At 72.8% G+C, this 43,319-nt stretch carries 33 protein-coding genes (1 of these 33 cut by a window edge); 26 read left to right on the forward strand and 7 right to left on the reverse strand.

The genetic code is table 11. From position 1 onward, the window contains the following. Positions 1-692: the 5' portion of an enoyl-CoA hydratase/isomerase family protein gene (locus AB0F15_RS15795; RefSeq protein WP_360270443.1), read on the reverse strand. It extends 121 nt beyond the left edge of the window; 692 of the gene's 813 nt are visible here — the first part of the coding sequence; the start codon lies at positions 690-692; its stop codon lies off the left edge, out of view. Between the two features lie 97 nt (positions 693-789). On the opposite strand from AB0F15_RS15795, the gene AB0F15_RS15800 reads away from it, so the two are divergent. The 11 genes from AB0F15_RS15800 (at position 790) to AB0F15_RS15850 (ending at position 12,161) form a co-directional block, all read left to right on the forward strand. Continuing rightward, a complete protein-coding gene (locus tag AB0F15_RS15800; RefSeq protein ID WP_360270445.1) occupies positions 790-1,920 on the forward strand; it encodes an acyl-CoA dehydrogenase family protein in 1,131 nt (376 codons plus the stop codon). 23 nt (positions 1,921-1,943) lie between these two features. Beyond that, entirely contained in the window at positions 1,944-3,122 is a 1,179-nt protein-coding gene (locus tag AB0F15_RS15805; protein WP_360270446.1) for an acyl-CoA dehydrogenase family protein, read from the forward strand. Between the two features lie 98 nt (positions 3,123-3,220). Continuing rightward, positions 3,221-4,795, forward strand: coding sequence for an AMP-binding protein (locus AB0F15_RS15810; RefSeq protein ID WP_360270448.1), 1,575 nt, complete (start codon positions 3,221-3,223; stop codon positions 4,793-4,795). Then, complete coding sequence (locus AB0F15_RS15815) at positions 4,792-5,943, forward strand: thiolase family protein (protein ID WP_360270450.1); 1,152 nt, start codon at positions 4,792-4,794, stop codon at positions 5,941-5,943. Before AB0F15_RS15810 ends, AB0F15_RS15815 begins: the two co-directional genes overlap by 4 nt. Then, on the forward strand, positions 5,940-6,332 hold the full coding sequence (locus AB0F15_RS15820) for an OB-fold domain-containing protein (RefSeq protein ID WP_360270452.1): 393 nt from the start codon (positions 5,940-5,942) through the stop codon (positions 6,330-6,332). Before AB0F15_RS15815 ends, AB0F15_RS15820 begins: the two co-directional genes overlap by 4 nt. 8 nt (positions 6,333-6,340) lie before the next feature. Continuing rightward, entirely contained in the window at positions 6,341-6,796 is a 456-nt protein-coding gene (locus AB0F15_RS15825; protein WP_360270454.1) for a MaoC family dehydratase, read from the forward strand. A 13-nt stretch (positions 6,797-6,809) separates the two neighbouring features. After that, on the forward strand, positions 6,810-7,574 hold the full coding sequence (locus AB0F15_RS15830) for an FCD domain-containing protein (protein ID WP_360270455.1): 765 nt from the start codon (positions 6,810-6,812) through the stop codon (positions 7,572-7,574). A gap of 35 nt (positions 7,575-7,609) precedes the next feature. After that, the gene (locus AB0F15_RS15835) at positions 7,610-8,761 is read left to right on the forward strand and encodes an acyl-CoA dehydrogenase family protein (protein ID WP_360270456.1); all 1,152 of its coding nucleotides are present in this window, start codon (positions 7,610-7,612) and stop codon (positions 8,759-8,761) included. A 159-nt stretch (positions 8,762-8,920) separates the two neighbouring features. After that, positions 8,921-10,216 (forward strand): acyl-CoA dehydrogenase family protein, encoded by a 1,296-nt coding sequence (locus AB0F15_RS15840; protein ID WP_360270457.1) that lies wholly within the window; start codon positions 8,921-8,923, stop codon positions 10,214-10,216. After that, positions 10,213-11,298: an acyl-CoA dehydrogenase family protein gene (locus AB0F15_RS15845; protein WP_360270459.1), complete on the forward strand. Its 1,086-nt coding sequence runs from the start codon at positions 10,213-10,215 to the stop codon at positions 11,296-11,298. The genes AB0F15_RS15840 and AB0F15_RS15845 overlap by 4 nt, the downstream gene beginning before the upstream one ends. 8 nt (positions 11,299-11,306) lie before the next feature. After that, on the forward strand, positions 11,307-12,161 hold the full coding sequence (locus AB0F15_RS15850; protein ID WP_360270461.1) for an enoyl-CoA hydratase-related protein: 855 nt from the start codon (positions 11,307-11,309) through the stop codon (positions 12,159-12,161). Positions 12,162-12,167: 6 nt separating this feature from the next. Here the strand turns inward: AB0F15_RS15850 and AB0F15_RS15855 are convergent, their stop codons facing one another. Further along, a complete protein-coding gene (locus AB0F15_RS15855; RefSeq protein WP_360270463.1) occupies positions 12,168-12,923 on the reverse strand; it encodes an FCD domain-containing protein in 756 nt (251 codons plus the stop codon). A gap of 107 nt (positions 12,924-13,030) precedes the next feature. Here AB0F15_RS15855 and AB0F15_RS15860 point away from each other — a divergent pair, with 107 nt between their 5' ends. The 3 genes from AB0F15_RS15860 (at position 13,031) to AB0F15_RS15870 (ending at position 16,296) form a co-directional block, all read left to right on the forward strand. Further along, positions 13,031-13,843: an SDR family NAD(P)-dependent oxidoreductase gene (locus AB0F15_RS15860; RefSeq protein WP_360270464.1), complete on the forward strand. Its 813-nt coding sequence runs from the start codon at positions 13,031-13,033 to the stop codon at positions 13,841-13,843. A 5-nt stretch (positions 13,844-13,848) separates the two neighbouring features. After that, on the forward strand, positions 13,849-14,766 hold the full coding sequence (folP, locus tag AB0F15_RS15865) for a dihydropteroate synthase (protein WP_360270466.1): 918 nt from the start codon (positions 13,849-13,851) through the stop codon (positions 14,764-14,766). A 183-nt stretch (positions 14,767-14,949) separates the two neighbouring features. After that, entirely contained in the window at positions 14,950-16,296 is a 1,347-nt protein-coding gene (locus AB0F15_RS15870; RefSeq protein ID WP_360270467.1) for a ricin-type beta-trefoil lectin domain protein, read from the forward strand. Positions 16,297-16,317: 21 nt separating this feature from the next. On the opposite strand, the gene AB0F15_RS15875 is transcribed toward AB0F15_RS15870, so the two are convergent. The 5 genes from AB0F15_RS15875 to AB0F15_RS15895 all read right to left on the reverse strand — a co-directional run bounded on the left by AB0F15_RS15875 (position 16,318) and on the right by AB0F15_RS15895 (position 21,565). Then, positions 16,318-17,247 carry a hypothetical protein gene (locus AB0F15_RS15875; protein ID WP_360270469.1) on the reverse strand — a complete coding sequence of 310 codons (930 nt, stop codon included), beginning with the start codon at positions 17,245-17,247 and terminating at the stop codon, positions 16,318-16,320. Then, a complete protein-coding gene (locus AB0F15_RS15880) occupies positions 17,139-17,960 on the reverse strand; it encodes a sigma-70 family RNA polymerase sigma factor (protein WP_360270471.1) in 822 nt (273 codons plus the stop codon). The genes AB0F15_RS15875 and AB0F15_RS15880 overlap by 109 nt, the downstream gene beginning before the upstream one ends. Before the next feature lie 109 nt (positions 17,961-18,069). Then, complete coding sequence (locus tag AB0F15_RS15885) at positions 18,070-20,355, reverse strand: FtsX-like permease family protein (protein WP_360270499.1); 2,286 nt, start codon at positions 20,353-20,355, stop codon at positions 18,070-18,072. Then, positions 20,355-21,044 (reverse strand): ABC transporter ATP-binding protein, encoded by a 690-nt coding sequence (locus AB0F15_RS15890; protein WP_360270472.1) that lies wholly within the window; start codon positions 21,042-21,044, stop codon positions 20,355-20,357. Before AB0F15_RS15890 ends, AB0F15_RS15885 begins: the two co-directional genes overlap by 1 nt. After that, the gene (locus tag AB0F15_RS15895) at positions 21,044-21,565 is read right to left on the reverse strand and encodes a PadR family transcriptional regulator (protein ID WP_360270474.1); all 522 of its coding nucleotides are present in this window, start codon (positions 21,563-21,565) and stop codon (positions 21,044-21,046) included. The genes AB0F15_RS15890 and AB0F15_RS15895 overlap by 1 nt, the downstream gene beginning before the upstream one ends. Before the next feature lie 435 nt (positions 21,566-22,000). On the opposite strand from AB0F15_RS15895, the gene AB0F15_RS15900 reads away from it, so the two are divergent. From AB0F15_RS15900 to AB0F15_RS15955, 12 genes are all read left to right on the forward strand, one after another. Continuing rightward, positions 22,001-22,831 carry a BTAD domain-containing putative transcriptional regulator gene (locus AB0F15_RS15900; protein ID WP_360270475.1) on the forward strand — a complete coding sequence of 277 codons (831 nt, stop codon included), beginning with the start codon at positions 22,001-22,003 and terminating at the stop codon, positions 22,829-22,831. A gap of 89 nt (positions 22,832-22,920) precedes the next feature. After that, positions 22,921-24,480, forward strand: coding sequence for a hypothetical protein (locus AB0F15_RS15905; RefSeq protein WP_360270476.1), 1,560 nt, complete (start codon positions 22,921-22,923; stop codon positions 24,478-24,480). Positions 24,481-24,508: 28 nt separating this feature from the next. Continuing rightward, positions 24,509-24,946, forward strand: a complete 438-nt coding sequence (locus tag AB0F15_RS15910; RefSeq protein ID WP_360270478.1) for a hypothetical protein — start codon at positions 24,509-24,511, stop codon at positions 24,944-24,946. Then, positions 24,943-26,199 (forward strand): FHA domain-containing protein, encoded by a 1,257-nt coding sequence (locus AB0F15_RS15915; RefSeq protein ID WP_360270480.1) that lies wholly within the window; start codon positions 24,943-24,945, stop codon positions 26,197-26,199. Before AB0F15_RS15910 ends, AB0F15_RS15915 begins: the two co-directional genes overlap by 4 nt. 47 nt (positions 26,200-26,246) lie before the next feature. Then, entirely contained in the window at positions 26,247-27,650 is a 1,404-nt protein-coding gene (locus tag AB0F15_RS15920) for an AMP-binding protein (protein ID WP_360270482.1), read from the forward strand. After that, a complete protein-coding gene (locus AB0F15_RS15925; RefSeq protein WP_360270483.1) occupies positions 27,647-28,021 on the forward strand; it encodes an ectoine synthase in 375 nt (124 codons plus the stop codon). Before AB0F15_RS15920 ends, AB0F15_RS15925 begins: the two co-directional genes overlap by 4 nt. Before the next feature lie 59 nt (positions 28,022-28,080). Next, the gene (locus AB0F15_RS15930) at positions 28,081-29,619 is read left to right on the forward strand and encodes a beta-propeller fold lactonase family protein (protein WP_360270485.1); all 1,539 of its coding nucleotides are present in this window, start codon (positions 28,081-28,083) and stop codon (positions 29,617-29,619) included. A 119-nt stretch (positions 29,620-29,738) separates the two neighbouring features. Next, positions 29,739-39,278 (forward strand): beta-ketoacyl synthase N-terminal-like domain-containing protein, encoded by a 9,540-nt coding sequence (locus AB0F15_RS15935; protein WP_360270487.1) that lies wholly within the window; start codon positions 29,739-29,741, stop codon positions 39,276-39,278. Positions 39,279-39,300: 22 nt separating this feature from the next. Continuing rightward, entirely contained in the window at positions 39,301-40,164 is an 864-nt protein-coding gene (locus AB0F15_RS15940; RefSeq protein ID WP_360270489.1) for a phytanoyl-CoA dioxygenase family protein, read from the forward strand. Between the two features lie 109 nt (positions 40,165-40,273). Then, the gene (locus AB0F15_RS15945; protein WP_360270490.1) at positions 40,274-41,146 is read left to right on the forward strand and encodes a DMT family transporter; all 873 of its coding nucleotides are present in this window, start codon (positions 40,274-40,276) and stop codon (positions 41,144-41,146) included. Positions 41,147-41,200: 54 nt separating this feature from the next. Next, the gene (locus AB0F15_RS15950) at positions 41,201-42,574 is read left to right on the forward strand and encodes a cation:proton antiporter (RefSeq protein WP_360270492.1); all 1,374 of its coding nucleotides are present in this window, start codon (positions 41,201-41,203) and stop codon (positions 42,572-42,574) included. Between the two features lie 7 nt (positions 42,575-42,581). Further along, a partial coding sequence (locus AB0F15_RS15955) for a crosslink repair DNA glycosylase YcaQ family protein (protein ID WP_360270494.1) occupies positions 42,582-43,319 on the forward strand: 738 nt, incomplete at its 3' end.

Here is a 43,319-nt window from a genome sequence, read left to right on the forward strand (position 1 = left end):
AAGATCGGCGCGGCGGTGCGGTACCAGTGGTTGAGCGAGCGCTTGGTCCAGCCGAGGGCGCTGGCCGAACCGGCCGCCAGCGACGTCGCCACGCGCAGCGCCTCGGCGTGCACGTCCTCGTCGTCGACGCACCGGGACACCAGGCCGATCCGCTCGGCTTCCTCGCCGGTCAGCACGTCGCAGGTGAGCAGGTAGTACTTCGCCTTGGCCATCCCGCACAGCAGCGGCCAGCAGAGTGCCGCGTGGTCCCCGGCGGCGACCCCGAGGCGGGTGTGGCCGTCCACGATCTTCGCCCGGCGGCCCGCGATGGAGATGTCGGCCATCATGCCGACCGCCAGCCCGGCCCCGACCGCGGGTCCGTGGATGGCCGAGATGACCGGTTTCGAGCAGTTCAGCACCCCGTACACCATGTCTCGCGCTTCCCGCATCACCCGGGCGCGGACCACGTAGTCGCGGCTCATCTCCTCGATCGAGTCGAAGGTGCCGCCGGCCGAGAACGCCTTGCCCGCGCCCTGAACCAGCACAGCCCGCGTCTCCGGGTCGCGGTCGATCACCGGCCAGACGTCGGCGAGTTCGGTGTGCATCCGGGGCGAGACGGCGTTCAGGTTCGGGGCGTCCAGCACGAGCCGCAGCACACCGGGAGCGGGGCGGTCGAAGCCGAGGGACGGGAACTCGTCGTAGCGATCACTCATCGGGACTCCTCGTGCGACGCCGGGACATTGACTCAAGCCACTCTGGTAAGACTATAATTATATAACTGATTGTGCGAGATGCGGGAAGGTGTGCCGGATGACGGAGACGGCCTCGGTCGGCGTCCTGAGCGACGAACAGCTCCAGCTGCGTCAGGTGCTGCGGACCTTTCTCGACCGACACAGCGCGGAACCCGAGGTGCGCCGCCTGATGGCGACCGACGAGGGGTACGACGCCCGGGTGTGGCGACAGCTGGGCGGTGAACTCGGGCTGCCGGGGCTGGCGATCCCCGAGGAGTACGGCGGATCGGGCTTCAGTCACGCCGAGCTGGGCATCGCGTTCGAGGAGACGGGCCGGGCCCTGCTGTGCGCACCGTTCTTCGGCACCGTCGCGCTGGCCGCCGAAGTGCTCTTGCGGGCCGGCGACGAGTCGGCGGCCAAGGACCTGCTGCCGGGGATCGCCGCGGGGGAGACCATCGCGACACTGGCCCTCGCCGAGCCGGGCGGCCGCCGCGGCGAAGGCGCGATCACCGTCCGGGCCGAGCGGGTAGCGGGCCGCTGGCAGCTGAGCGGGGCCAAGACCCACGTCCTCGACGGCCACACCGCGCAGCTCCTGCTCGTCGTGGCGCGGACGGACGCCGGGACGGGACTGTTCGCCGTCGACGGCTCGGCCCCCGGCCTGCGGCGGACCGCGCTGCGCACGATCGACCAGACCCGCAAGGAGGCCCGCCTGGACTGCTCCGGGGTCCCCGCCCGGCTGATCGGCGACGCCGGGACGGCCTGGCCCGCGATCGAGCGCACCCTCGCCGCCGCTGCCGTCCTGCTCGCCGCCGAACAGCTGGGCGGCGCCTCCCGCGCGTTGGAGCTCGCGGTGGCCTACGCGAAGATCCGCGAACAGTACGGCCGGGCGATCGGCTCGTTCCAGGCGGTCAAGCACCGCCTGGCCGACATGCTGACCGACGTCGAGTGTGCTCGCTCCGCGGTGCAGGACGGCTTGCGCGCCCTCGCGGCCGACGCCGAAGACCTGCCGGTCGCCGCGTCCGTGGCGAAGGCGTGCTGCTCGGAGGCGTTCACCCGGGTCGCCGCCGGAGCCATCCAGGTGCACGGCGGAATCGGCTTCACCTGGGAGCACTCGGTCCAGCTGTACTTCAAGCGCGCCAAGGCGTCCGAGCTGCTGCTGGGCACGCCGGCCGAGCACCGCGCGCGGCTCGGGCGGTGGCTGGGCCTGTGAGCGCTCGTCGAGAGGAGCTTTCGATGGACCTGGACTTCGGGTCCGGCGTCGCGGACTTCCGGACGGAGGTCCGTGACTGGCTGGCCGGGCACCTGGTCGGCGAGTTCGCCGCGCACCGCGGCATCGGCGGACCGGCCGACTCGGAGGCGTGGGACGTGCGGGTGGCGTGGGACCGCGAGCTGGCCGCGGGCGGCTGGCTCGGGCTGAGCTGGCCGGTCGAGTACGGCGGCCGCGGGCTGACCCTGCTGGAGGAGGTCGTCTTCAACTACGAGTACGCCCGCTCCGGTGCGCCCTACCGGGCCACGACCAGCGGTCTCGACCTGTTCGGGCCGATGCTGCTGGCTCTGGGCACGCCGGAGCAGAAGCGGCGGTTCCTGCCGCCCATCCTGCGCGTCGAGGAGCTCTGGGGGCAGGGCTTCAGCGAACCGGGCGCGGGCTCCGACCTCGCCTCGCTGCGCTGCCGGGCGGAGCTGGACGGCGAGGAGTGGGTGCTCAACGGCCAGAAGGTGTGGACGACGATGGCGCACACCGCGGACTGGCTGTACGTGCTGGTGCGCACCGACCCGGACGGCAAGCGGCACCGGGGGCTGAGCATGCTGCTGGTGCCGCGGCACCAGTCGGGCGTGGACGTGCGGGTGATCCGGAACCTGGCGGGACAGGACGAGTTCGCCGAGGTCTACTTCGACGACGCGCGCACCGCCGCCGGCCTGGTCGTCGGCGAGGTCGGCCAGGGCTGGCGGACCGCGATGGGCACGCTGGGCATCGAGCGCGGCGTCACCCTGCTGCCCCAGCAGCTGTCGTTCGAGCGCGAAGTGGAGCACCTCGTCCAAGCCGCTCGCGACGCGGGTGACGCCGTGCCGGCGTCGACGCGGGACCGGATCGTCGAGGCGTGGATGTCGGTCCGCCTCATGCGCACCACCAACCTCCGCACGCTGGGCGAGGTCCTGGCCGGGCGCGCCCCCGGACCGCAGGCCGGGATCGCCAAGCTCTTCGCCTCCACCTCGCACCAGCGGATGGGGCACCTCGCCGCCGAGGTCGCCGGCCCGGCCGGGCAGCTCGTGGGCGAGGACTACGCCCTCGACGTCCGCCAGCGCACGTTCCTGCTTTCCCTGGCCGAGACGATCTACGGCGGTTCCAGCGAAATCCAGCGCACCATCATCGGCGAGCAGCTGCTGGGCCTGCCGAAGGAACCGCGGCCGTGACGGCGCGGTGCCGATCGGTCACCGGTCGTCATCAGTATCCCTGGTTCAGTTAAATAGGTTAGCCTTTTCCGGAGTGTCAGGTCCAAGGAGTGATCACGGTGCACCCTGCCCGCCGCCTCACCGTCGCCGACGTCGTCCGCGAGCACCGCAGATCGTTCGCGGACGCGGTCGCTTTCGTGGACGGCGACGTCCGCCTCACCTGGACCGAGTTCGACGAACGCACCAACCGGCTGGCCGGCGCCTTGGCCGCGGAGGGCGTCGGCGCCGGTGACCGGGTGCTGTGGCTCGGCCAGAACTCCGTGCGGATCTGGGAGCTGCTCGGCGCCGCGGCCAAGCTCGGCGCGATGGTCTGCCCCGGCTACTGGCGGTGGGCCGCGCCGGAGATGGCGTTCGCGGTGCGGGACTTCGACCCGAAGGTCGTGGTCTGGCAGCACGAGGAGATCGGCGAGACGGTGGCCAAGGCGCGGGCGGAGCTGGGTGATCCGGCCGGCGTGCGCTGGCTGCGTCACGACAGCCCGGCCGGCGAGGACGGTTACGAGTCCTTCCTCGCCGCGGGCGCGCCGGAGGATCCCGCGCTCGACGTGGACCCCGACACGGCGTTGCTGGTCATCTACACCGCGGCGATGTCCGGCACGCAGTGCGGGTCGATGCTGTCGCACCGCAACCTCCTGGCGATGGGCGCCTCCGGGGCGTGGCTGGGCGACATCGACCACACCACGGCGTTCCTGAGCGCCGGCCCGATGTTCCACATCGGCAACTACCAGTTCTGGGGCGTGCCGGCGTTCCTCCAGGGCGGGAAGAACGTGATCGTCCGGCGGGTGGTCGCCGAGGAGGTGCTGCCGCTGCTGGCCGGCGAACGGTGCACCCACGGGTACCTGATGCCGCCGACGATCGTGGAGCTGGTGCAGCTCAACGCCACGGCCGGGCACGACCTGTCCGCCTTCCGGGCCAGCGTGGCACCCCAGCTGTGGCAGGGTTCGGTGACGGTCGACACGAGCCGGTTCACCGCCAACGGCGGCGGCGAGGGCCGCGGCTACGGCCAGACCGAGGTCACCGGGTTCGCGGTCACCGGCGGGTTCGGCGGCTCCGGCCTGGGCAACGCCGGCCGCCCGGGCCCGTTCGTCACCGTGCGGATCGTGGCCGGGGACGGCACCGAATGCGCGCCCGGTGTGGCCGGGGAGATCTGCGTCCGCGGCGACCTGGTGCACCTGGGCTACTGGAACCGTCCCGAGGTCAACGAGCACCGCTTCCGCGACGGCTGGTGGCACACGACCGACCTGGGCCGCCGGGAACCCGACGGCACGATCAGCTTCCTCGGCACCACCACGCGCATGCTCAAATCGGCCGCCGAGAACATCTTCCCGGCCGAGGTCGAGAACTGCATCGAGGGTCATCCGGCGGTCAAGGAGGCGGCCGTGATCGGGGTGCCGAACGAGCGCTGGGCGCAGGACGTCAAGGCCGTCGTGGTGCTGCGCGAGCCCGATCAGGCGACCGCAGGCGACATCATCGCGCACTGCCGGGAGCGCATCGCGTCGTACAAGAAGCCCAAGACGGTCGAGTTCGTGGACGCGCTGCCGCGGACCGCCGCGTTCGCCAAGGACTACGCCGCGCTCGACGTCCGGTTCGGTGGCGGTGGCTACCCCGGCGGCGAGACGCTCGGAGCCGGCCGGTGAAGACGCCCCGGCAGCCGGTCGTCGTCGGCGTCCACGCCACCGAGCAGGCGCTGTCGCTGCCCCACCGGGACGCGATGGACCTGGCTCTCGAAGCGGTCACCGGCGCGATCGCCGACGCCGGCCTCAGTCCGTCCGATGTCGACGGTGCGCAGGTCGACTGGCCGGGGCCGGGTGGCGTGCCGGGCGAAGGCAGCTCGTGGGCGCGGCTGCTCGGCGACCTGCGCTGGACCAGCGACGCCATGCTGGACAACGCGGGTTCCCGTGGGCTGCTCAAGGCCGCCGCCGCGGTGTCGGCCGGGCTGGCCGACACGGTCGTCGTCGGCGGCTGCCGGCTGGTCTCCCGAGGTGGCGGACCGGTCGGCGCGGGCGTCCCCGTCGAGTTCGCCGACGTCTGGGGCAGCTACGTCGTGGCCCAGTTCGCGCTGGTCGCGGTCCGGCACATGCACCAGTTCGGGACGACGTCCCGGCAGCTCGCCGAGGTCGCGGCCACGATCAGGAACAACGGCTCGACGAACCCCGAGGCGATGATGTACGGGCGGGGTCCCTACACCGTCGACGACGTCCTGGCCTCCCGGCTGGTCGCGACGCCGTTCCACCTCCTCGACTGCTGCATCGTCGGCGAGGGCGGTGGCGCGTTCGTGGTGACCACCGCCGAGCGTGCGCGTGATCTGCCGCGGCCGCCCGTGGCGGTCCTGGGCGGCGGGATGGAGTACCACCAGGCCGCGTACGCGAATCCGGCGCTGTACCGCGAAGTCGGCATGATCGGCCGCGACGCCGCGGCCCGCGCGTTCGGCACCGCCGGGGTCGGACCCGACGAGGTGGACGTCTTCTCCCTGTACGACCCGAATTCCTTCGAGGTCATCCGCCAGCTGGAGGCGCTGGGCGTGTGCGCGGAGGGCGAGGGCGGCCCGCTGGTGGAAACGGGCGCGATCGCCGTGGACGGCAAGTACCCGGTGAACCCGGACGGCGGCTGCCTGTCCTACGCCTGGAACGGGACGCAGCAGATGACGCTCAAGGTCGTGGAGGCCGTGCGGCAGCTGCGCGGGAGTGCCGTGCACCAGGTCACCGGCGCCGAGGTCGCCGTCGTGGGCAACGCCGGCTCCGGAGCCCAGCACTACGAGATGTCCGTGTTGGGGAGGATCCGATGAGCCGTCCGGTGCCCCAGCCGACATCACTGAGCCGTCCCTTCTGGGACGCGGCCGCCGAACGCAGGCTCGTCCTCCCGCACTGCGCGGCCTGCGGACTGACCTTCTTCGCCCCCGAACCCGCGTGCCCCGGGTGCCGTTCCCGGCACTGGGCCTACGTGCCGAGCACGGGCACCGGCAAGGTCTACGCGGTCACGGTCGTCCACCGCGCACCAGGGCCCGGCTTCGAGGTGCCGTTCGCGCTCGCGATCGTCGACCTCGACGACGGTGTGTCGATGCTGTCCCACGTGGTCGGCTGCCCGGTGGACGACGTCGTCATCGGCCTGCGGGTGCGGGTCGACTTCCGGCTGCTGACCGCCGGGATCACCTTGCCGTACTTCGTGCCCGCGTAAGGAGCGCCATGCAGGTCTTAGCCGGTCTCGAGGGGATCTTCGCCGCGAAGGGCAGCGTTCTCGGCAGCAGCGAGTGGGTCACCGTCGACCAGGACCGGATCGACGCGTTCGCCGGGGCGACCGGTGATCACCAGTGGATCCACGTCGACGCCGAGCGCGCCGCGGCCGGCCCGTTCGGCACGACGATCGCGCACGGCTACCTGACCCTGTCGCTGCTGCCGGTGTTCATGGTGGCCGTCTACCGCGTCGAGGGGGCGCGGATGGCGGTCAACTACGGCCTGGACAAGGTCCGCTTCATCACGCCGGTGCGGGCCGGCTCGCGGTTGCGGGGCACCACCGAGCTGCTCGACGCGCAGCCCCTGGACGCGACGTCGGCTCAGCTGCTCTTTCGCGTGACCGTGGAGATCGAGGGCGCCGACCGGCCGGCCTGCGTGGCCGAGACGGTCAGCCGTCAGTACTTCTAGGAAGGCGGTCGGCGTGCCGGGTCACGTGCGGATCCCCAAGATGGCCGAGCTGGTCGCGCTCGAGCTGCGGCGCCGGATCGTCCGCGGCGAGCTGGCCGAAGGTGACGCGCTGCCGGCCGAGGCCGAGCTGATGGCCGAGTTCGCGGTGTCGCGGCCGACGCTGCGGGAGGCGTTCCGGGTGCTGGAGTCGGAGTCGCTGATCAGCATCCGCCGCGGCGCCCGCGGCGGGGCGCGCGTGCACGTCCCGGACGGCTCCGTCGCCGCGCGCTACGCCGGGCTCATCCTCGAACACCGGTCGGCGACCCTGCAGGACGTGTACGCCGCCCGGTCCGTGATCGAAGCGCCGTGCGCCGGGCTGCTGGCCGGTCGCCGCACCGCCGGTGACCTCGACCGGCTGCGCACCGCGCTCGCCGAGGCGGAGGCGCTGATCGAGGACCCGCCGGCGTTCATCCGGGCGCACATGCGCTTTCACGCCCTGGTGGTGGAACTGTCGGCGAACCAGACGCTGATCGTGCTCAACGGCATGGTGCGCCAGATCATCGACCGGGCGAACTGGTCGCACGTCGACCTCGATGCCGGTTCCGAGGAGAACATCCGGGCCAACCTCAGCGGCCTCCGCGCGCACGTCCGGCTGGTCGAGCTGGTCGCCGCCGGGGACGCGGGCGAGGCCACCCGGGTGTGGCGGGCGCACCTGGAACGGGCCCACGAGTACCTGCTCGGCAGCAGGTCGACGACGACGGTTCTCGACCTGCTGGGAAAATACAGTACAATAAGATAGATGATTTCTGGGTTCGCCTACGATTGGGGCCTGTCGTGGACTTCGAGCTGACCGACGAGCAGCGGATGCTGCGCGAGACCGCGCGCCAGTTCGTCGCCAAGGTCTGTCCCGCGGAGCAGGCCAAGAAGTGGGACGAGGAGTCCGCCGTGCCCCCGGAGCTGTTCTCCGGCATGGCCGAGCTGGGCTGGTTCTCCCTGCCCTTCCCGGCCGACGAGGGCGGGGACGGCGGCGGGCCGGTGGAACTGATCGTGCTCGCGGAGGAACTCGGCCGCGCCAGCTTTGACGTGGCCATGTGCTACATCGGCGTGCTCATCCCGGGGATCACCGTGTTCCGCTGGGGAACCGAACCGCAACGGGACTTCATCCGCGACCGGGTGATGACCGGGCGGCACCGCCTCGCGGTCGGCCTGAGCGAACCCGACAGCGGCTCCGACGCCGCCGCGCTGCGCACCACGGCCGAGGACCGCGGTGACCACTTCGTCGTCCGTGGCCAGAAGGCGTGGTGCACGGGTGCCGGGCTGCCGGACACCACGATCGCGACGTACGTGCGCACCGGGCCGCGGGAACCGAAGCACAGCGGGATCAGCCTGCTGCTGATCGATCCGGCGAGCCCGGGCGTGGAAGTCCGCCGGACCCCCACCCTGGCCCGGCACATCCTGGGGACCAACGAGGTCTTCTTCGGCGACGTCGTGGTGCCCAAGGAAAACCTGGTCGGACCGGCCGGCGAAGGCTGGAAGGTGATGCTGTCCAACATCGAGCTGGAGAAGGTCATCATCACCGGCGGCTACCTCGGCGCGGCCCAGGCCACGTTGGACGAGATGCTCGAGTTCGCGCGCACCCGGCAGGCGTTCGGCCGCCCGGTGGGCACCTTCCAGGCCATCGCGCACGCCATCGCCGACCTGCAGACCGAGATCGACTCGGCCCGGCTGCTCGCGTACCGCGCGGCCTGGCTGCTGGCGCAGGGCAAGCCGTGCACCCGCGAGGGCTCGATGGCGAAGCTCAAGGGCTCGGAGACGTACGTCGCCGCCGCCCGGCTGGGCATGCAGGTCTGCGCGGGACACGGCTTCTCCACCGAGAGCGTCATGAGCTTCCGCTACCGGGAGTCCATCGTGGCCACGATCTCCGGCGGCACCAGCCAGATCCAGCGCAACGGCATCGCGCGCAGCATGGGCCTGCGCACCTACTGATCCCTGGCTGAGCAGCGATCCGGACGGCCTGGTGGCCGGCGCGCTCGCGGCCGCCCGGCGGACGCCGCACGACGGCTGCTACCCGCTGCAGCGGCTCGTCCGCTGGGTCAGCGACGAGAGATAGTGTATTTATCTACCTATTAATGCTAGCATCGACCGATGCAGCACGACCTCGAAGCGGGTGCCACGCGTGACTTCCTCGACGAGGTCCGCCGGTTCCTCGACGCGCACGCCGATCGCCGGCCCGAGCCCGCCGCTTTCCGCTGGGGTGACGGCGACGACCGGGTGGCCTACTTCAGCGCCGACCCACCGGACGTCGAACGGGCCGCGGTGGACCGGGCGCGGGCCTGGCAGCGGACCCGGTACGAAAACGGGTTCGGCTGGATCACCGGGCCGGCCGAGTACGGCGGGCGCGGCCTGACCGCCGTCCACGACATGCTCTACGACGCGGTCGAGGCGGAGTACGACGTGCCGGACACCGGCACGCTGAGCGTCGTCGGGCTGGGGATGGTCGGCCCGACCATCCTCGCCCACGGACAGCAGCACCTCAAGGACCGGTGGCTGCCCGCGATGTACCGCGGCGACGCCATCGCCTGCCAGCTGTTCAGCGAGCCCGGCGCCGGGTCCGATCTCGCGGGCGTGCGCACCAGCGCCGTGCGGGACGGCCCGGACTGGGTCCTCAACGGACAGAAGGTGTGGACCTCGGTCGCGCACCTCAGCCGGATCGGCCTCGCCCTGACCCGGACCGACCCCGACGCGCCGAAGCACCGCGGCATCACCGCTTTTCTCGTGCCGATGGACGCCCCCGGCGTCGAGGTCCGGCCGCTGCGCCAGATGACCGGCGGCGCCGACTTCAACGAGGTCTTCCTGACCGACGTCCGGGTGCCCGACGACCACCGGCTCGGCGAGGTCGACGGCGGGTGGACGGTCGCGCTGACCACCCTGATGAACGAGCGGGCCACGGTCGGCAACGAAGGCGTCGGCGCGGTGAGCGCGGCCCTCGCGCCGGACCGGCTGGCCGCGCTGATGCGGGTGACCGGCCACCAGGACGACGGCGCGCTGCGCGCCCGGCTGGCCGAACTGCTCGTCGACCTGACCGCCACCGCGCAGCTCAACGCGCGGGCGGTCCGCCGGCTGCGGGCCGGGGTCGCGCCCGGACCGGAGATGTCGGTGTCGAAGCTGATGTACGCGCAGAACCTCACCAAAGCCGCGCACTTCGTCGCGGACGTGCTGGGCCAGCGGGTCATCGCCGACACCGGCGAGTGGGGCACCTTCGCCTGGACCGAGCTGCTGCTGGCCACCCCCGCGTTGCGGATCCTCGGTGGCACCGAGGAAATCATGAAGAACATCCTGGCGGAGCGGGTCCTCGGGCTGCCGAAGGAACCGGGGATCGACACCCGGTCGCCGTTCCGCGCTCTGCGCCATTCCGTGGTGGACCAGGGAGGCCGGTCGTGACGACAGCGACTTCGCAGGACGACCTCGACGCGTTGCGCGCGACCGTGCGCGACTTCCTCGAGGCGAAGGCGGGTCACGGCGAAGCGGAGCTGTGGGCCCAGCTGACCGGCGAACTGGGGCTGGCCGGTCTCGCCATTCCCGAAGAGTACGGCGGTGACGGCTTCGGACTGGTCGAGCTGGGCGTCGTCCTGGAGGAGATGGGGCGCGCGCTGGTGAGCGCGCCGTTCTTCGCGTCGGTCGTCCTGGCCGCCCACGCCCTGCTGGCCACCGGCGACGCGGTGGCCTGCGCCCGGTACCTGCCCGGCATCGCCGACGGCACGACGGTGGCGACCCTGGCGGTGACCGAGGCCGACGGCTCGTGGGATGCCCGCCGCGTCGCCACCCGCGCGGAGGAGACCGCGCCGGGACAGTGGTCCGTGACCGGGCGAAAGTGCTTCGTGATCGACGGGACCACCGCCGACCTGCTGCTCGTGGTGGCCCGCACGGAAACCGGCCTTTCGCTCTTCGCGGTGGACCGGCCTGCGCCGGGGGTGCGGACCGAAGCCCTGCGGTCGCTGGACGCCACGCGCGCACAGGCGCAGGTCACCTTCGACGCCGCGCCGGCGACGCGGGTCGGCGGGGACAGTGCGGGGGAGTGCGTCTTCGGGCCCGTGCTCGACATCGCCGCCGTCTGCCTCGCCGCCGAACAGGCGGGCGGAGCGCGCCGGGTGCTGGAGACCGCCGCCGAGTACGCCAGGACCCGCCACCAGTTCGGCAGGCCCATCGGCTCGTTCCAGGCGGTCAAGCACAAGTGCGCGGACATGCTGGTGCACGTCGAGCTGGCCGAGGCGACGGCGCGCGAAGCCGCCCGGCTGCACGACGAGGACCCCGCCGGGCTGCCGGCGGCCGCGGCGGCGGCGCACGCCTGCTGTTCCCGTGCCTACCTGTTCGCCGCCATGGAGAACATCCAGGTGCACGGCGGGATCGGCTTCACCTGGGAGCATTCGGCCCACCGGCACTTCCGCCGCGCCAAGTCCGCTCAGCTGCTCTTCGGCGGCCCCGCGGTCTACCACGAGCGGCTGCTCGCGGCGCTCGGCGTCTGAGCCCGCCTGTGCCCGGCTACGAAACCCTGCGGACCGCGCTCGACGCCGGTGTCCTCACGGTCACCCTCGACCGGCCCGGCCGGCTCAACGCGATCACCCCCGCTCTCGTGCGGGAACTGCTCGCCGTCCTGGACGCCGCCGACGCCGACGACGAGGTGCGGGCGATCATCGTCACCGGAGCCGGGCGGGCCTTCTGCGCGGGCGCCGACCTCGGCGCCGGAGGGGGAGCGTTCGACCACCGCGAGGCGGCCGCGGAGCACCGCGACCTCGGGGGCCTGGTCGCCCTGCGGCTCTACGCGAGTGCCAAGCCGGTGATCGCGGCCGTCAACGGCCCGGCAGTCGGTGCGGGCGCGGGGCTTACCCTGCCGATGGACATCCGGCTCGCGTCCACCACCGCCCGGTTCGGGTTCGTGTACGCCCGCCGCGGCATCGTGCCGGAGTCGGCGGCCGCCTGGTTCCTGCCCCGGGCCGTCGGCATGCAACGCGCCATGGAATGGGTCGCCACCGGCCGGGTGTTCGACGCGGCCGAGGCGCTCGCGGGCGGCCTGGTCCGGTCCGTGCACGAACCGGACGACCTGCTGCCCGCCGCCATCGCCATCGCGCGCGAGATCGCCGAGAACACCGCGCCGGTCTCGGTCGCGCTGTCCCGCCGGCTGATGTGGCGCATGCTCGGCGAAGCCCATCCGATGGCCGCGCACCGGCTCGACTCGCGGCTGATGGGCGAGCTCGGCGGCGGCCCGGACGCGGTGGAGGGCATCGAGTCGTTCCTGGCCAAGCGGCCACCGGTGTTCCCCGGGCGGGTCAGCACCGGCCTGCCGCCGGGCTGGCCGTGGTGGCGCGAAGAGCCGTTCCGGCCGGCGTGAGGGGGGTCAGGACAGGATGTCGATGAGCTCCGGCACCTCGCCGCGGGTCATGTAGTTGCTGACCTGCTTGAGGTGCTTGCGCCAGAACTCCGTGGCCCCCTCGGCGTCCCGCGCCTGGATCAGGTCCAGGAGCTTCACGTGCGCCCGCTGGACCACCTTGGCCGAGGCGAACGCGGGCACGTCGTCCTGGCTGGCCGCGTAGGCGCGGTGGTGGGCGTCGATGAGGTGGAAAAGCATCCCGGCGAGCACGTCGAGCGTGTCGTTGCCCGACAGCTTCACCAGCAGCTCGTGGAAGTCCGCGTCGTGTTCGGCGTAGCCCACCGCGTTGCCGATGAGCTGCTCGCCCTTTTCGACGAGTTCGGTCAGCGTTTGCAGGTCCGCGGCGGTGCGCTTGGCCGCGAGGGTGCGCACGGCGGCGGTTTCCAGGAGGCTGCGGGCTTCGTAGACGTCGGCGATGGACGCCTTGCGGTACTGCAGGAGCAGGCCGGCGTAGCGGGCGGCCACCCGGGAGTCGGGCACCAGCACGCGGGCTCCGCCGCGCGCGCCGCGCCGGATGTTGATCAGCTGCTCCGATTCCAGGATGCGGAACGCCTCGCGCAGCGTCGGCCGGGAGACGCCGTACCGCTCCATCAAGGCCGTTTCGGAGGGCAGCACGTCGTCCTTCGCGAGCTCACCGAGGACGATCTGGCGCCGCAGGTCGGCGGCGATCATCTCGCCTGCCTTCGGGACGCGTACGATGCTCGTTCTGGACGCGGCGGTCATCCTGTTCCCCCTTGAGTTCATTGAGTGCACTCATAGTACCGGATGGTCGATTCGTTGACAGCCTGAAGTGTCGTCTCTATCGTCTATTCAGATAGATAATTATTCTGATGCGGCGAGAGGTGGCGGTGATGGCACCGGGCGCGCAGCCGCGGCACTGGCTGATCACGGGCGTGTCGGGCGGACTGGGCCGCGCCCTCGCCGAGCAGGTCCTCGAGCGCGGGGGCGTCGTCGTCGGAACGCTGCGCGACCAGCGTCAATCGAGCACCTTCGAAGCGCTCGCCCCGGGCCGGGCGTTCGCCGTGGAACTCGACACCACCGACGGGCCGGACGTGCTCGCGGACCGGGCCGCGCAGGCCGTGCGGCTGGCCGGGCACATCGACGTCCTGGTCAACAACGCCGGCTACGGGCTGGTCGGCGCCGTCGAGGAGGTCGGCGAAGACGAACTGCGGCACCAGATGGACACCAACTCCTTCGGCCCGCTGCGCCTGATCCGGGCGCTGCTGCCCCACCTGCGGGCCCGAGGCCGCGGCCACCTGGTCAACATCAGTTCGATCGCCGGATTCCGGGGCCAGGCCGGCCTCGGGCTGTACAACGCGTCGAAGTTCGCCCTGGAAGGCTTGTCGGAGGCGCTGAAGGCCGAGCTGAAACCGCTCGGCATCGCCGTCACCGTCGTCGAACCCGGCGGATTCCGCCTCGCCGGCACGATGCGGCGGTTCGACGGCCTGCAGCCGGGAGACCCGGCCCGGGGAGCCGCCGCGATCATCACCGCCGTCGAGGCGGCCGACCCGCCGCTGCGGCTGCCGCTGGGCGCCGACGCGCACCGGGCCGTCCGCGGCAAGCTCACCGAGATCGCCCGCGAACTCGACGCCTGGGAGCACGTGAGCGTCTCCACGGCGTTCGAGAGCCCCGTGGCGGGGTGAGCCCGATGAGCCGCCCGTTCGAAGTGCCCGCGGCCGGCCGGACGCTGAAGCTGGGCGGCCGGCCATGGCTGATGGGCGTGGTGAACGCCTCGCCCGAGTCGTTTTCCGACGGGGCACTGGTCGGCACCACCGACGCCCAGCTCGCCCACGCCGCGCAGCTGCTCGACGAAGGCGCGGACATCATCGACGTCGGCGGCGAGTCGGCGATCACCAACCGGGAGCCGTTGCCGATCGCGGCGGAGATCGACCGGGTCGTGCCGGTGATCGACCGCATCACCCGCGAGCTCGGGGCGCTGGTCTCGGTGGACACGTACAAGCCGGAGGTCGCGGAAGCCGCTGTCGCGGCCGGGGCCGTCCTGGTCAACGACGTCAGCGGCCTGCGTGATCCGAGACTGGCGGACGTGTGCGCGAGGACGGGCGCCGCCCTCGTCCTGATGCACACCCGCGCCGCGCCGAAACACCGGCTGCAGGATCCGGCGCTGTATCCGGACGTCACCCGGGACGTCGTCACGTTCCTCGCGGACCGGATGAGACTCGCCGTGGACCGCGGAGTGCCCGAGGAAGCGCTGATCCTGGACCCGGGCCCGGACTTCTCGAAGACCCCGGGGCAGACCATCGAGGTCCTGCGGCACCTGAGCGACCTGCACCAGCTGGGGCGTCCGCTGCTGATGGCGGTGTCCCGCAAGGATTTCATCGGCGCACTGACCGACCGGCGGCCGAACCGGCGGCTGGCGGGCACCCTGGCCGCCATCGGCTACTGCGCGGACGCCGGGGGGCACCTGCTGCGGGTGCACGACGTCGGCGCGGTGCGCGAGTACCTGACGGTACGGGCCGCGCTCCTCGGCGAACTCGCCGTGGACCCGTCGTTGGCCCTCGACGAGTCGCTTCGCCACGAACGCCGGAAACCGGACCAGCCGGGCTGACGGCCGGGCTCCGGGTGAAACTTTCCCGGCCGGCGCCGGTCGGCGACGGCGGTGGCGGCCGTGTCGAACAACTCGAAAAAGCCCCCGTGTCCTGGGCAAATCCGCTGACGTGCCGGCGCGGTGGTTCCGGCCGGTGTGCAGTCGTTGTTGAAGTCACGGAGTTCTCTTGCCACTCTGAGCGGAATGTCCGCGTGGCTGGAGGCGATCATGCGACGAGGCGCGACGACGGGCCGGACGATCGGAATCATCCTGGCCGTGCTGGCCGCGCTGTCCGCGGCGGTGCTCACGGCCGGGCCCGCCCTCGCCGGGCCGCCACGGGACGTCGCGCCGGACAATCCGTACCAGCGTGGCCCCGATCCGACGGTGGCGGCGATCGAGGCGAGTACCGGCCCGTTCGCGACGGCGTCGATGAGCGTGCCGGCGGGTCACGGGTTCAACGGTGGAATGGTGTACTACCCGACCGACACCAGCCTGGGCACCTGGGGTGCGCTGGCGATCGTGCCCGGTTACTCCGCGCGGTTCGCCGACGAGGAGGCCTGGATGGGGCCGTGGCTTTCCTCGTTCGGGTTCGTGGTGCTCGGCGTGGAAACCAACAGCCGCACCGACAGCGCCGACGCCCGCGGCACCGAACTGCTGGCCGCGTTGGACTACCTGACGACGCAGAGCCCGGTGCGCGACCGGGTCGACCCGAACCGGCTGGCGGTGCTCGGCCATTCCGCGGGCGGGGCCGGAGCGTTGCTGGCGGCGGAAAACCGGCCCACGCTCAAGGCCGTGATCGGTCTCGCGCCCGGCTCACCGGTGGGCAACCTGTCGTTGGCCACGGACAAGGTGCCGACGATGGTGCTCGGTGGGCAGAACGACGCCGTGGTGACACCGTCCTACCTCAGTGGCCTCTACGCGACCTTGCCCGCCTCGACGCAGAGCGTGTTCGCCCAGCTCGCGGGCGCTGACCACGTCTACTACACCCATCCCAACAACGTCGAGATGAAGCTGCTGATCCCGTGGCTGAAAATCTTCCTGGACAACGACACCCGGTACACGTCGTTCCTGTGCCCGGCGCCGCCCGATCCCCGTTCCATCTCGGTCTACACGCCCAAGTGCCCGTACGTGCCCGGCGGCACGCCACCGGTGGGTGGGACCACCGGTGCGTTGCACGCGGTGGGCGCGGCCAAGTGCCTTGCCGCGCCCTCGACCGGCGCCCCGGGCACGCAGCTGACCATCGGCGCGTGTGACGGGCTGGCCGGGCAGACCTGGACGCGGACCGCCGCCGGTCAGCTGACGGTCACGCCGGCCGGCACGCCGCTGTGCCTGGACGCCTCCGGCCAGGGCACCAGTCCCGGCACCAAGGTGATCGTGTGGTCGTGCAACGGCCAGGCCAATCAGCAGTGGAACCTCAACCCGAACGGCACCGTGACCGCTACGCGGTCCGGGTTGTGCCTGGACGTGACCGGTGGTTCCACCGCCGAGGGCGCTCCGGTCGAACTGTGGTCCTGCAACGGCGGCAGCAACCAACGGTGGAACCTCGGCTGACCCGGCCGGCCTCCGCGGCCCCTACTTCAAGCGGTAGGCACGGATGATGGTCTGGTCGACCGTGTTCCCGTTCCGGTCGGCCGCGGTTGCCTTGAAGGAGACGAAACCGCCGACGGCCGGATGCCACAGCCGGGCGAGCCAATGGTCGCCGGCGGGCAGGAGCGGGGCCGGCCGCCACGTCGTCCCGTCGTCGTAGGACACCTGCACCACCGGCTCCGTCACCGCGGCCTGCCCGCCGGTGTGCTGGAGGTACACCGGTACCAGGAACCCGGCGCCGCCCGAGGCCTGGTTCCGGTCGTCCAGTGCGGGCGCGAACCGCACGGCCGTCAGCGGCAGCGGTCCGGCGCCGGGGCCCGCGACGTGCCCGGACCGGAAGGTCCAGTCGGCGCTGACCGTGGTGGACAGATCCATCGGACCGTTCCGGGTGGACTCGGTGTGCAGCCGGTACGCGGCTTCCTCCGGCGGCAGCGTGAATTCGCTGCGCCCGGACCACGGATACCCGGCGATCGGCCGGCCGTCGCGGTAGAGCGCGGTGGTGCCCGATTCGGCGTTCGCCGCCTGACCGTAGTGGCCTTCGCCCCGGTCGCTCAGCAACCACAGGTCGAAGGCCGCCGTGTCGCCCAGCCGGCTCGCCCATTTCGCGGGTTCACCCGGGTACCGCGGGAACGACGGCCCGAAGACGCCCGAGTTCCACCGTTCGACGACCGGCTGTCCCCGCCGGTACGTCTTCGGCACACTCCGGGTGGAGCTCTCGTATTCTTCGCCCGTGGACTGGTCGAAGGAGCTCTCCCACGGCGTGTCCGGGCTGTAGTACTCCTGGAGCGTGAAGGGAAGGGCGGCCGTCACCATCGAGTCGCGGGTGCCCGTTTGACCGGTGCCGGTGCTCGAGTGTTCCGACCGCACGGACGCGAGCTCACGATCGGCGAAGTGCCGCACCAGCCCGGTGGGCACCTTGCCCTGCTCGGACCACCGGAGGTGGTAGAGGTACGGGCTGTTGCCGAAGCCGCCTTGCCCGTCGGGACGGGCGAGGAGCGATTCCGCGGTTGTAGGTGAACCCGTTCGCCGTCGTCGTCGTAGGACGCACCCACGTCCGGCCGTACGCACCGGAGGTCCGCGCCCACGTCGTGCCGGTCGAGATGGCACGCTCGAAGGTCAAGGTCGATCTCCTCGTAGCCGAGGTCCGCCAACGCGTAAAGCAGCAGCACGTCCCGTTGCTTGCGGGGCAAGTCGGCGAGGATCCCGGTGATCAGGCGTCCGTAACCGCCGGCGTGGATCCGGTCGATCGCCTGCTGCTCGGGCTCGTCGGAACTGACGTCGGTCCCGCTCGCCCTGGCCATCGTCCGGTACCGCGTCGACTCCTGCCGCCGTCGGCGCCGGACCACGTTGGTCGCGATGCCGTACAACCACGGCAGTGCCCCGGCGTGGCTGGGGTCGTAGCGGTCACGTTGCCGGAAGGCCAGGCAGAAGGTCTCGGAGACCAGGTCTTCCGCGACCTCCGGCCCGACCCGCGCGGCACAGTACCGATGCAGCGGGCGGGCGTGCCGGTCGAACAGCACGCCGAACGTCTCGGCATCGCCGGCGATCAGCTCGGCATCGGTGACGTCCGCGACGAGACCGGCCGGCGACGACCGATCGTTCCCCCTGGCGGACCGCAATGGTGTCATGCCCCTTTTTGCCGTCTCGATCGTTTCCGGTTCCACCCCGGCCGTGCGCGCGGTTTCACGGCCTGCCCGCGGCCGCCGAGTTCCTGGGCGCGCGAGCCGGCGCGGCGGCTCATTCCGAGCGCAGCGTGTCCAATCGGGTCACCTGCCGCAGCAACGGCATCGTCAGCGCGGTCACCAGCAGGACCGCCGCCACCGTGGCGCCCGCCAGTGCGAGCAGGGCCGGGACGTCGATGGTCATCGGCCGGTCCGCCAGCCGCAGGATCGGGGCCGTCAGCCCGAGTCCCGCCGCGACCGCCAGCACCACGCCGACCACCACCGGGATCGCCGTCTGCCACAGTGATCCGCGGGCCAGCACCCCGATCGGCACCCCGGCCGCGGACAGCGCCGCGAGCGGCCGCCGCCGTTCGCTGATCTGCTCGATCGACAGCATGAGCAGGCTCATCGCGGCCACCGCCAGCACGAACAGCGATGCGGTGAGCAGCACCGCGCGGAAGCTCGCCACCATCCGCTTGTCGCGCTCGACGTAGTCGTTCAGGTAGTCGCTGTTGCTGACCGTGGCGTTCCAGGCGAGCGAGTTGACCGCCTTCGCGACGTTGTCGGTCAGCACCCGGGGGTCGCCGGTGCCCGACACGTAGACCGCGACCGACGAGTCCGGGAGGGCGAGCCCGCCGAGCGCGCCGGGCGTGACCAGCAGGTCGTCGCCCGCCAGTGTGTCGTCCGACCGCACGACCCGGACGTGCCCGGGAACCGTCCACTCCGGACCGTTCACTTCCCGGCCGTGGGAGTAGCTCTGCAGCTGCAGCCGGCCGGTCGGCGCCGTGCCGCCCTCGGGCGGCACCACGTAGAACACGTCGCCGTCGGAGCAGGTGCCGATGTCCGCCCGCGTCTTGAGCGCCACGCAGTCGCCGACCATGCCGTAGTCCTGCCGCGGTCCGGACCGGAACGTCATGGTCCTGGCCGGGTGTACGCCGGTCACCCCCGGCGCGGCCGACACCAGCCTGCCGACCTCGGCTTCGTGCGCGGTGGTGGTCTCCACCTGCACCGGAGCGACGGCCACCCCGGCCGGTGACTTCCGCCGGTCCATGCCACTGCCGAGCGACGTGATCACGCCCTGGATCAGGATCGTGCCGGCCAGGACGACGACCAGGCCGGACACCACGCGGCTGGCGGTGCCGCTGTCCAGCTGCAGCCGCCGGATCGCGAGCTGCCACGACGGCGAACCGCCGTGCAGCCGTTCGACGAGCCGCTCGACCAGCCACGGCAGCAGGGCCGCGACGCCCACCAGCAGGAAGACGCTGCCCGCCGCGAGCGCCAGCCCGCCGGCGGTGTCGCCCCCTCCTCGCTCGAGGGTCAAGGTGGCGGCCAGGAGCAGCGCACCGATCCCGGTGAGCGCCCAGCGCCACCACATCCGCCGGCTCACCGGCTTGCCCTGGCGGACCACACCGAGCGGTTCCACGATCGTTCGGCGCAGCCCGAACAGTGCCGACCCGACCGCGAGCCCGGGCACCAGCAGCACGATCACCACGACCAGCGGCCAGGAGGGGACGAAGTCCTCCGGGAAGATCCGCAGACCGAACGGCAGGATGTCGGCCACGAACGTGCGGAGCACGGCGAAGAACCCGATGCCCGCCGCGAGCCCGATCCCGGCCCCGACCAGTGATTCGGCCGCCGCGACCCGTTTGACCTGGCGGGAGTCCAGGCCGATCAGCCGCAGTGCGGCGAGCCGGCGTTCCCGCTGCGCCGCGCCCATCCGCGAGGCGGTGGTCACGAAGATCAGCAACGGCAGCAGCAGCACCGCCGCGATCGGCAGGATGACGCCCAGCATGACCGCCGACAGCCCGAGCCCGGTGTAGGGCCGGCCGAACGCGTAGACCTTGGCGCCTTCGTCGCCTTCGGCCTCGATCTGCGCGGCAGGCACCCCGTAGTACGCGGTCAGATCGCCCGCGCCGGAGACGCCTTCGCGCGAGATCCGGCCGACCACGTGCCCCGGCAGCTGTGCCCTCAGCGAACCGCCGTCCGGGGCGGCCAGCTTCGCGGCGAGCTCCGGCGACACGGCGAGCTCACCCGGCGCGGGCACGCGGTCGAGGCCCGGTGGCACCGGCGAGTTCGCCCCGGTCGCGGCGACCGCGGTGACCTTCACGAATTCGTCGCCGAGCGTCGCGTACCAGTTGTAGGCCAGCAGCGGGGCGACACCCGCGCGCGGCTCGGTGACCGGCCCGATCGCTGCCTTGCGTTCCGCCTGGGCGCCGGCCAGGTGGTGGACCGCCGCCGCGGGCAGCAGCACGGCGACCGCGAGCGCGATCCCGAACGCGGTCATCGCGAGGCGCAGCAGCGCCGCGCCGGACATCCGGCCGCCCCCGACGGCCAGCCGGAGTCCCAGCGCCAGATCCCGCATCACGCGACCAGCTCCCGGTCGACCGTGTGCCCGTCCCGCACCACGATCTCGCGGTCCGAATAGGCCGCGACCCGCGGCTCGTGGGTCACCAGCACCACCGCGGCGTGCGTTTCCCGCGCCGCCTGGGTGAGCATCTGCATGACCTTCTCGCCGTTGAGCGAGTCGAGCGCGCCGGTCGGCTCGTCCGCGAAGACCACCTTCGGCCCGGTCACCAGCGCCCGCGCCACCGCGACCCGCTGCGCCTGCCCGCCGGACACGTCGCCCGGGCGCCGCTTCGCCAGCCCGTCGACCTCCAGGCGCGCGAGCCAATCGGTCGCCTTGGCCTCGGCCTGCTTCCGCTTGGTGCCGGTGAGCCGCAGCGGAAGCGCGACGTTTTCGAGGCAGGACAGTTCGGGCACGAGCTGGCCGAACTGGAACACGAAGCCGAACTCGGTGCGCCGCAACGCACTCCGTCCCCGGTCGTCCATACCGACCAGGTCGGCGCCGTCGTAGCTGATGGTTCCCGCGTCCGGCCGGACGATGCCGGCGAGACAGTGCAGCAGCGTCGACTTGCCCGAACCGGACGAGCCCATGATCGCGAGCACTTCCCCCGCCGAGACGGAGAGGGCAGCCCCATCGAGCGCCCGTGTCTGCCCGAACGACTTGTGCAGTCCGCTCGCGGCGAGCAACGGCGTTCCCGGCGTGGTCATCAGCGCACCGCCTGCTCGAGTTCGCCGAGGCGCGCGGCGGTGAGCTCCAGCCACCGCAGGTCCGCCTCGAGGTGGAAGAGCGCGTGGTCGCAGATCAGCTGATCGGCGAGTTCGCCGCCGTTCTTGCGTTTGGTGAGCGAGCGCATCACCTTCAGGTGCGCACCGCGCTGGACGTCGAGGACCTCCGAAGCGCTGCGCCCGGACAGCAGGGCGAGCACCACCTTGGTGTAGAGCGTGTTCTGCAGGTACGGCTGCGGGTTCTCCGGGGTGCGCAGCCACGAGTCGACGTCGGTGACCCCGGCGTCGGTGATCGTGTAGCGTTTCCGTTCCGGCCCGTCACCGCTCTCGACACCTGCCACTTCGACCATGCCGTTGCGCAGCAGCCGAGACAACGTCGAATAGACCTGGCCGTAGGCCAGCGGGCGGTCCTGCCCGAACTGCTCGTCGTAGGCCCGTTTCAGGTCGTAGCCATGCCGCGGGCCCGATTCGAGCAACGCGAGCAAGGTGTGTGAAACCGACATCCCCTGTCCCTCCCTTGACCCCGGAATCCCCGGCGCGGTGATCACTATACCGGAGGTGTATACACAGGGCGTATACGCCCGGGGAGTAGATCATTCCGCGAGGTCAGTGGGCTTTGAGGCGATGTGATCGAGGGTGGGCGCGCCGGTGCGGGCCGAGGCGACCCCGGCGAGATCGCCGCGGACCGATGACCGACCGAAAAGGACACACGAAAAACCCGGCCGTGCCCCCGACGACCGGTTGATGGAATACCCGGCTTGCGGCTCGCTAAACACCTACTTTTCGTAGTCTTTTCGGGCGTCGCCACCCCGAATCGGGTGACTTCCCCATCCTCCACGCACAGACGGTAAGGATCTTCGTGATCATGTAACGCTCTCGCCACGTGGTGTCTCGGTACTTCACGTACCCGTTCCGACATCGTGTTTGGGGGACTATTCATGCTCATCGACGTCACCACGACCCGGTCCACCGTCTTTCGCCCGGACGCCCGGATCTGGCCGACCACGCCGCGGCGTCCGGGAGGGACGTCCGAAGAGCCCGATGCCGCCGCTCCGGCGGGCGAACTGACCTTGCTCGGCGGCTTCCGGCTCGTGCTGGAAGGTCGGCTGCTCGACGTCAGCACGACGGGACAGCGTCTCGTCGCCGTCCTGTGCTGTCACTCGGGCTCGGTCGCCCGGCGGCAGATCGCGCACCTGCTGTGGCCCGACGCCACCAGCGCCCGCGCCCACGCCAATCTGCGCACGGTGATCTACCGGCTGGAGCGGACCTGTCCCGGCCTGATCCGCGTGTCCGGCTCGTACCTGCGGCTCGCCGCCGGGCTGCGGATCGACCTGGACTCGGCGACCGCGCTGGCGAACCGGATCCTCACCGCCGAAGGCCCGCTGCCCGCCGCGGTCTGCAACGAAGCGCTCGAAACCGACTTCTACCACGACCTGTTGCCCGATCTGGACGACGAATGGCTGCTGGAGTACCAGAGCCGGTTCCGCCAGCTCCGGCTGGCCACACTGGAAACCCTGTCGCACCGGTTGTCCGGCGCGGGCCTGCCCGGCGCGGCTGTCTGCACCGCTTTGGCGCTGGTGCAGGCGGATTCCCTCCGCGACAGTGCTCACCAGACACTCATCCGGGCCTGTCTCGTGCAGGGGAACCGGCAGGAAGCGCTTTCCTACTTCGCCGACTACCAGCGGATCTTCCGCGACGAACTGGGCGTCGAGCCGGCCACGAGCATCGGCCAGCTGCTCGACGAAACGCCTGCCGGCCTTGACGTGTGACGCTGCGAGGACGGTGCGGCAACGGCGTCGCAACCACTCTTACGAGTGAACCTCTTGGACAGACCAGAACAGTGAGCCGGTGAGTGAAAGTGACTGACACGACCGAGGCCGCCGCCCCGCGGCAGCTGCCGACCGCGAGGGTCGTCCCGCCCCTGCTCGACACGAGTGACATGTGGACGGACCAGATGGTCGCCACCACGGGAATCCCGGTGTACGACGTCCCCTTCGTCAGCGTCGGCGGGGGAATGGGCTCGTTCGTCACCGTCGACTACCTGCGGGTCGCCGGCGACGTGCCGGCCGAGGACATCCGCGTCCTGTCGAACCTGACGCACCCGTGGCAGACCTACGAATACCTCACCCGTGTTTCGCAGCTGCCGCGCAGCCGCCGGATCCGCTCGGACTCGGCGTCGCGTCCGGACAACCTGTGGGGCTTCCCGTCCTACGCGCTGCAGGAAGCGTGGCAGCACCGGAGCCTCAAGCCGTTGACGCAGGTGTTCCTGGAGCCGGTCTTCGCGGACTTCTACACCCCCGTGCTCGGGACGGTGCTCGACGGCATCGCCCGGGAAGCCGAGCGGATCCGGTACGACGAGATGCTGGTGCGCGGCGAGGTGCAGGTCGTCCGCCGCCGCGCCGGCGGCGGGTACTTCAGCCTGCTTTCCCCGGCCGCCGACGAGCGGAGCACGGTGCCGTCCGAGCACGTCGCGTTCCGGTCGCGGGACGTGCACCTGGCCGTGGGCTACCCCGGCCTGCGGTTCCTGCCGGACATGCAGGCGTTCCGCGAGCGGATGAACGACTTCCACCACGTGGTCAACGGCTACGAGGACCACGAGCACGTCTACCAGGCCCTGCGCCAGCGCCCCGGCACCGTCCTGGTGCGCGGTGGCGGGGTCGTCGCCTCCGCCGTCCTGCACCGGTTGATCACCGACCGGCTCGAGGGTGGCGCGCCGACGCAGATCGTGCACCTGTTCCGGACGTACTACGCCGGCAACCACGGGCCGCACCCGTGGGCGCGGCGCCCCGGCCGCGACGGCTGGGCGTTCCAGGGCTTCAACTACCCGAAGTCGGCGTGGGGCGGCCAGCTGCGCGCCCGCATGCGCGGGCTCGAGGGCGCCGACCGGGCCCGGATCTACGAGCAGATCGGGGGCACCACGACTCCGTCGCGGCGGCACTGGCTCGACGGCCAGCGGACCGCCCGGGAAGCCGGCTGGTACCAGCCGGTGTCCGGCCGGATCGCCGACCTGCGGCTCGACGGGACCGGCATGGTGGCCACGATCGGCCGCCCCGAAGGCCTGACGAACGTCGCCGTCGACTACGTGATCGACTGCACCGGCCTCAACGGCGACATCAGCGAGCACCGCGTGCTCGGCGATCTGCTGCGGCGCAGCGGTGTCCAGCGCAACGTGCTCGGCAGGCTCGACGTCGGCGAAGCCTTCGACGTGCGCGGGGCGGACAACGGCGAAGGCCGGCTCTACGCCACCGGCGCGGCGGCGTACGGCGGCTACTTCCCGGGGGTGGACACCTTCCTCGGGCTCCAGCTGGCCGCGCAGGACGTCATCGACGACGTCGCCCGGCGCGGCTACTGCGACCACATGGGGCCGGTCAGCTCCTTCGCCCGGTGGCTGAAGTGGGCCACCGGACGCCGGATCTGACCGCACGGCAGGGGAAGAGGTCAACAACGTGGTGCCGACACTGCTCGGCCGGATCCAGACCCGGCTGTTCCTCCTCGTCGTCCTCGGCGGCGCGCTGACCGCGCTGCTCGCGCCGATCCTCCCGATCGGCGCGCCGGTGGCGGACCGGTACCAGGCCACCTTCGTGGTGCTGGGCGCCGTAACCGTGCTCGGGGTCGGCTGGGAATTCCTCTACCACCTGCTCATGCAGTGGCGGTGGGAGAAGGATTGGCCCACCCTCTTCGGCCTCCTCACCGCCGTGCCGGAGGGAATCCTCGTGTGGGTGCTCGCGGACCGCGGCCGGCTGCCCTGGCTGCCGGGCCCGGTGCCCTGGGCGGCCTTCCTGATCCACTTCGGGATCGTCTGGCTGGCGGTGTGGTTGTTCGCGAACGGGCCGATGAGGGTGCTGTTCATCCGATGGAGGTTTCACGGCGGGAGACTGGTATGAGCACGGTTCTGGACAATTCACCGCAGGCGGTCGCGACGGCGCCGGACGGGCTGCACCCCTTGCGGGGCAACGCCGTCCTGGCCCGCTACGGCGACCTGACCCTGGTCTGTGAAGCGGTTCCCGGGCGGCAGCACCGCATCGGCGCGCTGCTCGACGCCGTCGCCGGGATCGCCGCGGGCGAGGCCGACGCGCGGCAGCTGAGCCGCCAGGTGGCCGGCCTGATCGGCGCCGCAGCCCCGGACGGCGACGACTTCCCGGCGCTCTGCGCGTTCGGGCCGACCCACGACGGCCTGGCCGCCATCGTGCACGGAGGGGCGGAGCTGATCGTCACGGTCAACGGCGAGCAGGTGCACCTCGACGGCCGGGACGCGGTGACCGTCCTGGACCGCGTGATCACCGACCGGGTGGACGCGGTCCGCGCCGTCGTCGGCGGCACCGACCTGGGCACGGTGAACGGCTCCGCGGCCCCGGCCCCGGCCGAGCCGGTGACAGCCGAGCCGGGGCAGGCCGCGCCCCCGGCCGAGCCGGTGCAGGCCGAAACGGTGCAGGCTGAGCCGGTCCAATCGGCCCCGGCCGCGCCGATCCCGACCCCGGTCCCGGCCCAGCCCGCCGCAGCCGTGCGGGCCCTGGCCGAGCCGGCCCTGGTGCAGTCGGCTCCGGCTCCGGCCCGGCCGACCCCGGCGTCGCCGACCCAGACCCCGACTCAGACCCCGACCCAGAACCCGGCCGCGCCGGTGACGCCCGCCGCACCGGAGTCCACATCGGACAGCGGTCGCGCCCGGGCGGTCGCGAACGTGTCCGGTGTGCGCTGCGGGCGTGACCACTTCAACGATCCCGCCGTCTCGTACTGCTCGGTGTGCGGGCTCTCGATGGTCCAGGCCCCTCGCTCGCCGGAAGTGGGGCCGCGGCCCCAGCTGGGCGTGCTGGTGCTCGACGACGGGACGACCGTCCCGCTGGTGCGGGACGTCCTGCTCGGCCGGATGCCCGAGACCGACGAGGCCGTGGCCGCGGGCGACGTGGATGCGGTCACGCTGGCCGACCCCCTCGTCTCGCGCCGGCACGCGCGGATCGTCCTGCGGGACTGGCAGGTCGTCGTCGTCGACCTGGGATCGGCCAACGGCACCTTCGTGATGCCCCGCGGCACCGGTGCCTGGAGCCGGCTGGAACCGGGGACGGAGACCGTGCTCGAGGCCGGTTCCGTGATCGCGGCCGGGATGCGGCAGCTCCGCTACTTCTCCCACCGCCACTGCTGATACCCGTCGCCCGGACCACCACCCGGCCGAACCCGAAGGAGCAAGCCATGCCGTCGTCGTCCTTCCTCACCCGCTTCGCGGCGCGCGTGGAACGCACGCCGTCCGCGCCCGCGTTGTCCGCCGGCGACCGGACCGTCTCCTACGCGGGGCTCGCGCGCCTGGCCGGGAAGCTCGGTCCGGTGGTGGCGCGGGCCGCCGGAGCGGTCTGCGTGCCGCCGCGCAAGTCCCCGGAGACGGTGGCCCTGGTCCTGGCCTGCCTCGCCGGGGGGAAGCAGGTCCTGCTGCCGCCGGCCGAGCTCGGGTCCGACGCGCTGGTCGACCTGTGCGGCCAGGCCGGGTGCTCGGCCGTGCTCGCCCCGGACGGCGAGTTCGTCCGGCTGGCCGGGGTGGCCGCGCGGCCCGCCGGGTCCGGCCTGCTCCTGACCACCTCCGGCACGACCGGGCCGGCGAAGACGGTCGTGCTCGACGCCGCCGGGCTCGACCGGTTCTTCGGCTGGGCGTCGGCCCGGTTCGGCATCGGCCCGGGCGTCACGACGCTCAGCTGCGTGCCCTTGAACTTCGATCTGTCCCTTTTGGACGTCTGGGCCGCGCTGGCGGCCGGGGCGCGGGCCGAGCTGGCGGCGCCCGAAGCCGCCACCGGCGGCGCGGACCTGGCCGACGCGTGCGGGCGTGCCGACGTCGTGCAGCTGTCCCCGATGCACCTGCGGATGCTGACCGAGTCGGCGCCGCGGCCGCTGCCCGGGGTCCGGCACGTGATCTCCACCGGCGACGTCCTGCCACCCCGCCTCGCGGCCGGGCTGCCGGCGCTGTTCCCCCGCGCCCGGCTCTGGAACCTCTACGGAAGCACGGAAACCAACGACAGCTTCCTCGGCGAAGTGGACGTCGAAGAGTCCCTCGCGCTCGGCGCCGTGCCCCTGGGCGACCCGATCGCGGGAGTCGAGGCCACCGTCGCCGGCGAGCACGGCGAGACCGTGACCGGCGCGGGCCGGGGCGAGCTGCTGGTGGCCACGCCGTTCCAGGCCAGGGGCTACCTCGACCGGCGGCGCGGCGGGCTCACGCCGATCGGCCGCCCGTTCCGCACCGGCGACCTCGTCGAGCGGGACGAGCGGGGCCGGCTGTTCGTGCGCGGCCGCCGCGACGACCAGGTGAAGGTCCGGGGCGCGCGGACGAACCTGCACCAGGTCCAGGAGGTCATCCTCCGGCACACCGACGTGGTCGACGCGCTGGTCACCGCCACCGCCGACCCCGCAGAGGGGCACCGGATCAGCGCGGCGGTGCGGCTGCGGCCGCGGGCCCGGCTCACCGGGTTGCAACTGCGCGTGTACTGCCGCGCCAAGCTGCCGGCCACCGCCGTCCCGAGCAGCGTCGAGATCGTCGAACACCGCATCGGCCGGTCCGCGAACGGGAAGCGGCAGGCCGTGGCCACCCCGAAGGAAGGAATCCTGTCATGATCGTGCGTTCCAAGGCCGAGGTGACCTGCGTCGACTGGGGAAACGGGCTCAGCTACCGGTTTCTCACCCAGCGCGACAAGATGGGGTTCACCCTCGCCCACACCTTGGTCAAAGCCGGCTCGAAGTCGCCGCTGCAGTACCGCAGGCACCTGGAAGCGTGTTACTGCATCGCCGGGCGGGGGCAGGTCGTCACGGCCGACGGCACCTCCTTCGACCTGTCGCCCGGCGTCATCTACGCCCTCGACGACCACGACGAGCACTTCCTCATCGCCTGCAGCGAGGGCGACATGGAGCTCATCAGCGTGTTCAACCCGCCGCTGCGCGGTGACGAGCGGCATTCCTTCGACCAGGCCGAATTTTCGCACTACTGAGCCGGTCCGCCCCCGGCCGGAGACGGGACCGGACCCGCCGTTTCGACAAAGGAGTGATGATGGACAACACCAACGCCGGGGCCGGCCACGGCTACGGCCCGCGCACCCAGGGCTTCCCCGCCCAGCCATCGGCGGGCCCGCCCGGCTTCGCCCAGCAGCCTGCCCCCGCCCTGGCACCACCCGCCCGGCCACCGCGCCGCCGCCGTCGCCTCGGGATCGTGGTCGGCGTGCTGGCCGCGGTGATCGCGATCGCCGCCGGGTTCGTCGTCGGCTGGGTCGTCAACGACTCCGCCGACGACGGGGAGGCGCTGCCGGTCCCGCTGGCCGGTCAGACCGGCACGGCCGCCGGCGACGCCGGTGACGCCTTCGCCGCGGCCGGCAACCCCGCGGCGGGCAGCGGTGGCGTGTTCGACCTGCGTCGCGGCGCGGTGTTCGTGCAGACGAACGACCCGACCGCCAACGAGGTCCTCGCGTTCTCCCGGAGCGAGGACGGGCGGCTGCACGAGGTCGGCCGGTACAAGACCGGCGGCGTCGGCAGCGGCAGCTTCGAGGACTCCGCGCACGGCATCGTGCTCGGTACCACGGCGGGGGAGACCTCCCCGCAGCACAACCTCGACAGCGCGCAGCTGCTGTACGTGGCCAATGCGGGCAGCGACACGATCAGCGTGTTCCGGGTCGCCGCCGACGGCCTCCAGCTGGTTTCGAACGTCCCCTCCGGCGGGAACAAGCCGGTGAGCCTGACGGTGAACCACGGCCTGCTCTACGCCCTCAACAGCGGTGAGCTCGACGACCGGTTCGTGCTGAAGTTCCCCGACGCGTTCCTGGACAACTGCACGCACGGCGACCAGCCGTCGGTTTCGGGCTTCCGGATCGACGTCGAAGGCAGGCTCACCCCGATCCCGGCGTCCACCCGCCCGCTCAGCGGCGGCGGCCGGTCCGGCTGCTCCCAGGTTTCGTTCACCCCCGACGGTGCGCAGCTGGTCGTGTCGGAGCGGATCGCCACGCTGCCCGAGCAGCCCGCCGAAAACGGCGCCATCGACACCTTCGCCGTCAACCCCGACGGGACGCTCGGCGCCAAGGCCGTGCAGAACACCTCCGGCACCGGCCCGTTCGGCTTCTCCTTCACCAAGGACGGCACGGCCCTGTTCAGCGAGCAGAACCACGCCGACAAGGGCAAGGGCACCGCGAGCAGCTACACCATGCTGGGCAACGGAACCCTGAAGGCGATCAGCAAGGCCGTGCCCAACAGCGGCACCGACAGCTGCTGGATCGTCCCCACGAACGACGGGAAGCTGGCGTTCACCTCGAACGCGCTGGGCGGCGGCTCGATTTCCAGCTACCGCATCGAAGACACCGGAGCGCTGACGCTGCTGCACCCGCAGGCCGCCGACGGCCACACCAGGGACGGCACGTTCGACATCGCGCTCAGCCGCGACAGCCGGTGGCTCTACCAGCTCAACTCCCACTTCGGGCTGCTGCAGGTGTTCCAGGTGAACGCCGACGGCACGCTGAAGTTCATCGAGGAGCACAAGGCGTTCAACGTCGTCCTCCCGGAGAACGGCGGTCAGCTGCCGCCGTTCGGGATCGCCGCGTTCTGACCGTCCGAAGAGGACGGACGCGTCCCGCGGCGGCCGTGCTGTGACGGCGGGGCGACGGCGTTCGGCGCAGACTCCCTTCAACCCCCCAGCCAGGCGCACGAACAACGAAAGTGGGCACCGTGAACAGGGAAACCGCTCTCACCCGGTCCCAGCTCCGCATGTGGTTCATGCAGGCGATGGACGCCCGGCGCACCGACCTGACGATCGCCTGCGCCGCGCGGCTCACCACCCCGATCGGGGTGGCGGAGCTGCAGCGGCGGCTCCTGACGGTCGTCGCCGCGAACCCGCTCCTGTCGGCCACCGTCGACGCGGCGGCGGGCGAGCCGGTGTGGCGGTCGCTGCCGCCGCGCGAGGCCGTCCTCGCCGCGGTGCAGCCCACTTTGCGGGCCGCGAACCCCACGCGGCTGCGTTCGCTCTACGCCGGGTTCACCGGTCAACCGTGGGACCTCGGCCGGGACCTGCCGTGGTCGGCAGGCCTGGTGGCGACCCCCGAAGCGACGTACCTGTTCTGCCGGTTCCACCACCTGGTGTGCGACGGTGACCGGTCGCTGGAGCTGTTCCTCGCCGGTCTCGACGACCGGCCGCCGGCCGCGGACGGGCCGGACCTCGGCCGGCTGGTGGCCGAACCACGGCTGCCGGCCGACGCCGACGCGGAGGTGGCCCGGCTCGCCGCGGCCATCACCGAACCGGGCGACCTGCGGCGGCGGGTGGTCGAGCCCGACCCCGGCGGCCACCGCTGGAGCGGGGTCGTGGACCCGGGCCCGTCCGGCGAGCCCGACGAGGTGCACCTCCTGCGGCGGCTGCGGGCCGCGACCGCCCACCTCGTCCCGGGGGAGCAGCTGCTCGTCGCGATCCCGTTCGACGGCTGCACGCCGGCGCAGGAAGGGCGGTTCGGGTACTTCGGCAACCCCGGGATCGCCGTCCTCCCGGCCGGCGACGGCGGACCGCAGTGGGCGGAGCGGGAGTACGAGCGGGCCTGTGCACTGGCGAAGGTGCCGTTCCAGCACGTGATGGCCGACGACGGGTTCCGCACGGCGGTCGACCCGGCCCACCCCTTCGACGTCCTCCTCGTGCCGCGGACCTTGTTCGGCCACCGTGGAGAGCTCGTCGGGCCGGTGTCCGAGCCGGCCGTCAGCCGGACGCCGTACGCGCTGGTCCTCAACCACTGGCGCGACGGCGACGGCAGGCTGCAGGTGACTCTCGAGTCCACTGTGGTCGGTCCGGAGGTCCTCGACCACCTCGGCGCGAGACTGCGGGGCGTCGAGGGCGACCGCGACGGCGGATCTCCGCCACCCCCGCACGAGGGGCCCGACGTGCTCGAGCGGCTCGCCGCCGTCGTCGAGGCGCGGGCCGACGCGGTCGCCGTCGACGCACCCGGCACCGGCACGGTGTCCTACGGCCGGCTCTGGGCGGACGCCTCGGCGCTCGCCGACGTCCTCGGCCGCCGGCTGCCGCCCGGCCGCCGGGTCGTCGCGGTGACCGGCCGCAAGCACCCCGCCGAGATCGCCTGCGTGCTCGGGGTGAACCTGGCCGGGGCCACCATGCTGCGGCTCGACCGCGGCCCGGCGGCCACCCGGCGCGCGCTGGCCGAGGTGGCGGGCATCGGCGCGGTCATCCGGCTGCCCGGCTCCCCGGTGCGCGGCACCGGGCCGGACGACGAACTGGTCGAAGGGGCGTTCGGGCCGTGCCGGCTCGTCGTCGGCGCGCGCGGGCCCGCTCCCGACCCCGGCCCCGAGCCGCCGCTGTACATCACGCTGACGTCCGGCTCGACCGGACAGCCGAAGCCGATCCCGTTCGGCCGCCCGGACTTCTCGTCGCTGGTTTCGTGGCACCTGCGGACGTTCCCGGGGCCCCGGCGGACGCTGCAGTTCTCCAAGCTGTCGTTCGACATCGCCTACCACGTGATCTACGCGACGCTGTGCGGTGGCGGCACCCTCGTGGCGGCCGGTGGGGACGTCCGCGACGACCCCCGGAAGCTGCTCGAGTTCCTGGCCGCGGCCGAGGTCGAGAAGGTGTACCTGCCGACCGTGCTGCTGCGCCCGGTGGCCGAGTCCGCGCTGGTGGAGCCCGCGCTGGCGCCCCCGGCGCTCAAGGAGGTGCTGGTCGCCGGCGGGAGCCTGCGGATCACGCCCGAGATCCGCGAATGGTTCTCCCGCACCTCGGCGCGGCTGGTCAACCAGTACGGCATGTCCGAAACCCAGGACGTCACCAGCCACCAGCTGATCGGGCCGCCGGCGGGCTGGCCGGACCGGCCGCCGGCCGGGCTCCCCGTGGAGGGGGTCGAGGTGCGGGTGGTCGGTGGGGACGACACCGAACTGCCGCCGACGCTCAGCGGCGCGGTGGTCGTCCGCCGCGGCGCCCACTCGGTCGTCACCGGCGACGTCGGCTTCACCGACCGCGACGGCAGGCTGCACATCCTCGGACGGGACAGCCGGGTGATCAAGCGCCGCGGCTTCCGGGTGAACCTGCAGGCGCTGGAGGCGGAGACGGCCGCCGCGGCGGGGGTGGCCGACGCCGTCGCCGTGCACTACCCGACACCGTCCGGCGGGGTCGAGATCGTCGTGGTCGCGACCAAGCAGGATCCCGCCGCGGAGCTCGACCCGGCGCCGATCCGGGACGGGATCGCCGGGACCCTCGGCGACGGCTACGAGTTCGAGCTGCTGTTCGTGGCCGCGATCCCGCGGCTGGCGAACCACAAACCCGACCTCCAGGCGATCACGGAGCTGGCCGGGGAGTCGGCCACGGCCCGCCAGGCCACCGGTTCCGCCGCCGAACCCGGCCCGGCCGGTTCGACCGTGCTCGCCGCGGTCCGCGCCCTGACCGGCAACCCGGCCGTGGACGACCGGTCCCGGTTCCTCGACGCCGGGCTGGACTCGATCAGCCTGATGTCACTGGCGGCCCGGCTCGGCCGCGACCACCCCGGCCTCTCCGTGGCCGACTTCTTCCGCCACCCCGTCATCGGGGACCTGCAGCGGGCCCTGGACTCCCCGGCGCACCGACCGGCCGCCGTCGTCCGGCGCGAGCCGGCCGCGGCGGACGAGGTGGCCGTCGTCGGCCTGGCCGGCCGGTTCCCCGGCGCGCCCGACGTCGACACCTTCTGGCGCACCCTGCTCGACGGGACCTCCGCGGTGACGGCGCCCGCCGACGGCAGCACGTTCGTCCGCGCCCAGGGCCACCTGACCGACGTGGACGCGTTCGACCACGCGTTCTTCGGGATCAGCCCGGCCGAAGCCCGGCGGATGGACCCGCAGGTGCGGGTGTTCCTCGAGCTGTGCTGGACGGCGCTGGAGGACGCCGGCGAGGTGGCCGGCCTCGCGGACAAGAACGTCAGTGTCTTCGCGGGCGCCGGGCTGAGCACCTACCTGCTCAACGAGGTGGAGCCGCGGCGGCTGGCCGACGACGACACCCCGTTCCTGGAGCACAACACGCTGGCCGAACGGATCGGCACCGACCGGAACTACCTCACCTCGACCGTGTCCTTCCGGCTCGGGCTGACCGGGCCCAGCGTCGTCGTGCAGGCCGCCTGCGCGACCGCGCTCACCGCCGTGCACACGGCCCGCCGGGCCCTGCTGGCCGGCGAGTGCGACCTCGCGCTCGCCGGCGGCGTGTCGATCATCTACCCGCAGCCGGAGGGCTACGAGTACGTCGAAGGCTCGGTCCGCAGCCGCCACGGCGTGTGTCGTCCCTTCGACCGCGACGCCGACGGGACCGTCTTCGGGAACGGCGCGGGGGTCGTCGTCCTCAAGCGCGCCCGGGACGCCCGCACCGGTGGCAACACCGTCTACGCCGAGGTCGTCGGCAGCGCCGTCAACCACGACGGAGCCGTGAAGGCCGGTTTCAGCGCGCCGAACCCGGAGTCGCAGACCCGGCTGATCGACGCCGCCCTCGGCGCTTCGGACACCGCGGCCGACTTCGTGGAAGCGCACGGCACCGGCACCGCGATCGGCGACGTCATCGAGTGGAACGCGCTGCTCGCGTCGCGGCTCAGCGCTCCGGGCGAGTCCTCGCCGTGCCTGGTCGGCTCGGTCAAGGGCAACGTCGGCCACCTCGACGAAGCCGCCGGGATCGCCGGGTTCATCAAGGCCTGCCTGGCCGTCCGGTACCGGCTCTTCCCCGGCACGTACGGCTTCTCCGGCCTGCACCCCGCCCTCACGAGCACCGACCGGTTCACCGTGACCGCCGAGAGCCACAAGCTGCCCGACGACCGGCCCGTCCGCGGCGGTGTCAGCTCGTTCGGCATGGGCGGCGCGAACTGCCACGTCGTCGTCCGCTCACCGGCGGCGCGGCCGTCCGCCGCGGACGCCGGGACGCTGGGCGATCGCGAAGCCCCGCTCTACCTGCCGGTCAGCGGCCGGAGCCGGGAGTCGCTCGACGCACTGGCGACGCGGCTGGGCGAACGGCTCGGCCACGACGCGGCGCAGCTGCCCGCGGCGAGCGTGGTCCGCACCCTCACCGAGGGCCGGCAGCACTTCGGCGAGCACCGGGGCGTGCTCGTCCACGGCGCCGGCGCGCCGGCGTTCCGCGAGTTCCCGGCCGCGGCCGTGCGCGGCGAGACCGTCTGGGCGTTCCCCGGGCAGGGCAGCGGGTTCTCCTGGGACGCGGTGGCCGGGCTGTCCCGGTGGCCGGTGTTCGCGAAGCGGTTCCCGGCCCTGCTCGAGGCGTTCTCGGCCCGGCTCGGGCCCGCGGTGTTCGACCGGCACGTCGGCCGGCCCACCGGCGACCCGGTGCGGCCGGTGGACACCGGCGGCGGCGAGTGCGGCGAACCGTGCACCATCCGGGAACAGGTCCTGCAGTTCTCGTTCCAGCTGGCGCTGGTGGACCTGCTGCGGTCGTTCGGCTGCGCCCCCGACGTCGTCACCGGGCACAGCCTGGGGGAGATCACGGCCGCGGTGTGCGCCGGACTGCTGGCCGAACCGGACGCGCTGACGCTGGTCGCGGCCCGCTGCACCCTGATGGACGCCGCCCCGGCCGGGTTCATGGCCCAGGTGCGCTGCTCGCTGGACCGCGCGAGGGCGCTGGCGGCGGAGCTCGACCTCGACGTCGCGGCGGTCAACGGGCCGGCCCAGGTCGTGCTGGCCGGCCCCCGACCGCGGCTCGAGGAGCTGCGGCGGGTCGCCTCCGCGGCGGGCGTGCACGTGACGACGCTGCCCGTCGGCAAGCCGTTCCACAGCCGGATGCTGGCGGCGGCGGCCGGCGAGCTGGAGCGCGGCGCCCCCGTCCCGGCCCACCCCGCTTCCGTGGCGTTCGTCGGCTCGAACGCGGCCTACGGCACCACGCGCGAACCGGACGGCCTGCGGTACTGGACGACCCAGCTGACCTCCCCGGTCGACTTCCTCGCCGCCGCCGAGCAGGTCCTCGGCCGGTCGCCGCAGGCGTCGCTCGTCGTCGAGATCGGGTTCTCCGCCACGCTCTCGCGCCTGGTGCGCGCCGCGGCGACCGCCGGGGCGGTGCCGGCCCCGGAGCTGGCCTGCGACCTGAAGAAGTCCGTCCCCGGCTATCTCGGGAAGGTCGCGGCGGCGGCCTACCGGGCGGACCGCGAGCTCGACTGGAACGCCCTCAACGGGGTGGCGGACGGCGAGCTGATCCCGTTGCCCTCCTACCCCTTCGACCGCACCGAAATCCGGCCGCTCGGCTGCGTGCCGCGGCGCGGGCCGCTCGGGGACCTGGTGGCCCCGGACGTGCCGTTCACCCTCGCTCCGTCCGATGAGGACTGGATCAGGGGGCACCGGGTCGGCGACCGCTGGGTCGTCCCGGCCGCGGGCATCCTGCGCCTCTTCGCGCGGATCGGGCGTGCGGTGCGCCCGGACGCCACCGACATCGTCCTGGCGGACGTCTCGTTCGAGCGGCCCATCGTCTTCGAGGCGGAGACCGACGTCGTGGAGGCCCGGATTTCGGTGGGCCCCGGCTCGCCCGCCGAGTGCGTCCTGTCGACCCGGCAGCCCGGGCAGGCGTGGACCCGCAACGCCGCGGCCCTGCTCACCGGCGAGGTCCGGACGCTCACGATCCCGCACGGTTCCGGCACCACGGTCGCCGCCGCCGGGCTCTACCGGCGGTTCGAGGAGCAGGGGCTGCACTACGGCGCCGGGTACCGGGGCCTCACCGGGATCACCGCAGGCCCGGCGTCGGCGACGGCGCTCTGGCGGCCGGCGGAAGCCCGCGGGGACCGCACCCGGCTCGGGATCGGCACCGACGAGGTGGCCGCGGTCGACGGCGTGCTGCAGCTCGCCGACGTCCTGGCGGCCGCGGAGGACGTCCGGATGCCCGCCCACGTGGCGTGGGCCCGGCTGCGGGCGGTCGCGGCGCCGGCCGGCCGGGTGGCCGTCGGCCCCGACGGGCCTGCCACCGTTTCCGGCACGCTGGCGGGCGAGACCGGGGGTGTGGTCACCGAGCTCGCCGGCGTCCGGTTCCAGGGGGACCGCCGGGGCGGCGAAGTGGCCCACCGGCTCGGCTGGCGGCCGCACGTGCCGGTCGGCGCCGAACTGCCGGACCCGGTCGCAGCGGCGCTCGACGAGGCCCGTGCGGCCCTGTCCGCGCCGGACGGGGAGGTCGAGCAGTACCAGCGGCGGATCCGGGAGCTGGAGGACCACGCGGTCCGCGTCCTCGACGCGGCGGGCGGCCGGGAGTACCTGGCCGGGGCGACCGGGACGACCCCGGCGGACGCCCGGCGCCTGCGGGCCTTCGGGAACCTGCTCGACCGCCCGCGACCGGCCGCCGCGGAAGGGCCGCCGGAAGGCGCACTGGACGCCGAGCGGGCCATCGTCGAGAACTGCGCCGGCCGGCTGCCCCGGTTCTTCGACGGCTCACTCGACGGCGAAAGCATCCTGTTCGGCGGCTCCGGCGCGGCCCGGCTGCGGTCCTACTACCAGGGCTCGTTCCTGCTGAACCGGCTCAACTCCGCCCTGGCGGGCGTGGTCGCGTCCGTGGCGGCCGCCCACTCCGGCCGGCCGCTCAAGGTCCTCGAGGTCGGCGGCGGCACCGGCGCCACCACCGAAGGCGTCCTCGCCGCGCTCGGCGAGCTCGGGGCGGCCGCCGACTACACGTTCACCGACCTCAGCGAAGGGCTGAACCGGCTCGCCGCCGAGCGCTTCGGGCACCACCCGGGCTTCCGCACGGCGACCGCCGACCTCGACTCCGACGAGTCGGTCGGCGCGCTCGACGACGACTTCGACGTCGTGGTCGCGGTGGACGTCGTGCACGCCACCCGCGATGTCGGGGCCACCCTGGACCGGCTGGCCGGGCGCCTCGCACCCCACGGGGTGGTCCTGCTGGTCGAAGACCTGAAGGCGCTGGCCTGGATCGACCTCACCTTCGGTCTGCTCGACAGCTGGTGGTCCTTCGACGACGACACCCGGGTGGACCACCCGCTGCTCACCGAAGAGCGCTGGCGGGACCTGCTGGGCGGCCGGTTCGGGCGGGTCGACGTGCTCCGGGCGTGCGGCGGGCTGCCCGCCGAAGACGTCGTCGCCGATGAGGGGCTGTTCGTCTGCGCGAACCCGCGGCCGGCGGACCGGCCCGCGCCGGTCGTCGTCGACGTCGGGACGGGTGCGGACGTCGAGGGACTGCTGCCCGGTTCGGTGAGCACGGCCGTGCTGCGGTTCGATCTCGGCGAGCCGGACGCGGACGCGGCCGGGTGGTACGCCGCCGCGCTGCTGCGCGCGGTCCGGCGGGCCGAAGAGCTCCCGGAGCTGGAGACCCTCGTGCTCTGCACCCCGGACGGGGACGCCGTGCGGCCGGCCGGGGCGATGGCCGCGGCACTGGCTCGGGTCGCCGCCTCGGAAGACCGCCGGGTCCGGACGCTGGCCCTCGCGGTGGACGGGCACGGTTCGGACGGCGAGACCGTCCGGCAGGTGAACACCCTGCTGACGCACGGCTCGCCGCACGTCAACGCGAGGATCTGCGACGGCAAGCTCCTGCTGCCCGCGGTCGAACCCGCCGGGCCCGCGCCGGACGGCGAGCCGCTCGACCACGACGCCCTGGTGGTGTTCGGCGGCTCGAGCGACCTCGCCCACGCCGTCGCGGAATGGTTCGCCACGGCCCACGGCATCGGCCGGGTGTGGCTGGTCGGCCGGACCGTCCTCGACGAGGACACCGAACGGTTCGCCCTCCGGCTCGGGGAAACCGGCGTCCAGGTCCGCTATCTGACCGCCGACGTCGGCGACGCGGCCAAGGTCCGCGAAGTGGCCGAGCGGGTGACGGCGGATTCGGCGAAGCCGCTCGTGCTGAACCTCGCCGCGGTGCTGCGCGACGGCACGATCGACACCGTCCGCGCCGAAGACCTCGAGGCCGTGCTGCGGCCCAAGGTCCGCGGCAGCCACCACCTCCGGACCGCCTTCGCCGGCACGGCCGCCCGGTTCGTGCTGTTCAGTTCCACCAGCGTCCTGCTCGGCAACGCGGGCCAGGCCGCGCACGGCATGGCCTGCGGGTACCTGGACGGCCTGGCCGCCTCGCCGGATGTCGTGGCCGTGCAGTGGGGACCGTGGGACGGGGTCGGCATCACCGCCCGGCGCGGGCTGAACGCCGTGCTGCGCCGGGCGGGGGAGAACCCCCTGCCCGCGGCCACGCTGCTCCCCTTGCTGGACCGGGCCTGCCGGACCGGGGAGCCGCTCATCGCGGCCGACCTGAGCGCGGCCGTCCTGCGCCGGCACCCGTTCCGCACCGCCGTGCTGCCCGCGCTTCCCCGCCCGGCGGCCGCTCCGGACGCCCCGGGGACCGCCACTGCGGTACCGGAGGGCGGGACCGGTGACCAGGCGTCGGACGGCGCCGGCCTCGTCGCCGCGGCGGTGGCGTCCGTGCTCGGGGTGGCGCCCGGCGAGCTGGCCGCGGACCGGTCGCTGGCCGACAACGGCGTCGACTCCCTCAACCTGATCGAGGTCCGCGCGGTCATCGAGCGCCGCAGCGGGGTCCGGGTGCCGCTGAACGACCTGTCCGACGCGCCGACGCTGGCGGCGGCCGCCGAGGCCGTCCGGCCGCGGGTCGCCCCGGCGGCCACCGGCCCCGTGTTCTACGTTGCCGGCATCTTCGGGCGGCTCGACGGCGCTCCCGATCTCGAAAGCGCGCTGACGACGCCGGGCGGGCTGGTCACGCTGGCTTCGCCGACCCGCGCGGCGGGGGAGCCGGGCCGGACCGACGTGGTCGAGGTGGCCGGCGACCTGGCCGACCAGGTCGAGCGCGCGCAGCCGGAAGGCGAGCTCACGCTCGTCGGCCACTCGTTCGGTGCGATGGTCGCCTGCTCGCTCGCCGTCGAGCTGCGGCGCCGGGGACGGACCCTGCGGCGGCTGGTGGTCGTCGACGGCGAACCCGTCGCCACGGCCGCCGCCGGCGCCGCGAGCGAGGAAGAGTTCGCGAACCTGCTGGAGCTGGGCGGCGGCGCGAGCCGCCTGTCCGGTGACAGCCGGGCGAGCGCCTACGAGATCTACCGCGCCAACTGCGAAATCGCCCGCTCGCCGCAGGTCGTCGACGAGCTGGCCTGCCCGATCGTCATCGCCGTGCCCGAGACCGCCACCGGCGTCGGCCTCGGACCCGGCCGCGCGGCCGAACTGGCCGCCGAAGCCGAGGAGAAGTTGGGAGGTACCTCCGTTGCCGTAGTCCGGATCCCGGGTGACCACTTCTCGATGCTGCGGTCCCCGCACGTCACCCGACTCGCCGAACACCTCGAGTGAAGACAACCGAAGGAGACAGGACATGACTTCCATCGCCGCCCCGGTGGCCGCCACCGACCGGCTGCTCACCCCGGACGAGGCCGCTCAGTTCCACGAGGACGGGTACGTCGTCAAGCGCGGGCTCTTCTCGCCCGAAGAGGTACGCCCGCTGCAGGACGAGCTCGACAGCCACCCCGACATCCGCGGTTCGCAGTCCAGCATCCCCGACCTCGAAGGGAAGCTGTGGAAGGTCACCATCTGGTGCGAGCAGAACGACACCTACGCCGGCAAGCTGCCGCGCCTGGCCCGGATGGTCGACAACACTTCGCTGCTTTTGGGTGAGGAAAGCTACTTCTGGCACATCAAGCTCGTCCGCAAGAGCGACGACGTCCCCGGCGCGGTCGACTGGCACCAGGGCTACGCCTACTGGTACGACGACTGCATCTACCCGAACACCGTCACCTGTTCGGTCGCGCTCGACTCGAACAACCTGGAGAACGGCTGCCTGAAGGTGGTCAAGGGCTCGCACAAGCTCGGCCGGATCGACATGGTCGACGTCGGCGGCGCGCACGTGGCCGACCCGGTGCGGACCGCGCAGATCCTCGACCGGCTCGAGGTCGTCCCGTGCGAGATGGAAGCGGGCGACGCGGTCTTCTTCCACGCCAACATGCTCCACGGGTCGCTGCCCAACACCACCGGCCGGCCGCGCACGCTGATGCACTGCGTCTACAACGCGCGGTCGAACGAGCCGGTGGACCCGTCGAAGTCACCGCACCGGGCGTACCGCCCGACCGACAAGCTGCCCGACGACACGCTCGCGCGCGGCGACTACGACACCGTGTTCGAGAAGCACACCTTCTTCGCGCCGGAGCAGCTCAACAGCGTCGGCGGGACCCAGGTGTTCTGACCACCGCGGTCGTCCCCGGCCGGTCGTCCTCTGTGGACGGACGCCCGGCCGGGACGGACGGGAGTAGGTTGATCCGGTGGACGACGAGAGGTCAGACGTGGAACCGTTGGTGCGGGAGAAAGCCGGCGACGCGCACGCGCGCCGGGAGCGGGTCGTCGGCGTCCTGCTGATGCTGGGATCCGCGACGTCCTTCAGCACGATCGGGTTGTTCACCCGGGCGACGACGCAGTCGCTGGGCGACGTGCTGTTCCTGCGCGGGGTGTTCGGTGCCCTCGCGATCTGGGTGGTGGCCAGGCTGTTCACCAAGCAGCGGATGACCGACCGGGCCAACTTCCGCTGGCCCGCGCTCGCCGTGGCCGGGCTCTTCACCGTCGGGATGACCAGCCTGGTCGGGGCCTACCGGCTCGGCAGCGTGGTCAACGTGTCGGTCATCTACGCGACCATCCCGATCGTCGTCGGGCTGGCCCAGCTGGTCTTGTTCCGGCGCAAGCCGTCCCCGGTGTTCTGGGTGTCCGGCGCCGCCGTGGTCGTCGGCGTCGGCGTGATGGCCGGCGCCGGCCTGAGCGGCGGCGACCTGATCGGCATGGGCCTGGCCTTCGTGATGACGATGTGCGTGGCCGGGGTCATCCTGATCTCCCGCCAGCACCGGGACACGCCGATGCTCGCCGCGTCCGCACTGGCCTGCCTGCTCTCCAGCCTCCTCGCGGCCCCGTTCCTGGACCGCGACCTGTTCGACCCGAAGGGGTTCGCCGTCTCGGCCCTGTTCGGGATCGTGACCCTCGGTCTGGGCCGCGTCTTCCTGGTCGTCGGCTCCGGCCGGGTGCCCTCCAGGGACGCGGCGCTGATCGACGTCCTCGATGCGCCGATGACGCCGGTGTGGACCTGGCTGGTCCTCGGCGAAGTGCCCGCCGTCAGCGGCATCGCCGGTGGCTGCATCGTGATCCTCGCCGTCCTCCTCGGCGTCCGGTACGACCGGGAGTGAGTGCCGGTCGTCCCCGGCGTCGTGGACGGCTTCCCCACAAAGGTGGTCGAATCCGTGACTCCCCACATCCAAGCCGCTTCCGCCGGCGGCGGCGACGGGGTGGCCGGCATCGTGCTGGCCGACCTCGGGCTGCTGCTCGTGACCGCGTTCGTCTTCGCCGTGCTCGCGAAACGTCTGCGGCAGCCGGCCGTCCTCGGTGAGATCGTCGCCGGAATCGCGCTCGGCCCCAGCCTGCTCGGGCTGCTGCCCGGTCACCTGACGGAGGTGCTGTTCCCACCGGCCGCCCGGCCCTACCTCACGGTGCTTTCGCAGCTGGGCCTGGTGCTGTTCATGTTCGGAGTCGGCTACGAACTGCGGTTTTCGCGGTTGCGGGGTGTCGGCAAGCAGGTGCTGGCCGTGTCGTTCGCGTCGGTCGCGCTGCCGTTCGCGTTCGGCGCCGGGCTCGCCCTGCTGCTGTACCCGTGGCTCGACCGGCACGAGCTGCAGGTGGGGGGCCCGCTCGGGCCCGCGCTGTTCCTCGGCGCGGCGATGTCCATCACCGCCTTCCCCGTGCTGGCCCGGATCGTGACCGAGCGCGGCATCCAGCACAGCAAGCTCGGCACGGTCGCGCTGGCCAGCGCGGCCGTGCAGGACTTCCTCGCGTGGTGCGTGCTGGCCGTGGTGGTCGCCGTCGTCACCGTGGGCGGTCCGGGGCCGCTGGGCCGGATCGCCCTCGGTTCGGCGGTGTTCGTCCTCGGGCTGGTGTACCTGGTGCGGCCGGCGCTGAAGTGGCTGCTGGCACCGCAGCGGAAGTGGGCGGGCAGCAAGCTCGCGGTCCACACCGTGCTGCTGGCCGGGTTGCTGGCCTGCGCGTGGACGACCGACCTGATCGGCCTGCACGTCGTGTTCGGGGCGTTCCTCTTCGGCGCCGTGGTGCCGCGGCAGCCGGTCGCGGCGAGGGCGCCGGAGGTGACGGCCCGGATCGAGCAGATGAGCCTGTTGCTGCTGCCGGTGTTCTTCACCGTCACCGGGCTTTCGGTCGACCTCGGCACGCTCGGGATGCGCGGGATGGTGATCGTGCTCGCGGTGATCGCCGTCGCGTGCGTGAGCAAGTTCGCCGGCGCCGCCGGCGCGGCCCGCCTCACCGGGGCCGGCGGGCGCCGGTCGGTCGCGCTCGGCATCCTGCTCAACACCCGTGGCCTGACCGAGCTGGTGATCCTCAACGTCGGGCTGAGCCTCGGCGTGCTCGACACGCGGCTGTTCACCGCGATGGTGATCATGGCCGTGGTGACCACGCTGATGACCGGGCCCCTGCTGAGCCGGCTCAGGCCCCAGCGCGACCGGGGCGCCCTCGATGCCGCGGAGCCGCCGGACGCCGTGGCCGTCCCGGCCGTCCCGGATGTCCCGGACGATGCCCCGGACGAGGAGGACACGGTGCGCGCTGCATGATCGCCGCATGAGCGAGACCAGCCGGCTCCGGCGCCTGCGCGCGACGGCGGTGCACGCCACCCTGGGTGATCCGGGTGCGCTGTCCGACGTCGTCGCGGCGCTGGAGTTCGTGCAGTACGACCCGATCCGCAGCCCGGGCCGCGCCCAGGACCTGATCCTGCGGCACCGGGTGCGCGGCTACCGCGAGGGCGGCCTCGAGCGGGCTTACGACCGGCTCGGCCTGGACGAGGGCTACCTGCACGTCTACGGCGCGATGACCCCGCGGCTGCGCGCGCTGGCCGACCCCCGCGGCCGGCCGGATTTCGCGTACCGGCCCTCGGGCGTGGCCGCCGACGTCCTCGCCCTCGTCGGCGAGGCGGGGGTCGTCCACCCGCGGGAGGTCGCCGCGCGCCTGGGCGACGCCCGGGTGGAGAACCTCTGGGGCGGCACATCGACCGCCACCACGCACGCGCTCGACGAGCTGCACCGGCACTGGCTGGTCCGGGTCGCCGGGCGCCGCAACGGCGTGAAGCTCTACGGCCCCGCGGCCCCGGCGCCGGTCCCCGCCGACCCGGACGAGTGCGCGCGGCAGCTGACCCTCCACCTGGCCCGGCAGCTGATGCCGGTTCCGTTGCCGAGCCTGCGAAGCGCGCTGGTGCAACTGCGCCGCCGAGGAGGCATCGACGCGTCGGCCGCCGTCGACGCGCTGGTGGCTTCGGGCGAGCTCGCCGTCGGAGCCGTGGGCGGGGGGGGGGGGGGGCGGCGG

It is taken from the genome of Amycolatopsis sp. NPDC026612 (assembly GCF_040638285.1).
Lineage (GTDB): Bacteria > Actinomycetota > Actinomycetes > Mycobacteriales > Pseudonocardiaceae > Amycolatopsis.

What these genes read in the sequence shown, in the direction of transcription:
- AB0F15_RS15885 (WP_360270499.1), bottom strand. Translation starts at nt 20,355, where the DNA reads ATGCGGGATCTGGCGCTGGGACTCCGGCTGGCCGTCGGGGGCGGCCGG.
- folP (WP_360270466.1), top strand. Translation starts at nt 13,849, where the DNA reads ATGAGCCGCCCGTTCGAAGTGCCCGCGGCCGGCCGGACGCTGAAGCTG.
- AB0F15_RS15855 (WP_360270463.1), bottom strand. Translation starts at nt 12,923, where the DNA reads ATGACCGCCGCGTCCAGAACGAGCATCGTACGCGTCCCGAAGGCAGGC.
- AB0F15_RS15895 (WP_360270474.1), bottom strand. Translation starts at nt 21,565, where the DNA reads ATGTCGGTTTCACACACCTTGCTCGCGTTGCTCGAATCGGGCCCGCGG.
- AB0F15_RS15940 (WP_360270489.1), top strand. Translation starts at nt 39,301, where the DNA reads ATGACTTCCATCGCCGCCCCGGTGGCCGCCACCGACCGGCTGCTCACC.
- AB0F15_RS15915 (WP_360270480.1), top strand. Translation starts at nt 24,943, where the DNA reads ATGAGCACGGTTCTGGACAATTCACCGCAGGCGGTCGCGACGGCGCCG.
- AB0F15_RS15930 (WP_360270485.1), top strand. Translation starts at nt 28,081, where the DNA reads ATGGACAACACCAACGCCGGGGCCGGCCACGGCTACGGCCCGCGCACC.
- AB0F15_RS15900 (WP_360270475.1), top strand. Translation starts at nt 22,001, where the DNA reads ATGCTCATCGACGTCACCACGACCCGGTCCACCGTCTTTCGCCCGGAC.
- AB0F15_RS15805 (WP_360270446.1), top strand. Translation starts at nt 1,944, where the DNA reads ATGGACCTGGACTTCGGGTCCGGCGTCGCGGACTTCCGGACGGAGGTC.
- AB0F15_RS15860 (WP_360270464.1), top strand. Translation starts at nt 13,031, where the DNA reads ATGCGGCGAGAGGTGGCGGTGATGGCACCGGGCGCGCAGCCGCGGCAC.
- AB0F15_RS15825 (WP_360270454.1), top strand. Translation starts at nt 6,341, where the DNA reads ATGCAGGTCTTAGCCGGTCTCGAGGGGATCTTCGCCGCGAAGGGCAGC.
- AB0F15_RS15840 (WP_360270457.1), top strand. Translation starts at nt 8,921, where the DNA reads ATGCAGCACGACCTCGAAGCGGGTGCCACGCGTGACTTCCTCGACGAG.
- AB0F15_RS15870 (WP_360270467.1), top strand. Translation starts at nt 14,950, where the DNA reads ATGTCCGCGTGGCTGGAGGCGATCATGCGACGAGGCGCGACGACGGGC.
- AB0F15_RS15820 (WP_360270452.1), top strand. Translation starts at nt 5,940, where the DNA reads ATGAGCCGTCCGGTGCCCCAGCCGACATCACTGAGCCGTCCCTTCTGG.
- AB0F15_RS15920 (WP_360270482.1), top strand. Translation starts at nt 26,247, where the DNA reads ATGCCGTCGTCGTCCTTCCTCACCCGCTTCGCGGCGCGCGTGGAACGC.
- AB0F15_RS15925 (WP_360270483.1), top strand. Translation starts at nt 27,647, where the DNA reads ATGATCGTGCGTTCCAAGGCCGAGGTGACCTGCGTCGACTGGGGAAAC.
- AB0F15_RS15800 (WP_360270445.1), top strand. Translation starts at nt 790, where the DNA reads ATGACGGAGACGGCCTCGGTCGGCGTCCTGAGCGACGAACAGCTCCAG.
- AB0F15_RS15880 (WP_360270471.1), bottom strand. Translation starts at nt 17,960, where the DNA reads ATGACACCATTGCGGTCCGCCAGGGGGAACGATCGGTCGTCGCCGGCC.
- AB0F15_RS15890 (WP_360270472.1), bottom strand. Translation starts at nt 21,044, where the DNA reads ATGACCACGCCGGGAACGCCGTTGCTCGCCGCGAGCGGACTGCACAAG.